Origin of the sequence: Lysinibacillus sp. VIII_CA (assembly GCF_049943995.1) — a bacterium.
Classification (GTDB): Bacteria; Bacillota; Bacilli; order Bacillales_A; family Planococcaceae; genus Lysinibacillus; species Lysinibacillus pinottii.
In genome coordinates this window covers 1-57,671 of sequence record NZ_JBNFXM010000005.1, presented here as the reverse complement: position 1 = coordinate 57,671, position 57,671 = coordinate 1, and the positions used below count along the sequence as shown (strand labels likewise).

At 36.9% G+C, this 57,671-nt stretch carries 55 protein-coding genes, 8 tRNA genes and 1 pseudogene (1 of these 64 running past the window's edge); 51 read left to right on the top strand and 13 right to left on the bottom strand.

What is annotated here, in order from left to right:
* On the bottom strand, positions 1-547 hold the 5' portion of the coding sequence (thrB, locus tag ACP3VS_RS09085; protein WP_200990698.1) for a homoserine kinase. It extends 368 nt beyond the left edge of the window; 547 of the gene's 915 nt are visible here — the first part of the coding sequence; its start codon is at positions 545-547; the stop codon falls past the left edge of the window.
* Complete coding sequence (gene thrC / locus ACP3VS_RS09080) at positions 544-1,596, bottom strand: threonine synthase (RefSeq protein ID WP_031416520.1); 1,053 nt, start codon at positions 1,594-1,596, stop codon at positions 544-546. Before thrC ends, thrB begins: the two co-directional genes overlap by 4 nt.
* Positions 1,597-1,800: 204 nt before the next feature.
* On the opposite strand from thrC, the gene ACP3VS_RS09075 reads away from it, so the two are divergent.
* Entirely contained in the window at positions 1,801-3,030 is a 1,230-nt protein-coding gene (locus ACP3VS_RS09075; protein WP_031416519.1) for an MFS transporter, read from the top strand.
* A gap of 317 nt (positions 3,031-3,347) precedes the next feature.
* The gene (locus ACP3VS_RS09070; RefSeq protein WP_426388565.1) at positions 3,348-4,214 is read left to right on the top strand and encodes a MurR/RpiR family transcriptional regulator; all 867 of its coding nucleotides are present in this window, start codon (positions 3,348-3,350) and stop codon (positions 4,212-4,214) included.
* A gap of 104 nt (positions 4,215-4,318) precedes the next feature.
* Here the strand turns inward: ACP3VS_RS09070 and ACP3VS_RS09065 are convergent, their stop codons facing one another.
* Positions 4,319-5,122 (bottom strand): GNAT family N-acetyltransferase, encoded by an 804-nt coding sequence (locus ACP3VS_RS09065; protein ID WP_241740716.1) that lies wholly within the window; start codon positions 5,120-5,122, stop codon positions 4,319-4,321.
* 398 nt (positions 5,123-5,520) lie between these two features.
* On the opposite strand from ACP3VS_RS09065, the gene ACP3VS_RS09060 reads away from it, so the two are divergent.
* Positions 5,521-6,447 (top strand): manganese-dependent inorganic pyrophosphatase, encoded by a 927-nt coding sequence (locus ACP3VS_RS09060; protein ID WP_036164801.1) that lies wholly within the window; start codon positions 5,521-5,523, stop codon positions 6,445-6,447.
* Positions 6,448-6,482: 35 nt separating this feature from the next.
* On the opposite strand, the gene ACP3VS_RS09055 is transcribed toward ACP3VS_RS09060, so the two are convergent.
* Positions 6,483-7,862, bottom strand: coding sequence for an FAD-dependent oxidoreductase (locus tag ACP3VS_RS09055; protein WP_426388564.1), 1,380 nt, complete (start codon positions 7,860-7,862; stop codon positions 6,483-6,485).
* Positions 7,863-7,987: 125 nt separating this feature from the next.
* On the opposite strand from ACP3VS_RS09055, the gene ACP3VS_RS09050 reads away from it, so the two are divergent.
* From ACP3VS_RS09050 to ACP3VS_RS09040, 3 genes are all read left to right on the top strand, one after another.
* Positions 7,988-8,695 (top strand): DsbA family oxidoreductase, encoded by a 708-nt coding sequence (locus ACP3VS_RS09050; protein ID WP_426388563.1) that lies wholly within the window; start codon positions 7,988-7,990, stop codon positions 8,693-8,695.
* A 195-nt stretch (positions 8,696-8,890) separates the two neighbouring features.
* On the top strand, positions 8,891-9,517 hold the full coding sequence (locus ACP3VS_RS09045) for an FMN-dependent NADH-azoreductase (protein WP_426388562.1): 627 nt from the start codon (positions 8,891-8,893) through the stop codon (positions 9,515-9,517).
* Between the two features lie 304 nt (positions 9,518-9,821).
* Positions 9,822-12,182, top strand: a complete 2,361-nt coding sequence (locus tag ACP3VS_RS09040; RefSeq protein WP_036217631.1) for a bifunctional 2',3'-cyclic-nucleotide 2'-phosphodiesterase/3'-nucleotidase — start codon at positions 9,822-9,824, stop codon at positions 12,180-12,182.
* Between the two features lie 21 nt (positions 12,183-12,203).
* On the opposite strand, the gene ACP3VS_RS09035 is transcribed toward ACP3VS_RS09040, so the two are convergent.
* On the bottom strand, positions 12,204-12,575 hold the full coding sequence (locus tag ACP3VS_RS09035; protein ID WP_099805352.1) for a DUF2500 domain-containing protein: 372 nt from the start codon (positions 12,573-12,575) through the stop codon (positions 12,204-12,206).
* Positions 12,576-12,610: 35 nt separating this feature from the next.
* On the bottom strand, positions 12,611-13,138 hold the full coding sequence (locus ACP3VS_RS09030; protein WP_031416508.1) for a YceI family protein: 528 nt from the start codon (positions 13,136-13,138) through the stop codon (positions 12,611-12,613).
* A gap of 357 nt (positions 13,139-13,495) precedes the next feature.
* On the opposite strand from ACP3VS_RS09030, the gene ACP3VS_RS09025 reads away from it, so the two are divergent.
* The 12 genes from ACP3VS_RS09025 (at position 13,496) to ACP3VS_RS08970 (ending at position 25,150) form a co-directional block, all read left to right on the top strand.
* Positions 13,496-13,801, top strand: a complete 306-nt coding sequence (locus tag ACP3VS_RS09025) for a winged helix-turn-helix transcriptional regulator (protein WP_012295817.1) — start codon at positions 13,496-13,498, stop codon at positions 13,799-13,801.
* A 208-nt stretch (positions 13,802-14,009) separates the two neighbouring features.
* Positions 14,010-14,924, top strand: a complete 915-nt coding sequence (gene murB, locus ACP3VS_RS09020; RefSeq protein ID WP_012295816.1) for a UDP-N-acetylmuramate dehydrogenase — start codon at positions 14,010-14,012, stop codon at positions 14,922-14,924.
* 54 nt (positions 14,925-14,978) lie between these two features.
* Positions 14,979-15,734, top strand: a complete 756-nt coding sequence (locus ACP3VS_RS09015) for an exodeoxyribonuclease III (protein WP_012295815.1) — start codon at positions 14,979-14,981, stop codon at positions 15,732-15,734.
* A gap of 315 nt (positions 15,735-16,049) precedes the next feature.
* The gene (locus ACP3VS_RS09010; RefSeq protein ID WP_426388561.1) at positions 16,050-18,419 is read left to right on the top strand and encodes a penicillin acylase family protein; all 2,370 of its coding nucleotides are present in this window, start codon (positions 16,050-16,052) and stop codon (positions 18,417-18,419) included.
* Between the two features lie 144 nt (positions 18,420-18,563).
* Positions 18,564-18,935, top strand: coding sequence for an ArsR/SmtB family transcription factor (locus tag ACP3VS_RS09005; RefSeq protein ID WP_008177117.1), 372 nt, complete (start codon positions 18,564-18,566; stop codon positions 18,933-18,935).
* Entirely contained in the window at positions 18,916-21,039 is a 2,124-nt protein-coding gene (locus ACP3VS_RS09000) for a heavy metal translocating P-type ATPase (protein WP_031416505.1), read from the top strand. Before ACP3VS_RS09005 ends, ACP3VS_RS09000 begins: the two co-directional genes overlap by 20 nt.
* A 164-nt stretch (positions 21,040-21,203) precedes the next feature.
* Positions 21,204-21,506 carry a late competence development ComFB family protein gene (locus ACP3VS_RS08995; protein WP_031416504.1) on the top strand — a complete coding sequence of 101 codons (303 nt, stop codon included), beginning with the start codon at positions 21,204-21,206 and terminating at the stop codon, positions 21,504-21,506.
* 122 nt (positions 21,507-21,628) lie between these two features.
* Positions 21,629-22,048, top strand: coding sequence for a transcriptional regulator MntR (gene mntR, locus ACP3VS_RS08990; RefSeq protein WP_008177112.1), 420 nt, complete (start codon positions 21,629-21,631; stop codon positions 22,046-22,048).
* Positions 22,049-22,077: 29 nt separating this feature from the next.
* A complete protein-coding gene (locus tag ACP3VS_RS08985; protein WP_012295811.1) occupies positions 22,078-22,935 on the top strand; it encodes a CvfB family protein in 858 nt (285 codons plus the stop codon).
* Positions 22,936-23,072: 137 nt separating this feature from the next.
* Complete coding sequence (locus ACP3VS_RS08980) at positions 23,073-23,987, top strand: DUF1002 domain-containing protein (RefSeq protein WP_012295810.1); 915 nt, start codon at positions 23,073-23,075, stop codon at positions 23,985-23,987.
* A 132-nt stretch (positions 23,988-24,119) separates the two neighbouring features.
* Positions 24,120-24,401 (top strand): GNAT family N-acetyltransferase, encoded by a 282-nt coding sequence (locus ACP3VS_RS08975; RefSeq protein ID WP_012295809.1) that lies wholly within the window; start codon positions 24,120-24,122, stop codon positions 24,399-24,401.
* Between the two features lie 440 nt (positions 24,402-24,841).
* Complete coding sequence (locus tag ACP3VS_RS08970) at positions 24,842-25,150, top strand: hypothetical protein (RefSeq protein WP_008177106.1); 309 nt, start codon at positions 24,842-24,844, stop codon at positions 25,148-25,150.
* A 17-nt stretch (positions 25,151-25,167) separates the two neighbouring features.
* Here ACP3VS_RS08970 and ACP3VS_RS08965 read toward each other — a convergent pair whose 3' ends face one another.
* The 3 genes from ACP3VS_RS08965 to ACP3VS_RS08955 all read right to left on the bottom strand — a co-directional run bounded on the left by ACP3VS_RS08965 (position 25,168) and on the right by ACP3VS_RS08955 (position 28,955).
* Entirely contained in the window at positions 25,168-26,310 is a 1,143-nt protein-coding gene (locus tag ACP3VS_RS08965; protein WP_031416502.1) for an MFS transporter, read from the bottom strand.
* Positions 26,311-26,431: 121 nt separating this feature from the next.
* Positions 26,432-27,952 carry a succinate CoA transferase gene (locus ACP3VS_RS08960; RefSeq protein ID WP_031416501.1) on the bottom strand — a complete coding sequence of 507 codons (1,521 nt, stop codon included), beginning with the start codon at positions 27,950-27,952 and terminating at the stop codon, positions 26,432-26,434.
* 352 nt (positions 27,953-28,304) lie between these two features.
* Positions 28,305-28,955, bottom strand: coding sequence for a LytTR family DNA-binding domain-containing protein (locus ACP3VS_RS08955; RefSeq protein ID WP_008177095.1), 651 nt, complete (start codon positions 28,953-28,955; stop codon positions 28,305-28,307).
* A 505-nt stretch (positions 28,956-29,460) separates the two neighbouring features.
* Between ACP3VS_RS08955 and ACP3VS_RS08950 the strand changes: the two genes are divergently transcribed.
* From ACP3VS_RS08950 to ACP3VS_RS08935, 4 genes are all read left to right on the top strand, one after another.
* Entirely contained in the window at positions 29,461-30,255 is a 795-nt protein-coding gene (locus ACP3VS_RS08950; RefSeq protein ID WP_031416499.1) for a helix-turn-helix transcriptional regulator, read from the top strand.
* 167 nt (positions 30,256-30,422) lie between these two features.
* On the top strand, positions 30,423-31,181 hold the full coding sequence (yidC, locus tag ACP3VS_RS08945; RefSeq protein ID WP_012295804.1) for a membrane protein insertase YidC: 759 nt from the start codon (positions 30,423-30,425) through the stop codon (positions 31,179-31,181).
* Between the two features lie 51 nt (positions 31,182-31,232).
* Positions 31,233-31,484, top strand: coding sequence for a hypothetical protein (locus ACP3VS_RS08940; protein WP_012295803.1), 252 nt, complete (start codon positions 31,233-31,235; stop codon positions 31,482-31,484).
* 150 nt (positions 31,485-31,634) lie between these two features.
* Positions 31,635-32,417, top strand: coding sequence for a M15 family metallopeptidase (locus tag ACP3VS_RS08935; RefSeq protein ID WP_012295802.1), 783 nt, complete (start codon positions 31,635-31,637; stop codon positions 32,415-32,417).
* Positions 32,418-32,467: 50 nt separating this feature from the next.
* On the opposite strand, the gene cls is transcribed toward ACP3VS_RS08935, so the two are convergent.
* Both cls and ACP3VS_RS08925 read right to left on the bottom strand, forming a co-directional pair.
* A complete protein-coding gene (gene cls / locus ACP3VS_RS08930; protein ID WP_031416497.1) occupies positions 32,468-33,925 on the bottom strand; it encodes a cardiolipin synthase in 1,458 nt (485 codons plus the stop codon).
* Positions 33,926-34,092: 167 nt separating this feature from the next.
* Complete coding sequence (locus tag ACP3VS_RS08925) at positions 34,093-35,253, bottom strand: MFS transporter (protein WP_031416495.1); 1,161 nt, start codon at positions 35,251-35,253, stop codon at positions 34,093-34,095.
* A 334-nt stretch (positions 35,254-35,587) separates the two neighbouring features.
* Here ACP3VS_RS08925 and ACP3VS_RS08920 point away from each other — a divergent pair, with 334 nt between their 5' ends.
* The gene (locus ACP3VS_RS08920) at positions 35,588-35,725 is read left to right on the top strand and encodes an Lmo0850 family protein (protein ID WP_164908744.1); all 138 of its coding nucleotides are present in this window, start codon (positions 35,588-35,590) and stop codon (positions 35,723-35,725) included.
* Positions 35,726-35,782: 57 nt separating this feature from the next.
* Here the strand turns inward: ACP3VS_RS08920 and ACP3VS_RS08915 are convergent, their stop codons facing one another.
* Complete coding sequence (locus ACP3VS_RS08915) at positions 35,783-36,970, bottom strand: FtsW/RodA/SpoVE family cell cycle protein (protein ID WP_031416494.1); 1,188 nt, start codon at positions 36,968-36,970, stop codon at positions 35,783-35,785.
* A gap of 341 nt (positions 36,971-37,311) precedes the next feature.
* Here ACP3VS_RS08915 and ACP3VS_RS08910 point away from each other — a divergent pair, with 341 nt between their 5' ends.
* The 8 genes and pseudogenes from ACP3VS_RS08910 to ACP3VS_RS08875 all read left to right on the top strand — a co-directional run bounded on the left by ACP3VS_RS08910 (position 37,312) and on the right by ACP3VS_RS08875 (position 46,036).
* Positions 37,312-38,064, top strand: coding sequence for a hypothetical protein (locus ACP3VS_RS08910; RefSeq protein WP_031416493.1), 753 nt, complete (start codon positions 37,312-37,314; stop codon positions 38,062-38,064).
* 114 nt (positions 38,065-38,178) lie between these two features.
* Positions 38,179-39,258, top strand: coding sequence for a D-alanine--D-alanine ligase (locus ACP3VS_RS08905; protein WP_031416492.1), 1,080 nt, complete (start codon positions 38,179-38,181; stop codon positions 39,256-39,258).
* An 11-nt stretch (positions 39,259-39,269) separates the two neighbouring features.
* Complete coding sequence (locus ACP3VS_RS08900) at positions 39,270-40,637, top strand: UDP-N-acetylmuramoyl-tripeptide--D-alanyl-D-alanine ligase (RefSeq protein ID WP_031416491.1); 1,368 nt, start codon at positions 39,270-39,272, stop codon at positions 40,635-40,637.
* 75 nt (positions 40,638-40,712) lie between these two features.
* Positions 40,713-41,405 (top strand): alpha/beta hydrolase, encoded by a 693-nt coding sequence (locus ACP3VS_RS08895; RefSeq protein WP_031416489.1) that lies wholly within the window; start codon positions 40,713-40,715, stop codon positions 41,403-41,405.
* A gap of 352 nt (positions 41,406-41,757) precedes the next feature.
* On the top strand, positions 41,758-43,284 hold the full coding sequence (locus ACP3VS_RS08890) for a DEAD/DEAH box helicase (RefSeq protein ID WP_012295794.1): 1,527 nt from the start codon (positions 41,758-41,760) through the stop codon (positions 43,282-43,284).
* Between the two features lie 124 nt (positions 43,285-43,408).
* The gene (locus tag ACP3VS_RS08885) at positions 43,409-43,888 is read left to right on the top strand and encodes a PH domain-containing protein (RefSeq protein WP_031416488.1); all 480 of its coding nucleotides are present in this window, start codon (positions 43,409-43,411) and stop codon (positions 43,886-43,888) included.
* A complete protein-coding gene (locus ACP3VS_RS08880; protein ID WP_281487122.1) occupies positions 43,881-45,353 on the top strand; it encodes a PH domain-containing protein in 1,473 nt (490 codons plus the stop codon). Before ACP3VS_RS08885 ends, ACP3VS_RS08880 begins: the two co-directional genes overlap by 8 nt.
* 107 nt (positions 45,354-45,460) lie before the next feature.
* Positions 45,461-46,036: pseudogene (locus ACP3VS_RS08875) on the top strand (GNAT family N-acetyltransferase).
* Between the two features lie 71 nt (positions 46,037-46,107).
* On the opposite strand, the gene ACP3VS_RS08870 reads toward ACP3VS_RS08875, so the two are convergent.
* Positions 46,108-46,731 (bottom strand): rhomboid family intramembrane serine protease, encoded by a 624-nt coding sequence (locus ACP3VS_RS08870; protein WP_031416485.1) that lies wholly within the window; start codon positions 46,729-46,731, stop codon positions 46,108-46,110.
* Between the two features lie 64 nt (positions 46,732-46,795).
* Here ACP3VS_RS08870 and acpS point away from each other — a divergent pair, with 64 nt between their 5' ends.
* The 20 genes from acpS (at position 46,796) to ACP3VS_RS08770 (ending at position 57,670) form a co-directional block, all read left to right on the top strand.
* A complete protein-coding gene (acpS, locus tag ACP3VS_RS08865) occupies positions 46,796-47,149 on the top strand; it encodes a holo-ACP synthase (RefSeq protein WP_426388560.1) in 354 nt (117 codons plus the stop codon).
* Positions 47,150-47,274: 125 nt separating this feature from the next.
* A complete protein-coding gene (locus ACP3VS_RS08860; protein WP_012295787.1) occupies positions 47,275-48,333 on the top strand; it encodes a LolA family protein in 1,059 nt (352 codons plus the stop codon).
* 195 nt (positions 48,334-48,528) lie between these two features.
* Entirely contained in the window at positions 48,529-49,650 is a 1,122-nt protein-coding gene (alr, locus tag ACP3VS_RS08855) for an alanine racemase (protein ID WP_036162357.1), read from the top strand.
* A gap of 295 nt (positions 49,651-49,945) precedes the next feature.
* Entirely contained in the window at positions 49,946-50,209 is a 264-nt protein-coding gene (locus ACP3VS_RS08850) for a hypothetical protein (protein WP_036162355.1), read from the top strand.
* A 4-nt stretch (positions 50,210-50,213) separates the two neighbouring features.
* Entirely contained in the window at positions 50,214-50,564 is a 351-nt protein-coding gene (locus tag ACP3VS_RS08845) for a type II toxin-antitoxin system PemK/MazF family toxin (RefSeq protein ID WP_008177055.1), read from the top strand.
* Positions 50,565-50,919: 355 nt separating this feature from the next.
* Complete coding sequence (locus tag ACP3VS_RS08840; protein ID WP_012295785.1) at positions 50,920-51,321, top strand: anti-sigma regulatory factor; 402 nt, start codon at positions 50,920-50,922, stop codon at positions 51,319-51,321.
* Between the two features lie 12 nt (positions 51,322-51,333).
* Positions 51,334-52,338, top strand: coding sequence for a PP2C family protein-serine/threonine phosphatase (locus tag ACP3VS_RS08835; RefSeq protein WP_426388559.1), 1,005 nt, complete (start codon positions 51,334-51,336; stop codon positions 52,336-52,338).
* A gap of 63 nt (positions 52,339-52,401) precedes the next feature.
* On the top strand, positions 52,402-52,734 hold the full coding sequence (locus ACP3VS_RS08830; RefSeq protein WP_031416479.1) for an STAS domain-containing protein: 333 nt from the start codon (positions 52,402-52,404) through the stop codon (positions 52,732-52,734).
* Entirely contained in the window at positions 52,734-53,204 is a 471-nt protein-coding gene (gene rsbW / locus ACP3VS_RS08825) for an anti-sigma B factor RsbW (protein ID WP_008177047.1), read from the top strand. Before ACP3VS_RS08830 ends, rsbW begins: the two co-directional genes overlap by 1 nt.
* Complete coding sequence (gene sigB, locus ACP3VS_RS08820) at positions 53,182-53,967, top strand: RNA polymerase sigma factor SigB (RefSeq protein WP_426388558.1); 786 nt, start codon at positions 53,182-53,184, stop codon at positions 53,965-53,967. The genes rsbW and sigB overlap by 23 nt, the downstream gene beginning before the upstream one ends.
* 143 nt (positions 53,968-54,110) lie before the next feature.
* Positions 54,111-56,282, top strand: coding sequence for a Tex family protein (locus ACP3VS_RS08815; protein ID WP_426388557.1), 2,172 nt, complete (start codon positions 54,111-54,113; stop codon positions 56,280-56,282).
* A gap of 67 nt (positions 56,283-56,349) precedes the next feature.
* Entirely contained in the window at positions 56,350-56,808 is a 459-nt protein-coding gene (locus ACP3VS_RS08810; RefSeq protein WP_012295780.1) for a SprT family protein, read from the top strand.
* A gap of 91 nt (positions 56,809-56,899) precedes the next feature.
* Positions 56,900-56,976, top strand: a tRNA-Asn gene (locus tag ACP3VS_RS08805).
* 1 nt (position 56,977) lies between these two features.
* Positions 56,978-57,049 (top strand) — tRNA-Glu (locus ACP3VS_RS08800).
* Positions 57,050-57,077: 28 nt separating this feature from the next.
* A tRNA-Asp gene (locus tag ACP3VS_RS08795) sits at positions 57,078-57,153 on the top strand.
* A 5-nt stretch (positions 57,154-57,158) separates the two neighbouring features.
* Positions 57,159-57,233 (top strand) — tRNA-Gln (locus tag ACP3VS_RS08790).
* A 15-nt stretch (positions 57,234-57,248) separates the two neighbouring features.
* Positions 57,249-57,321, top strand: a tRNA-Lys gene (locus ACP3VS_RS08785).
* A 66-nt stretch (positions 57,322-57,387) separates the two neighbouring features.
* Positions 57,388-57,473 (top strand) — tRNA-Leu (locus tag ACP3VS_RS08780).
* A gap of 30 nt (positions 57,474-57,503) precedes the next feature.
* Positions 57,504-57,580, top strand: a tRNA-Arg gene (locus ACP3VS_RS08775).
* 16 nt (positions 57,581-57,596) lie between these two features.
* Positions 57,597-57,670: transfer RNA gene (locus tag ACP3VS_RS08770), tRNA-Gly, on the top strand.
* Position 57,671 lies beyond the last annotated feature (1 nt).

Genomic DNA, 57,671 nt, shown 5'->3' with positions numbered 1-57,671 from the left:
ATACAGATCGAGATTCGCTCGTTTTTAATTCAACATTCGGTATATATACCACAAAGGAAGCATCAATTTTATTGATATGGAAAGTATCAACATTTCCTTTTCCATCCATAGATGAAATGGTTAACCCCCCTAAGACTGACGCGGTTGCGTTATCTGGGTGTCCTTCAATTTGAGATGATAAGTTGAGTTTATCTTGTACCGATAAGCCAAGCCCACATACTTGATTGGCTAGTTCAATACCTGCAACTATCACAGCCGCACTGCTTCCAAGCCCACGTGCTAATGGTAGCTCACTAGCCATTTCCACACGACATGCAGGTAATTGTTGCCCATATTGCTCAGCAACTTTTTTTGCAATGACGTATAGTAAATGTTCTTCAAGCTCAAACTCTTTAGGACCGTTATCATCAAGATGGATGATAGCCCATGTATCCTGTAAAGTAACTGTTAATTGTAAGTATAGAGACAAGCCGAGTCCTATGGAATCAAAGCCAGGCCCTAGATTGGCTGTGCTTCCTGGAACTGAGATTTGCCACGTTTTATTCATAGTATTCCCTCGATATATTCTCGAATTTCATTTTCATCATTTTTAAGGGATACTACTTCTACTGTGGATACATCCATGGCTGTATCAGGATCTTTTAGTCCATTACCTGTGAAGATTGTCACTACTTTTGAACCCATTGGAATTTTTCCGCTTTCCACCGATTTAATAACACCTGCTAATGATGCAGCAGACCCTGGTTCAACGAAAATACCTTCTGTATTTGCGATTAACTTATAAGCTGCAATAATTTCTTGATCCGTTACGGAGTCAATTATACCTCCAGATTCATCTCGAGCTGCTTCTGCCAATTTCCAGCTAGCTGGATTACCAATTCGAATAGCAGTGGCAACTGTCTCTGGATTGGCAATAGGCTCTCCTTTGACGATTGCTGCTGCACCTTCAGCTTCAAAGCCATACATCTTGGGTAGACCAGAATCTTTAGCAGCATGATATTCTTTAAAGCCCTTCCAGTAAGCAGTAATATTCCCTGCATTTCCAACTGGGATGCATAGATAATCAGGAGCTGAGCCTAAGGCATCTACAATCTCAAATGATGCAGTTTTTTGACCTTCAATGCGGTATGGATTGACGGAGTTGACAAGAGCGACAGGAGTTGTTTCACTTACTTGGCGAACAATACTTAAAGCATCATCAAAGTTACCGTCAATCTCAATGATTTTTGCACCATACATAGTTGCTTGTGCAAGCTTACCAAGGGCAACTTTTCCTTTAGGAATTACAACGATGGATTGAATACCAGCTCTTGTAGCATAAGCAGCTGCAGCAGCAGATGTATTTCCTGTTGAGGCACAAATAACACATTTACTACCATCTTCAATAGCTTTGGCCACTGCAAATACCATACCACGGTCTTTAAAAGAGCCGGTTGGGTTTGCACCCTCAATTTTACCGTAAAGCTCAATGCCTAATTTCTTGGATAAATTCACTAAATGTATAAGAGGCGTATTGCCTTCGTTTAAAGTTAATGCAGGTGTATTTTCTGTTACAGGTAAAAATTGTTTATATTCTTCAATAAGGCCTTTCCACATAAAGATATGATCTCCTTTTGTTCTCATAGAAAGAACAGTTGTTTTTGTATAAAAGACATTTTAACGCAAATCACACTATTATTTCAATAGCATTTCATAAATTGTCGAAACAATTCGGTAATTTGAATTTTGCTTGTCACTTTCTTGAAACAACTGTATAGTAATCTTGTAATGTAAAGTCAAGTGTAAAGACAGGTGGTTGAAATGACGACAAATACTGTAGGAACAAATAAATCGAAGCAAACAATTTCTAGAAATAGACTGTTGGGTATTGCGGGTATTGGGTGGCTTTTTGATGCAATGGATGTTGGGATATTATCGTTTGTCATTGCAGCATTGGCAGCAGATTGGGGACTGACACCAAGTCAATCTGGTTGGATTGGTAGTATTAATTCAATTGGAATGGCTGTAGGAGCCCTTGTATTTGGTGTTTTTGCCGACAAGGTAGGGCGAAAGCAAATTTTTATGTGGACACTTGTCCTATTTTCCATTGCGAGCGGTTTGTCTGCTTTTACGACTACATTAACAGCATTTTTAATGCTACGATTTTTAGTAGGAATGGGCCTGGGCGGAGAATTACCTGTTGCATCCACATTAGTGTCTGAAAGTGTGGCAGCAAAAGAAAGAGGGCGCGTAGTTGTTTTATTGGAAAGCTTTTGGGCAGCGGGATGGCTAATTGCCGCATTAATATCCTATTTTGTTATTCCAACGTGGGGATGGCGAGTAGCGTTAGTCTTAACAGCACTCCCTGCATTTTATGCTATTTATCTTCGATGGCATCTCCCAGATTCACCGCAGTTTATGGTGAAAAAAGAGGCCAAAGCGCGTAGTATCCTTCAAAATATAAAAGAAGTTTGGTCAAAAAAATATGCACGTTCCACATTGATGCTTTGGGTGCTGTGGTTTACAGTTGTATTTTCGTATTACGGTATGTTCCTATGGCTTCCAAGTGTCATGGTTGGTAAGGGCTTTGATATGATTACAAGTTTTAAGTACGTTCTCATTATGACATTAGCTCAATTACCTGGTTATTTTACTGCCGCATGGTTTATTGAAAAATTTGGGCGGAAATTTGTGCTTGTTTCCTATCTAATTGGTACAGCAGTGAGTGCTTTCATTTTTGGGAATGCTGATACACTTGTCGTACTAGTATTATCTGGCATGTTTTTATCTTTCTTTAACTTAGGTGCATGGGGGGCGTTATATGCTTATACACCTGAGCAATACCCTTCTATTATTCGTGGTACTGGTGCAGGAATGGCAGCTGCTGCAGGGCGAATTGGTGGGATTTTTGGGCCCTTACTAGTAGGTTCTTTATTAACAGCTGGCTATGATATAGGCTTCATTTTTGCCATTTTCTGTGGAGCAATAATTATAGGTGTTGTGGGCGTCATATTTCTTGGGAAGGAAACCAAGCAGCTAGAATTAGAATAATAAATAAAATAATGTCCTGGATAAGAGTAATCGATCCAGGACATTTTTGTCTTTATTCGCTAGTATAATGCATAATAATTAGTAATTATTAATTTTTATTCAAAGTAATTAATAATTTTGATAAAATGAGAAGTCATCATTGAAAAGGAAAAAAGTATAAAAAATCGACATATTAGCAGGTTAATGCGCTGAAGATTTTTCAGAAAAGTCATTGTATTCAAATTGCAATCGTGATACTGTATTTTTAATCGAATTTTGAGTAAGTAGGAAACAATCTCCCATTCGTGATAAGGTCATTGAAAGAAAGGTTGTTAGGAATGAGCATTCGTGAGGATATAAAGAAAAGGTTTGTAAGACTCTCAAAGGGGCAGCGTAAAGTAGCACAATTTGTAATGGATAATCCCAATACAGTGATTGCTAATGGAGCAGCAGAAGTAGGCAGACTGGCTAATGTAAGTGAATCAACGGTTATTCGCTTTTGCTATGCCATGGATTTATCGGGATATGTGGAGCTGCAAGAAGAAATAAGAGGCTATATTATGTCCCAAGATGTAGGAACAAATCTACAATCTACCTATACGGGTAATAAGCTAGTTAATTCTAGCTTTGGGAAGGTAATGCAGCGGGATAGCCGAAACATTCAGGAAACAATTCAATTAATTAATGATCAGCAAATTCAAACAAGTTCAAAATGGATGCATGAAGCAGAAAATATCTATATTCTAGGGACTCGTGAGGCTGTATCTATAGCAAATTGGTTATCCAACACATTAAAAACACTACGTTCTAATATTAAGCAGCTTCGAATAGATTCGGATGAAATTATGAATCAAATTAATAACATGGGAGAGCGTACAACATTAATAGTTTTATCGTTTGATCAACAGTTAAAGGATATTCAAACGATTGTTGAAATTGCAAAGATGAAGAAAGTAAAAATTATTGCGATTACCGGAACTGCATTTTCACCGGTTCGTGAATATGCTAATATTTTGTTTGCACTTGGAACCAACAAGCATTCCTCGTTAGATATAGTGCCCGTTTTGTTTTCTTTCTTACACGCTTTATTAGAGGAAATGATTAACCAAGACAAGGGGCAGTATGAAAAATATCAAAAATCCAATGAGCAAGTAGATAGTAATATATTATTCCTGAATGCTGCTAGAGAGAAAAGGGTATTTTAATGTTATGCATAGAAAAGTATTATTTTACTTTTCTATGCGTTTTTTTATAGGGAACATATATAAAAAGATGTCCAAATACGCTTTAGACATCTAGGTAAAGTGAATTATAAAATTTTACTCAAGTTGTACTCGTTAATGTAAGTATCATTTAATTTAATAGCATTTTGTCGAATGCCCTCTTGTTTAAATCCTAATTTTGTAAAGAGATGTAAAGCAACATTGTTATGTTCCATGACTGATAATTCTAAACGAGATATGTCACGTTGTTTTGACCAACCTTCCACAGCCTTCATTAGGGCGGAGCCGATGCCTTTTTGTTGGTACTCTTCCTTCACAGCTAAGCGAACAGAGGCAACATGTCTAGCTTTCGTTTGTTTATACCCATGTATAACTGCATAGCCTGCAAAAATACCATTTAATACGCAAAGTAATATAGTACGATTTTTAAGCTGCTTCCAATAGGTTAAATTTTTACGAAGTTGTTGGACAGTTAGATCTAATTCATTTTGACCATTGTACATGAAGTCGGTTTGTTGAAAAATTTCCTCCTGTAAAAGAATAAATGATCTAGCATCAGATGCTTCAATCCCTCGAATTATGTATGCAGAAGGGTCCTCTTCCCTTTTTGAAAGATTGTTTTCAGTTGTCTTTGTTTGCGTGCATGAGAAAGTTACACTAGTACCTAGTCTAATATCAATGACATGATAACCTGCATTTGTCCATGACAAATAGTGCGATAGAGGGGGCTTTGTTTTTTTCCACCAGCTCTTATTTAAGTAGGCGGCATTCGGTAAGGCTTGTCCCATAATGTTTTCTAATTCACTAAAGGATAAAGTGATTTCTTGTTGTAAAGCTACTTCAAAATAATTAGCTAAAGGAATATACTTTTTTTCCATCTTCTTTGTCATTGTAATCCCCATTTCCTAAAATCCAAAAATATAGACTATCTGATAATAGCATAAAATTATGCTTACATAAATATGAAAATACGACTAAATATCTATATAAAATAAAAAATATTAGAAAAAGATGCACTTTTACTATAGAATGTTAAAAAAAGGATGGTAAAAAAAGAAAATAGAAATGAAGAGGGTAGGTGTACAAAATATATGTATATGACAGCTTGAAGGTCTTATATACTTAATTCATATTTGTAAAGTTGGTTATTGGTAGTGGAAAATTATTATTGTATATTAAATGAAAGAGCTTAGTTTACTTAATGTTTCAATTTATCATTTTTTGTTAGTCCATAAGATATGATAAAATAAAAGATAAATGTAAGGTCATTTTAGGAGGAATAAATTCAATGAGTAAAGTATTAGTTTTTGGACATAAAAACCCAGATACAGACACGATCACATCTGCAATCGTATATGCTTATTTAAAACAACAAATTGGAGAAGAAGCAGAGGCAGTACGTCTAGGAGATGTTAATAATGAAACTCAATTTGCTTTAGATAAATTTGGCTTTGAAGCGCCACGTTTAATCTCTTCTGTTGTTGATGAAGCGGACAAAGTTATTCTAGTAGACCACAATGAATTCCAACAATCGGCTGACGGTATTGAGGAAGTGCAAATTGCAGAGGTAATTGATCACCACCGCATCGCCAACTTCCAAACAGCTGATCCACTATATTATCGTGCAGAACCAGTAGGCTGTACGGCTACTATTCTTAAGAAAATTTTTAACGAAAACGGTTTAGACATACCTGCGAACATTGCTGGTTTAATGTTATCTGCAATTGTTTCAGATACATTATTATTCAAATCACCGACTTGCACAGAGCAAGATGTAAAAGCGGGCGAAGAGCTAGCTAAAATTGCTAATGTGGACGTTGCAGAATATGGTTTAGCTATGCTAAAAGCAGGTGCAGACCTATCTGATAAATCTTTAGAGGATTTATTATCATTAGATGCTAAGGAATTCCAATTTGGTGAGTACAAATCTGTTGTTGCACAGGTTAATGCTGTAGATATTAATGATGTACTTAATCGTCAAGAGGAATTAGAGATTTTATTAAATAAAAATGTTGCTGAAAATGGTTTAGATTTATTCTTCTTCGTTGTGACAGATATTTTAAACAACGATTCTACAGCTGTAGCAATTGGACAAGTAGCACAAGCTGCAGCAAAAGGATTCAGTGCTGAGCTTATCAACAACCGTGTTGTGTTACCAGGTGTTGTTTCTCGTAAAAAACAAATTGTGCCAGTATTAACAGAAGCTCTAAAATAATTTAAAAGAGGCTGTCTATGAGGACAGCCTCTTTTTTAATCTAGTTTCAAAGGTTGTACGGCAGGTCCTTCTAGTACTTCTCCTTGAGCGTTGAAGCGGGAGCCATGGCAAGGACAATCCCAAGTTTCATCAGCCTCATTCCATTTCGTCTTACAGCCTAAGTGCGTGCATGTTGGGGCACTGGCATGTCTCATATACCCAGTAATAAACTCTTTTGCGACAAAGCCGCCAACTTTAAGCATTTGCATAAATTGTGCACCGAATTTTGTACGTGAGGGTGAATAGAGTGCAATGGCACCATCTTCACTTCTCGATCCAGTGATTAGGCTGGATAAAATGTCACCAGCAACAAAGGAATTAGAAATGCCCCACTTTCTATAGCCAGTAGCAATGAATACGTTCGGCAATGAGTTTGTAATTCTTCCTACATAAGGAACGATGTCAGGAGTCTCGATATCCTGAGCTGACCATCGATAAATGGGCTCTTGCTCAAAATGTTCTTTCATTTCATTTGAAATGGCATCATAGTACGGTTCTGTATTGACTGTTTCCCCAGCGATATGATTCGCTCCACCAAGTACTAAAAAATGCTCGTTCTTAATTGTAGCTGTGCGAATGGAACGGGATGGGAAATCAACGGATAAATATTGACCCTGCATAGTTTCAGAAATTTTACTAGCCACCATATAAGAACGACTATTTGATAGTTTGAACAGCTTTAGTCCCTTAAAAGCCTCAATGGGATAATGTGAGCACAAAATAAGCTTCTTATATTGAACCGACATGTTCTTTTCGGTATGTAAGTTATTTTGAGCTATGTTTAATTGTTGAACCCGTGTATTTGTATAAAGCTTTGCCCCCATCGCCTGTGCTTCTTTGGCAAGAAAATTACTTACCTCTACAGGGTTTATTTGAGCTTGCTGAGACATGCATAAGGCCTTTTTAATGGGGAAGGGAAGCTCCGTTTCTGTGGTGATTTTTGATTGGATATTTAAAACTTTATAAGCATTCCATTCTTTTAATAATTGCGCATACCCATCCTTTGTTTGAGCATACAATAGTGAATCTACTTGCTTAACACTGCCTTTTGGAAGTAATTGTGTTACCTTTTCAATGGCTTGTTGATTGAGTTGGTAGTAAAGCTGTGCTTCATCAACAGATAGTTTTTCTAAAAGGTTTGCATAAACGATACTATGCTGGGCAGTTAATTTACCTGTGGAGTGGCCCGTGGTACCATGACCAAAATGGGTGTTCGCCTCAAGTAAAAGGACATCAACACCTGCTTTTGCCAAGACATAGGCTGTATAAAGACCGGTTAAGCCTCCTCCGACTATACATACATCACAAGTTGTCGATGAAGGAAGTGAAGATAGTGAGACAGATTCGGACGTAGCGAGCCAAAGAGATTGAGTCATAGATAAACCTCACAATGTTTTTATGTTCAGTATGTAGATGTACTGGTGAATTTATGCAATGAAGCATAAAAATTGCCTTGTTATTTAGTCTATCGCTACAATGTAGCAAAAGGAGAGTGTAAGTAATGAAAATTGAAATTTGGTCTGACTATGTATGTCCGTTTTGTTATATTGGTAAAAAACAATTAGAGCAAGCTATTGAAGATACTGGCCTTGGTGGGCAAGTGGAGCTGGTTTATAAAAGTTATCAACTTGATCCAAATACCCCAGTAGATTCGAATATTACGGTGTATGAATCATTAGCAAAGAAATATGGCATGTCTTTAGAAAAGGCCAAAGAAATGACATTGGGCGTTACTGCGCGTGCGAAAGAAGTAGGATTAAACTATGACTTTAGCAATCTAATGGAGGAGAATACGTTAAAGGCACATCGACTTGTTAAATGGGCAGAGCAGCAGGGAGATGTTACGGCATTAGTGGAAGCACTATTGCATAGTCATTTTATTGAAGGAAAACGTATTGGACAAGAGGAAGTATTATTAGATATAGCAGAACAAGTAGGGTTGCAACGCGAGCAAGTGGCTAAAATTCTTGCTGTGGATGAATTTAAAAATGAGGTAGAAGCGGATATTCAAGAAGGGTTGCAGCTTGGAGTTCGTGGGGTTCCATTCTTTGTCTTAAACCGCAAATATGGTATTTCTGGAGCACAGCCACAAGAAGTATTCGAAGATACATTACGTAAAGTGGCTGAGGAAGAGGGCTTACAACCTGGTCTGAAAATGGCTGGTACAGGTAACGCTGGTGGTTGTACAGATGATAACTGTAAATTATAGCGCTAAAATTACTATTATGACTGAGAGGCTTGACATATCAAGCCTCTCTTATTCGTTTAGTGAAAAATCTTATCTAATATTTCAGTCAAAAGTCTGAGGAAAGTATCGTTGACTTTTTAAAAGAATTTTTTTAAGATAGGTTTATATCTTGAATTCGAGATAATAGACTATGAGATTTAAGGGAGATTTTATATAATGAACGTTTTAGTAGTAAAAGCAAACAACCGTCCAGACGGTATTTCAACAAAAATGTACGATACATTTATGGAAAACGTACAAGGTGTAAACGTTACAACTTTTGACGTATTTGCAGAAGATATGCCATACTTTGGGCAAGATCTTTTCAATGCGTTTGGTAAAGTACAAAATGGTGGAGAGTTAACAGACATCGAATCACGTCTTTTAGCTGCTAAACAAAAAGCGATGGATGCATTAACAGCAGCTGATTTAGTCGTATTTGCGTTCCCACTTTGGAATTTAACTATTCCAGCACCTTTACAAACATTTATTGACTATGTATACCAAGCAGGTTTCACATTCAAATACGGTGAAGATGGCCAAATGGTTAGCCTAATGACTGATAAAAAAGCGATTATCTTAAATGCTCGTGGTGGCTACTACTCACTACCAGAAACACAGCCTATGGAAATGTCCGTAAGCTACATTAAAAATGTAGCAGGCGGTGTATTCGGTATGGAAATTATCGAAGAAGTAATTATTGAAGGTCACAATGCATCACCTGATAAAGCACAAGAAATTATTGCAAATGGCCTAGAAGAAGTGAAAAAAGTAGCTCAATCACTTCAAGCGGTAAACGCGTAAAAAATATTTTTTAATAAAAGACCTTTCAAATTTGAGAGGTCTTTTTTTATTTTGTGAACAGAGGTATGGTGTGGCACTGAGGTCGGATATATTGGTATTAACTATATATTCGGAATTTACATTTCCTAACATTCTATTGGATGTGCGAAAATAAAAATGATAGAAAAATGCGATTTTATAGGAAAGTAATAATCCATTCTTTTAAAAATACATATAATTAGGACTAATTATTCAGTAAAAAATACAGTTAGTTTAATATAATAGTATTTGTAGGAAAATACTAGATGAATAAGGAGGTTGTTGTATGAACAAGAAATTAATAACTAAATTCTTAGCCATGCTACTAGTTTTATTCGCGTTGATACCATTTGGATGGACTGCTAATGCTGCTTCCAATGAAGTTACACGCGCTGATTATGTAAAAGAATTAGTAGAAAGCTTAGATGTCGAGATAGGTGATGGTTCTTCCCTTACTTTTACTGATGTCTCTAAGGATTTAGCGCCATATGTAGAAAAAGCTGTACAGTTAAAACTTATAAAAGGAAAAACGGCAACTACATTTGGTCCAAACGATAAATTAACACGTCAACAAGCATTTGTTATATCTGCTCGTGGACTTGTTAGTGAAGATGCTTCCCTTGCGGTCTTAGATCAATTTAAGGATGCTGATCAAATTGCTGAAGCTTATAAACAAGATTTAGCTAATGCTGTTGCAGCAAATATCCTTCAAGCGTTCGAGGATAATACGATTCGTCCTCGTGACTATGTAACGCATGAGCAAATGGGAAGTATTGTGGAGCGCTTTGTAGCAGAATACAAGGCACCATCTCATGGAGTCTCAGTAGATCTTCAAATTTTAGGAACTACAGATATTCATACAAATTTAGCTAATTATAATTACTATTTAGATGCTCCGTCATCTGAGGTAGGTTTAGCTAATACAGCTACATTAATTGAACAAGCTCGTGCGAAAAATCCTAACACACTATTATTCGATAATGGGGATTTAATTCAAGGTACGCCACTTGGCTCTTATAAAGCGTTAGAAAGTGTATTAAAGCCAGGGGAAGTACACCCAGCTATTGCAGCGCTTAACGCTTTAAAATACGATGGCGGAACTTTAGGGAATCATGAATTCAACTATGGTCTAGACTTCTTAGATGAAGTATTAAATGATGCAAAATATCCAGTCGTAAATGCTAATACTTACGATGCCAAAACAAAAAAGCGTATGTTTACACCTTATGTCATTCTTGATAAAGAAGTAGTGGACAATGCAGGTAAGAAACATACACTGAAAGTTGGTGTGACTGGAATTGTACCAACGAAAATTGTTGAATGGGATGCCATTCATTTAGCTGGTAAAGTTAACATGCAAGAGCCTGTTGAAGCCGTAAAAGAAGTAGTACCTGAAATGCAGAAGGCTGGAGCAGACGTAATAGTTGTTCTTTCCCATTCAGGTATTGGTGAGGATACTTATGTGAAAGGCGCTGAAAATGTTGGTTATCAACTAGCTGGAATTGATGGAATTGATGCTTTGATTACAGGGCACTCTCACTTAACATTCCCAGGTGACTACAAAGATTTGAAAGATGTAGATCAAGAGAAGGGAACTATTCATGGTGTTCCAACTGTTATGGCAGGTAGCTATGGTAGCCATCTTGGTGTCATTGACCTAAAAATTGAACAACAAGGATCAGAGTGGGTTGTAGTTGATGGTAGTGGGTCATTACAATCAATCAAGCAAGAAGGTTTACAACCTTCCACTACGGTGTTAAAGGCTGTGAAACAAGCACATGAAGGCACTTTAACATATATTCGTCAGCCTGTTGGTGAAACAACTGCGCCAATCCATAGTTATTTCTCAATGGTGCAAGATGATTCTTCTATTCAAATCGTAACACAAGCACAAAAATGGTTTATTGAACAAGAATTAAAGGGAACGAAGGATGAGAAAACGCCGCTTCTTTCTGCTGGGGCTCCTTTTAAAGCGGGTTCACGAAATAATCCATTAGATTATACAAACATTCCAGTTGGTCCACTTGCCATTAAAAATATGGCGGATATTTATCATTACGATAATACTGTAGCAACCATTAAAGTGACAGGTGCACAAGCAGTAGAGTGGTTAGAGATGGCTGCAGGTATTTTTGCAACAATTGATCCGAATAAGTCAGAAGAGCAAAATATCATTGATCCAGAAGCACGCTCTTATAATTTTGATGTGTTAGATGGCTTAACCTATCAAATTGATGTAACATCTCCATCTAAATATGACCGTCGTGGTAATCTTGTTGATGAAAAGGCAAACCGTATTAAAAATGTACAGTATAATGGTAAACCAATTGATTTAAATCAAGAATTTATTATCATTACAAATAATTACCGTGTTGGTGGTTCGTATGGAGCGACATTTAAAAATACGGACGGCTCTAATATAACAAACTATGCTTATGAAAATCGTCAAGCTGTAGTTGATTATATTATGGCAAATAAAACAATTAACCCTGCTGCGGATAATAACTGGTCATTTGTACCATTCCCAGCTAAGACAAAAGTTGTTTATCTATCTGCAAAAGATGCACAAAAATTTATCTCAGCAAATAGTGGCATTGAATATTTAGAGGATACAGAGGCAGGATTTGCTAAATATTTAATTAAATAAAACAAAAAGAGAGAGTGCGATTTAATCGCTACTCTCCCTTTTTTGTCTTTCAAATGTATGAAAGCGAGTGCCCTGATATGTTAAAAGGCCAGTGTCACCCTCAACTAGCTGTCCAAAATCGCGACCATTCACTTTTAATTCCTGACGCTCCCCATTTCGTTCTTCAAACGTGATGAAATAAGAAGTATATGCCGCAGAATGATTGGAACCTCCCCGAATATTCGTACGTTTTGTCACAACCTTAACGGGTCTAGTAAAGGTTTGTGATTGATTATTGGTAGACCAGGTGACAGTAGCTTTAATAAGGCTGAAAGCGATGCTACCAAAAACGATAAAAAAGACGATTGTAATAAAGCTCGATTCAAATGTAATCCCGTTATGAAACCATAGCATTTATAGTTCCCTCTTTCCTTAAGGTAAATCTATAACTAAAGGGGGCTTAACTCGACATCTACCACTATGTCAATCTCATCACTGATTAATACGCCGCCTGTTTCTAAAATCGTATTATAGACTAAATTAAAATCACGGCGATCAATTTGTGCCTTTGCCTGAAAGCCATATACTTCTTGTGCCCAAGGATTAACACCGTTTCCTGTATATACTGTTGTAAATACGATAGGCCTTGTTATATTTTTAATCGTTAAATCCCCATGTATCAAAAAATTATTATCATTTTGTTTATCAATATATGTAGAGGTAAAGACTATTTTTGGATAAACGTCTGCATCAAAAAAGTCTGGAGACACAAGGTGTATATCACGGTCATGATTTTTTGTGGAGACACTAGCCACTGCAATGGTAATAGAAATACTTGCATCCTGCATTTTCTCAATATTGACTGCAGCAATTTCAGCGTTGTACGATTCGAATGTACCGTGAATTTTAGATATCATCATATGTCGTACAGAAAAGCTAAGTGTGGAATGACTGACATCAATAGTGTATTTTTTCATATAAAAACCCCCTAAAACAGCATTCTACAACGAATAATAAAGTAAACAAATACCATATTCAATGTATTTTTCATAAATAGGAAAGGATAACCTTCGATAAAAGTGTAAACTGTGAACATTTACAATACGTAAATAAATAGTTAGTCACATTACTGATATCTATGGCATTTTATGATTAGGAGGACAGATGTTTTAACGATGGTAAGTTCCGCCGTGATTATGAAAAGACGAAAATTCAAAAGTTACTTTTTGTAATTAAGTATATAAAAGTGTATAAATTATGTTATGTAAATAAGTTACTCTAAATTTACATTTCCTTTAATAATCGTTACAATAGGTACATAGAGGTGAAGAAATATGAATGAGACAACTTTATGTCCTCGTTTAGCTAAAGCAATGGATTTAATTGGAAAACGATGGACGGGTTTAATATTGTATCAATTATTAGATGGATCACAGCGTTTTAATGAAATAGAGTCAGCATTACCTGTTAGTGGGCGTTTATTATCAGAACGCTTAAAGGAACTGGAAAAAGAAGGGCTTGTTGAACGTAAAGTGTATTCTGAGGTTCCAGTACGAGTTGAATATTCATTAACAGATAAAGGGCAAGCATTAGAAGGGGCTATCCGCAATATTGAAACATGGGCAAGTAGCTGGCTCTAAAATAAGTCCTTTGTCCTTTAGGTAATATTGTGCCAAAAACGACACTTGGAATGACTGTCAATTTTCTTTATAATATTCATCATCTCTGCACAAGACCTACCTGTCTTTTTATGTGAGATAAAAATACCCTTCATTTTACTTGTCAAATTGGGGTTCTAAATCCATACTGGTGTAGAGTAAGAAGGACGTTAGAAAGGAATTAGCTCTCATGACAAAACAACAATGGGCAAAGGATTTAGCGAAGAGCATTAGTCCTGCCAATATTAAGTTAGATGAATCTTTACAACAATATACAATGACAAAATTAGGTGGCAAAGCAGATGTTTTTGTTCTTCCTGATACAGAAGAAGAAGCAGCATTTGTAATTCGCTATGCATATATAAATAATATTCCTTTATTAATGTTAGGTAACGGATCTAATATGGTTGTTCGTGATGGTGGTCATAGAGGAATCGTTGTTACATTTTCAAATTTAGATGAAATTCGGATTAATGGTGAACATGTTTATGCCCAAAGTGGTGCGCTGATTAAAGATGTGTCAAAACTATCCGCAAAAGCAACCTTAACAGGCTTTGAATTTGCCTGCGGTATCCCTGGATCAATAGGCGGTGCAATGGCTATGAACGCAGGAGCTTATGGCGGTGAGATTAAAGATATTATTGTTTCATCTAAGGTGTTAACAAAAGAGGGAGAAGTTTTAACCTTGTCAAAGGAAGAACTTGAACTTGGCTATCGTAAAAGCATTATTGCGAAGAAAGGCTATTATGTGTTATCCTCAGAGTTCCAATTAGCTACTGGCAAACAAGATGAAATTGATGCGAAGATTGCCGACTTAACATTTCAGCGAGAATCAAAGCAACCATTAGAATATCCATCTGCTGGAAGTGTTTTTAAACGTCCACCAGGTCATTTTGCAGGTAAGCTTATTCAAGATAGTGGCTTACAAGGCAAAGGGGTAGGCGGTGCAGAAGTCTCTACAAAGCATGCAGGTTTTATTGTCAATAAAGGCAATGCTACTGCTTCTGATTATATAGCAACTATTCAAATGGTACAGCGTATTGTGAAGGAAAAATTTGGTGTCGAATTAGAAACAGAAGTTAAAATTGTTGGTGATGATCTATAATGGGACGCTCTTCGCTTGAGTCGAAGGGCGTTTTTTTTAAGGAGTGAGGATAAGATGAAATTTATTTCATGGAATGTCAATGGGATTAGGGCTTGTCTGGGGAAAGGCTTTCTAGATTTCTTTCATCAAATAGAGGCAGATTTTTTTTGTATCCAAGAAACTAAATGTCAGGCTGGACAAGTGGAGCTTGCGCTAGATGGATATGAGCAATATTGGAACTATGCTCAAAAGAAAGGCTACTCTGGTACGGCTATATTTACAAAGCATACACCGTTGTCCGTTAAGTATGGAGTTGGAGATGAAGATTCTCAGGATGAGGGTAGGATTATTACTTTAGAATATGAAGATTTTTATTTAGTAAATGTTTATACACCCAATGCACAGCGTGATTTAGCGAGATTACCACTTCGCCTAACTTGGGAAGAGCATTTAGCGAGCTATTTACAAGACCTGAATAGCAAGAAGCCAGTTGTCTATTGCGGAGACCTAAATGTTGCACACACTGAAATAGATTTGAAAAATGCTAAATCGAATATAGGTAATTCAGGATTTACATATGAGGAGCGTGCAAAATTTTCGGAGCTTTTAGCAAGCGGTTTTGTAGATTCTTTCAGATACAAGCATCCAAATGAAACTGACCATTTTACATGGTGGTCCTATATGAATAAAGTACGTGAACGAAATATCGGTTGGCGCATCGACTACTTTATTGTTTCGGAGCAATTAAAAAACCAAATAAACCAAGCAACTATTCACCCGCACATCATGGGCAGCGATCATTGTCCCATTGAATTACAACTACATGTCTAGCATTTAAAATCGTATTTTCTATATGGAAATACGGTTTTTCTTTGCAAGAATAATAGAATTATAGTAGTTCATTCAAAAAAAGAGACTAATGAAAGGAAGCTAATATACAGATAGATATGTTTTTTAACAATGCTCTGTAGCCTAGGTATATCCAATTGTTTATACTAGTCTAATAGTGGGTGTTGACAGAAAATTGTATTTATAGAGTGAATTACTTACATGAAAAACAAATATCCGCCTGCTATAATCTTTTGGACATTATTTTAAGGATTTTGAGAGGTAGTAAGGAATATAGTGCACAGAGGGGGTAATAAGGTGGAAAAGAGAAAGTTCAAATGGAGAAAGTGGCTCATCGTCATTGCAGGAATCGTAGCGACTTTAGCAATCGTAGCTTTTATCGGATTTACATGGTTTATGAATAAATCTAAGCCGATAATTGATGGTGAGTTAGCAGTCAATATTTTAGATCAGGATGTGAAGGTTACAAGGGATGACAAAGGGATTCCTCATATTTTTGCAAAGACAGATGCTGATTTGTATCGCGCGCAAGGTTATGTTCAAGCACAAGATCGATTGTTTCAAATGGATTTAGCAAGAAGACAGGCGAGTGGCCGATTATCAGAGATTATTGGAGAAGCGACGATAAATACGGACAAACATTTTCGTACTTTTAGCTTACGCAATGCCGCTGAGAAATCACTCGCGGCTTATGATGAGGAAAGCAAGCAAGTATTAAAGTGGTATGCAGAAGGGGTAAATGCATTTATTGAACAGGCTAAGGAAAATAAAACTTTAAGCTATGAATTTTCTTTATTGGGCTACGAGCCAGAGGAATGGTCCGTCGTGGATTCTTTAACGATTGGGAAGTATATGGCATATGATTTGGGGGGGAATTGGAATACACTTGCCTTCCGACACTGGGCTTTACAAAATTTTGATGAAGATAAGGCGAAAGAATTATTTATTAAATATCCAGAGAATGCCTCATCTATTATTGAGGCAAATATTCAAAATCCTGTTGCGGTAGTAGGTCAATTTAATCCAAATCTATTGCCTAATGAATTTAATGGCAGTAATAACTGGGTTGTTTCTGGAGAGAAAACTAAATCTGGCACACCTATTTTGGCGGATGACCCTCACCTAGGTTTAAGTACTCCATCTATTTGGTATCAGATGCATCTGCAGTCCCCGCAACAAAATGTTAGTGGTGTCATTTTTGCAGGAATTCCAGGTATTATTTTAGGTCATAACGATGATATAGCATGGGGTGTAACAAATGTTGGCCCAGATGTGCAGGATTTATATATTGAAATACCAAATCCTAATAATTCCACACAATTCCGCTACGATGGGAAGTGGGAGCAGGCCGAGATACGTGATGAATCTATTAAAGTGAAGGAAGGAGAAACTGTAGACTTTGAAGTGGTTGTGACACGCCATGGTCCAATTATGACGGATCTGGCATTCAAAGATACCAAGCCAACTGCACAATTTTCAATGCAGTGGACAGCACTTCAGCCGACTGCAGAATTACGTGCAGTAATTGGTTTTAATAAAGCGAAATCCTGGGATGACTTTGAAAAAGCTTTAGAAGACTTTAAGGCCCCTGCGCAGAACTTCGTTTTTGCCTCGAAGGATGGCACAATTGCTTATAAAGCAAATGGTCAAATCCCTATTCGTAAGATAGGCGATGGTCAATTGCCAGTTCCAGGTGATTCTAGTGACTATGGTTGGGAGGGTTTTATTCCATGGGATGAGCTGCCAACAGTAGTGAATCCAAAGGAAGGCTTTATTGCGACCGCTAATAATCAAGTGGTAGGAGAGGAATATCCTTATCACATTACAGATTTCTGGGCTCAGCCTTACCGTTTTGAACGGATTAAAGAAGTACTTGAGGCGAATGATTCGATAACGGTTGAGGATATGATGAACTTGCAAATGGATCAACATAATCTCTATGCAAGGGAATTCCTTCCTAGTTTATTAACATCGATTAAAGCGCAAGATCAGGATGGTAAGTACGCAGAGGTTATCGCTATGCTAGAGGATTGGGATATGGTTGATGCTAAGGAATCAGGAGCACCACTCGTATTCCATACACTGATGACCAAATTACAGGAAGTATTGTTTAAAGATCAAATGCCTGTATATATGTACAACATCATGCATGGGAAATTTAATATTACAGATCAGCTTTTACGGACGGCCTATGCAGGTGGTAAGAGTATTTGGATAGAGGAGCAAGGTGGGGTTGATGCAACCGTTTACAAGGCACTTGAGCTTACTATTACACAATTAGAAGATCAATTTGGTAAAAATGTTTCTAAGTGGACATGGGGCGATTTTCACCAGCTCACTTTTAATCATACTTTAGGAGGTGCTTCGCCAATTTTAGCTGCCTATTTTAATGCTAAAAAGGTGCCAATTGGTGGCTCCAAGGTGACGGTACAGGCTGCAGATAATGATCTTTCTGGTAATGTGGATCATGGTGCTTCTTGGCGTTTTGTTGTGGATGTGGGTGATTTAGGCTCAGCCTATCATATTGTTGGACCTGGTCAAAGTGGTCATATAAAGTCGGATTGGTACCAAGACCAAGTAATTGATTGGGCAAATGGTGATTATCATCAAACTTTTGTAAAACAGGAAGATATTAAAGGTAAAACATTAAATTTAAAAGCGCAGTAACAAAAAAGATTAGCGTACTTATAAAGTACGTTAATTTTTTTTACTAGGATATAAATCACAACATTCAAACATTCATTTGAATAAGATGGAATAATATGTTACATTGAATACAATCAAACGAATATTTGAATGAGGTGAAAGACTATGCCGAAAGAAATTTGTGAGGTGACGCAAGTACATGAAGAAGCTGTCACCAAGGTACAACAACAAATGCCTGATTTATCAGGGGTAGCAAAGTTTCTAAAAGCATTATCTGATGAAACAAGACTTAAAATTGCCTTTGCTTTAACGGTGGAGGATGAATTATGTGTTTGTGATGTAGCATCGATTATTGGCTCGTCAGTCGCAACAGCATCACATCATTTACGTTATTTAAAAGATAATAATTTAGCAAAGTCACACCGCAAAGGGAAGCAAATGTATTACTCTTTAGCGGATGAGCATGTATTTCAAATTGTAACAATTGCCTATGAACATGCGAAAGAGGGGATTGCGAATGGTAGCGACGCCAACTAAACAAGAATACAGATTGCAAAATCTTTCCTGTGCCAGCTGTGCTGCGAAGTTTGAGAAAAATGTAAAGGCCATACCAGAAGTGGAGGATGCACAAGTCAATTTCGGTGCTTCTAAAATAACAGTAGTCGGTAACATTAGTGTGAATCAAATTGAAGAAGCAGGTGCTTTTGATGGGATCAAGGTGTCCCAATCAGCAGTGAGAGCAGTTGAAAAATCTATACCTTTTTACCGTAAGAAAGAAAATATTTTGGCAGGGGTATCTTTGTTCTTTGTCATACTAGGATATTTATTTGTTTCTATTCAGGGAGAGACCAACCCAATCCCGATAGCCATGTTCATCATAGCGATTCTTGTAGGGGGAATGGGTATTTTTAAAACGGGCTTCCGTAATTTAGCTCGCTTTGAATTTGATATGAAGACCCTTATGACTATCGCTATTATTGGCGCTGCTATTATTGGGGAGTGGGAAGAGGCGGCAGTTGTAGTCTTTCTATTTGCTGTAAGTGAAGCACTTGAAGCCTATTCCATGGATAAGGCAAGACAATCTATACGAGGGTTGATGGATATCGCTCCACCAACAGCTATCATCAAAAGAGCACATGGTGAACATTTTCATGAGCTTGAACTGCGGACGGAAGACATTGAGATAGGAGATATTTTAATTGTAAAGCCTGGGCAAAAGATTGCGATGGATGGTATTGTCATTAGCGGGTTATCTGCAGTGAATCAAGCAGCTATAACAGGTGAGTCTATTCCGGTGAATAAAACAGTGAATGATGAAGTATTCGCAGGTACATTAAATGAAGAGGGCGCGCTTGAGGTTCGTGTGACAAAGCGAGTAGAAGACACAACAATTGCTAAGATTATTCATCTTGTAGAAGAGGCACAGGCAGAGAAAGCCCCTTCTCAGCAATTTGTTGATCGATTTGCCAAGTATTATACACCAGCTATTATAATTATTGCTTTTTTAGTAGCTATCATTCCACCTTTATTTATGGGTGATTGGCAGCACTGGATTTACCAAGGTTTAGCGGTGTTAGTAGTAGGATGTCCTTGTGCACTCGTTGTTTCTACACCTGTGGCTATTGTCACTGCGATTGGCAACGCAGCAAGACAGGGTGTCCTTATTAAGGGCGGTATTCATTTAGAACAATTAGGACATATTGAAGCGGTAGCCTTTGATAAAACAGGTACATTAACCGAAGGACAGCCAGCAGTCACAGATATAGTGACAATGGAAGGTTGGTCAGAGGACTATGTACTACAGCTTGTAGCTGCAGTAGAAAAACAATCTCAACACCCTTTGGCAAAAGCCATATTAAATAGATTACATGATAAGAATTTATCTGAGCTAGTGCCTACTGATTTCCAATCAGTCACAGGCAAAGGAGCCTTTGCAACGGTTGATCAGCAGATTATTTATGTAGGTAGCATGAAATGGGCTTCGACACTAGGTTCTATCGATAAAAATATAGAAAATCAGGTTAAAAAACTGCAGGAACAGGGTAAGACAGTAGTAGCAGCGGTTTCGAAAAGCCAACTCATTGGATTAATTGGGATTGCTGATCAATTACGTCATGAAAGTAAGGATGTATTGCTAAAATTAAAAGCCCTAAAAGTTAAGCATATGGTGATGCTAACAGGTGATGCAGAGCCTACTGCCCAAGCTATTGCTACATCATTACAGGTAACAGATGTGCGTGCTGGTTTATTACCAGAGGAAAAATTAATGGCGATTAAAGATTTACGTGCACAGTTTGGAGCCGTAGCAATGGTTGGAGATGGTGTAAATGATGCGCCAGCATTGGCAACTGCAAATGTAGGAATTGCAATGGGGGGAGCAGGTACAGATGCAGCTCTCGAGACAGCGGATATTGCCTTAATGGGTGACGATTTAACAAAGCTCCCATACACCATTGGCTTAAGCAGAAAAACACTACGTATTATCAAAGAAAATATTATTTTTGCCCTAGCCTTAAAATTAATTGCGTTGCTGCTAGTTATCCCCGGATGGCTAACGTTATGGATTGCAATTTTTGCAGATATGGGCGCAACCTTATTAGTTGTTTTTAATTCATTAAGACTAATAAAAGCAAAAAAGTAGTAGGTAAGATGTGATTTGACAGGAAAAAGCAGGAGATTAATCTTACTTTGACACTACTAATTTTGTGCGAATAGATGCTACTAGTGATTCTTGAAAAAGAACTTTTTAAAGGCTATTATAGTTTCAGGAGTAATGTAAGCATTCAATATAAATGAGGCGAAAGTTTGAATAAGTCAGATCCTATTTTAGTAAATGTTACAGAAGAGATTGTGCGTGGTTTAGTAAGCTTTTTACTACGAGGACCGGAATATCAAACATTTTGTAAATGCGAAACCTGTGAACTCGACACGGTGGCACTTACACTAAATGCATTGCCGAGTAAGTATGTTACATCAATGGAAGCTAGAGACGAGGCATTTAAGGAAATGAATACTCCTGAAAGTATTGAGCGCATTAACAAAGAGATTATTCACGCGTTACATGTGGTAAATAAGTATCCTCGACACAAAGTGGAGCCTACTTCTTAAATGAAGAGGCTCTTTTTAAGTTGTACAGGTAGTGATTTTCTGGCATATGTATTTTCAGTTAACTTTTAAGCCAAGCTTGTAGTAAACTAGAGAGTAAGAAAAGGAAAGAGAGGGAAAAAGATATGCCAACACCTAGTATGGAGGACCATATCGAACAAATTTATTTACTAATCGCTAACAAAGGATATGCGCGAGTGTCTGACATTGCTGAAGCATTATCTGTTCTTCCTTCTTCTGTTACAAAAATGGTTCAAAAATTAGATAAAGATGGTTATTTAGTTTATGAAAAATACCGTGGACTGACATTGACGCCGAAAGGTGAAAAGCTTGGTAAGCGTCTTGTGCAGCGTCATGAATTGCTCGAGCAGTTCTTACGAATGATTGGTGTGGATGAAGAGCGTATATATAATGATGTTGAAGGAATAGAGCATCATTTAAGTTGGAATTCAATCGATCGTATAGCAGATCTTGTGCAAGTAATGGAAGAGAATCCAGACATCGTGAAAAAATTAGAGGCATCAAAGACACAGCACAATCTATAAAATGATGGTGTGAGGGAAAGGGAGACAATATGGACGCATTAAAATCAGGTGAAGTCGTTACATTAACGGTATTAGAGCAACAAACATCCAAATGGATTTTAACAAATGGAGTTGAAGAACTACCTTTAAATGCTTCAGAGGTAACAGAGCCGCTAACAGTAGGTGATCGCCTTGAAGTATTTTTATTTGTAGATCGACGAGGAGACCTAGCCGCTACAACAGCTATTCCAGCTTTTACACAAGGGGAATATGGTTGGGCAAGAGTGCTAAAAGTAGTAGAACGTGAAGGGGCTTATGTAGATATTGGTTCCTCCCGTGAAGTATTAGTAAAAGCAGAGGATTTACCACCATTAAAAGAGGTGTGGCCGGTTCCAGGTGATCATTTATTTATGACACTACGAACAGACCGGAACGGTGATTTATTTGGGCGATTAGCAACGGAAGAGAAGATTTCTGAGCTATATGAAGGTGCATTTGAAGATTTGCATAATAAAAATATTCAGGCACGTCCATATCGTTTGTTACCTGTTGGCTCGTTTTTACTAGGTGTAGAACATCCATATCGTATTTTTGTACATGAATCAGAGCGCAGTGCGGAGCCACGCTTGGGACAAGATGTAGTAGTTCGAATTATTGATGTAAAAGAAGATGGCTCCATGAACGGTTCTCTTTTGCCACGAAAACATGAGCGTCTTTCCGATGATGCACAGCAAATTTTGAGCTATCTACAGGATGTTGGGGGCAAAATGCCATTTGGTGATAAGTCTTCTCCTGAAGAAATTCAAGAAATGTTTCATATGAGTAAGGGTGCCTTTAAACGTGCATTAGGAACATTGATGAAAGCTGGTAAAGTGAAGCAACAGGACGGCTGGACGGAAGAAGCCTAGTGGACGATTGATAAACCAAAGACAAGCGATAAGAGACATCCTTGAAACCTTCTCTTCTTTTTTACGTACTAATAACTGTATAGTGGTATACATTATACGGGCTAATTATGAGGTTTTATCGAAAGGGGTCACACGATTTGAAAAAAGCTTGGATTAAAATTCTAACAGCTACTATGTTAGTATTCGGTGTGATGGCACCAGCAACAGGGTTTGCAGCTGATAATACGCCTCCGAAAGCAATTGATGAAAAGTTAGGCGTACCGATCGTTGTATATGGGGCAAATTTATCTGAAGCTGAAAAAGAATCAGTAAAGAAATCATTAAAAGTAAGTGAAGAGCCTGAAATCGAAGAAATAACGGTATCAGGTCAGGATTTAGTTAAATACATTAAAGATAGTAATTCAAGTTCCCGCATGTATTCTTCTGCTAAAATTACGCGTAGAGATGCAGGGGACGGTCTAGTAATAGAAATTGTCACACCCACAAATATTACACAGGTGACATCTGAAATGTACGCGAATGCCATGTTAACGGCGGGGATTGAAGATGCCACAGTACAGGTGGCTGCACCTAAGGCGGTAACAGGGCATTCAGCGTTAGTAGGTATTTACAAGGCCTACGAGGTCACTACAGGTGAAACGCTTGATATTGAACGAACAGATGTAGCAAATGAAGAGTTATCAGTTGCAACATCTATTGCTGAATCTGCAGGTGTGGATGATGCAAAGGTTGCTGAATTACTAACCGAAATTAAAAAGCAAATTGCTGAAACAAAGCCAGCTACACGTGAAGACGTTGAAAAGATCGTTCAAGAGCAATTAAACAAGCTGGAAATTAATTTAAGTGAAAAGGACCGTCAATTGCTCGTAGATTTGATGGATAAAATCAGTAAACTGGATATTGATTTTAGTAAATGGTCTGAACAGTTAAACGATATTAGTAATACGATTCAGGAGAAGTTTGGCTCTCTCATGGAGGATAAAGGATTCTGGGAAAGTGTGAAAACCTTCTTTGCTAATCTAAAAGATACTATATCTTCTTGGTTTAACTAACAATGAAAAATAAAAGAATCTGTCATACTCATTTACTAGAATGAGTGGACAGATTCTTTTTATTTAGAAGAGTCGCAAGCTTTGTGAAAATACAAAAAGCTATGGTACTATGAATAAAAGGAGTGGTGAGAAATGGAATTCCAATTACAGCAATTAGCAGGAAATAAATTTGCATTTTTGAATGAGCAAGCAGGGGAAAGGCTTGCCGAAATTACTTGGCAGCAAAATGGGCAAGTAATGGTAATGGATCACACATATGTATCAGATAAGCTCCGCGGTCAAGGGGTGGCCAAACAATTGCTTGATCAGGCAGCCCAATATGCACGTCAACACGACTACAAGATGGAAGCTGTTTGTTCCTATGTAGTAGCTGCCTTTGCCAAATCAGATGCATATAATGATGTAAAACGATAAAATAAAGGCAATCTGCTTATAGGTAAGCGGATTGCCTTTTAATTACTAAAGTAAATCATTTAAGCAGCTCCTTACAAAAGAATGACACCATAAATTAGTATGGTTAAAAGGCCTGCCCCACCTACTAATGAAGCCATGTCTACCCAATCGTACGCTAAATCGAATTCCTTCATTATAATCACGCTCCTATTTTAAGTATTAATTCATTAATTCCCATTACTTGCGTTTTGTAATCATAAATAATTATATAATTATGATAAATGTCGAAAATTATACTGAATTTTAATAGAAGAATGATAAGTACGGCGGATATTAAGCAAGTATACTTCTTATTTATATATATATGCAGATAGAGATAAAAAAATAAATGTTTATTCTTCTAAGAATAGGGAAAAACTATAGTACAGAGCTAGTTTCTATATTTTTAGGAGGTAATAAATATGGCTAAACGAAAAGGAACAGGTGTTGTCATTGCAGGATTAGCGGGATTAGCAGCATCTTATTTAAGTAAAAAAGAGAACCGTGATAAAGCACTATCGATGTTTAATAATATGAAATCAAGATTAGAATCTTATCTGACAACAGGGCCGGATATGCATGACAATATTGCAGAACGCGTATCAACAGAGGTGGCAACAGAGGCTGGTACTTCTCCAACGAAGATTGCCTCAAATGAGATGGTAGCTGAAGGTGGAGGACATACTGGTGTCCACTTCTATAATGAGGAAATTCAAGACAAGGAAAAATAACCAAAAAACCTTCTCATCTATGTATGAGAAGGTCTTTTGTGTGGGAGTAGGATTGCTATTGCAAATATTAATAATATAATTCCCGTAAAGATAAAGCCGCTAATCACTCCAAGTGATAGCCATCCTAACAAGGAAGACCCTATTACTACACCAAGAGAGAAAAATGCATAGAAATAACCATATGCTTTTCCTCGTATTTCAGCGGTTGTGGAATCTATTAAGAGTGAATTTATGGAAGGGAAAAGGAATCCAAACCCTACTCCATAACATGCCATTGCTAAGTAAAGTAAAGAGCTAGAATCCGCTTGGCTAATTAATAATTGGCTTAATCCCATTAATCCAATACCAAGTGACAATGTTTTTAGGGGATTTACTTTATCAAAAATACGATTAGTTGGTAATAGAAAAACGAGTACAGCGATAATACCAAATGTGCTCATCAATGTGCCACTTAAACGGGAGTCAAAGCCTAAAGATTGGACTTTGAGCGGTAGAAGATAGGCGATTACACCTTGTGAAAACATTAAGAAGAAGGCTCCTGAAAATGCCTTTAATGTTCCTGGATTATTAAAGAATACACTTATCGGAATATATGTACTTGGTGCCGATTTCTCTTTTTTTACTTGATTTGCTCTTAGTAAAAAGAAAGAAAGGATCCCTAATATAAGCATAAAGCTTGCAGTGATGTTAAAAACGAATGGGACACTTGTTCGGCTTGCTAGAATGCCACTAAAAGCAGGGCCAATAATGGCAGCAATACCAACAAATGCGCCAGATATAGCACTGCCCTTACCTCTTTTTTCGTGTTCGGTAGCGTTTGCTAGAAAGGTAAAGGCGGCAGGTACAATGAAGCCTGCAACAAGTCCATGAATAAATCGGACTCCTAAAAGCGCAATAGGCTCCTCTATTAAGTTATAGAGTGTTAACGATAAACCTGTTGTTAAGAGACCAACAATGAGTATGATAAAAGGTCCTTTGCGATCCGTTAAAAAGCCTGAAATGATATTACCAAATGTATTGGATAACGAATACATACCTACTGCAAGGCCTGTAAGGAATGCTGATGCTCCTAAAGACTCTGCATATGTACTCATAACAGGTAGCTGGGTAAATAGGTCGAAAAAAGAAAAGAAAATAATGACATAAATAAATTTTTTCATAGCTCCTCCCATGAATTAGAACAAATTAGTAAGTTAGTTGCATATATTCCTATTATAACATTTCCAATAAAAAAGAACGCCCAATAAGTTTTCACTTAGTAGGCGTCCTGAAAATTGAAGATTAAGCTTTTGAAACTTCTTTTTTCATTGTTTTGTTTTTAGCAAGGTTTACATGCCAAGAAAGTGCTTCCTCTAAAAGGTGAGGTGTTTGATGGCTACCAGTTGCTTCGACAGCACGGTTGTAGTAATCCCATAATTGCTCTTTATAATCTGGGTGTGCACAGTTTTCAATAATTAAAGGTACACGTTCTTTTGGTGCAAGACCACGTAAGTCAGCGATACCTTGTTCTGTTACGATAACATCTACATCATGCTCAGTATGGTCAACGTGAGATACCATTGGTACGATAGAAGAAATTGCTCCACCTTTTGCGTATGATTTTGTAACAAAAATACCAAGGCGTGCGTTACGAGCGAAGTCTCCTGAACCACCGATACCGTTCATCATACGAGTACCAGAGACATGCGTTGAGTTTACGTTACCATAGATATCTAACTCAAGAGCTGTGTTGATTGAGATTAGACCCAAACGACGGATAAGCTCAGGGTGGTTAGAAATTTCTTGTGGACGTAAGCAAATTTTATCAGCATATTTTTCTAAATTGCCATATACTTTTTGCTGTAATTCTTCAGTCAGTGTAATTGAAGTGGCAGCGGCAAATTTAACTTTACCTGCATCGATTAAGTTAAATACTGCATCTTGAAGTACTTCTGATGCCACGATTAAATCTTCAAATTCTGAATCTGCAAAGCCATCAAGTACAGCGTTTGCAACAGAACCAACACCAGATTGTAATGGCATTAATTGTTTTGTTAAACGACCTGCTTTAATTTCATCGCTGAAGAAGTCTAATAAAATGTTTGCCATAGTTTGTGTTTCTTCATCTGGAGGTACGATTAATGAAGGAGCATCTGGCTCTTCAGAAATAACAATTGCTTTAATTTTAGCTGGATCCACTTTAATACCGATATCACCAATGCGTTGCATAGCGTCTGTCATTGGAATAGCTTCACGCTTACCTTGTTCACCAGGTACATAAATATCATGGATGCCGATTAAGGCTTCTGGGTGTGAAATGTTTAACTCGATAATAATATTTTCTGCATATTCTGCAAAGATAGGTGAGTTACCTACAGAGTTTGTTGGAATAATTAATCCATCTTCAGTAATAGCAACCGCTTCAAGAATTAAATACTTGATTGGTCCGATAATTCCTTGGCGCACTAGCTCAGCATTATGAGAAAGGTGAGCATCTACATATAAAACATCCCCAGAGTTAATTAAATTACGGATACCAGCGTCTCCTTGGAATGGTCCACGTTTACGAATGGCACCAGCTTCTGCTAAGTACTTATCCACTTCTGGTCCTAATGATGCACCTGTATATACATCAATTTTGAATTCTTCATTTTTAGCTCGCTCAACTAAAGCCATTGGCACAACTTTTGCGTCCCCAGCACGAGTAAAACCACTCATCCCAACTACATCACCGTTAGAAATAAGTGCTGCTGCTTCTTCAGCAGTGACAATTTTACTCTCAAGTTCTTTTAAACCTAGGCGTTTTTGAACATTTGCATCCATAAAAAAATCCTCCCCTAAATAATTTTGATGGAAACCGATTACAAAACTAGAAAAAACATTTGAGAATTTTCTGTTTATTCAGTTGTAGTATGACTCCAACCATTTGAATAATACTATCACCAAATTGTCACAATTACTTTATGAATAGCATTAAATTGAGTAAAAAAAGGAAAATCGAGCATTAAGATGATTTTTCGACAGAGAAAACGTTTTATTGTAGAGCTGTATAAATATAGGTGATTTACACATTAAAACTATGCGAAAATTGTTAATAGTGGACAAAAGGAGGCTTCATAGGCATCAAAAAATACAGCGAACAACAATCCACATACATTGCTCGCTGTACTTATAATTAGAAACCTAAAGAACGACGGAAGTAGCTTGCATAGCGTTGGCTAACAGGGATACGAGTACCATCTTTCATAATTAATAAAAACGTTGAGTGAGAATCTGGTTGAATTTCATCGATGTAGTCAATGTTAACGATGTAAGAGCGGTGACAACGAATAAATGAATCAGGAGCTAAAAATAGCTCTAGATCACTTAGGTTTAAACGGTGATAACCTTCACGAGACATTGTTTTAACAAATGTTTTACGGAGCTGTGTTTCTAAATAAATTACTTGATCGTGCTTAATTGGGTACCAGCAGTCATCGATTTTAATTGTAATGTAGTTTGTTAAGAATGCTGATGGTTTTTGCGGGAAGATAGCAGTAATAGCTCCTTTAGTTTCGCCTTCCTCCATTAAAGGAATACTCATACCGTAATAGGCTACACCGAAAACATCAGGTTCGATGTAAGAGCTAATTTTTTGACCATAGCTTAGGGCTTTGTGAGCCGCTGAACCTTCTTTAATAGGATCGCCTGGTTTAATCTTTAAATCAACTTTTTTACTTGGCTGGTAATACAAATACTCATTGGTATCAGAGATAGCAATGGAAGTATTCTCTGGGAAGAATTCCTTAATGATCTCCATAATTTCTTCTATTTGTTTTGGTTCCACTTTAAACACCTCGTCTAAACTTTTAAAAATAGTATTATCATCTATTTTACTACATAATCGTATAAATTATATAGAGAAGATTTAGGAATAAAATAGAAAAATGTCGATTGACTCATTATAATGGTGTAATTTGTCTTGTATAATTTGTAAATAAATTTATATAATGACTAATTTATTTTGATAGGTATATGGTAAAATTTAATTGTTAGGATTAAGTTTACAAGGTTTCTACTATGTCTATGTGATAAATTAGAACTAGAGTAGCAATTAAAATGTGGTTGAAAGGAAATCGCAGAATATGGTAAAATTCACTGTATAGTCTATTTTCTTGTGTTCTGGTGTTTAAGTTAGGTTATTTATAAGGTTGTTTTTTTGAAAAAATGTGAAATAGGACTCAGTTCTTAAGATAAATTAATAAATACTATTTTCTTATTTTTATTCAATTGGGATTGATGTCAAATATTGTAATGCAGTTCGTGCACTCTGAGGAAAGATGGGGAAGATTATGCAACTACATCAACATTCTATGTCAGAAACGATTTCCAAAAGATACTTCCAAGAAATCGATAATATAAATCAATATATCGGCGTCGAAGAATTTTTTAATATTGAGTCGAAATTAATTTTTGAAATTTACCATTTAGAATCCGCCAAAGCGAAGAAATCTTTACATGAGTTAATTGATATTCTTTCAATCCGTTTTGGTAAACAGGTCATTAAAATTGTTCGAGGTTATTTTTCTGTTTTGTCTTCGATTGTTGCTCGAAAATTGCTAGACAATCAAGTACCTTCGAAAAAGGCATTTGCTTTCAATATTGCTTGTAATGACATGATTGAAAACCAAATGAAAGACGCAGAATTTTTGCAATTTGCCGATGATTTAATTGATTTCTTTGTTTATTTTATTGCAGATCGCAAACAACCGACTTTCCGACATCAAACTGTCAACAAGGTGATCATGTTTATAAATGATGAATTGGAGAATGATTTAACCGTGGAAAGTATAGCTAACAACTTCCATATAAGTACTAGTCATTTATCGCGTATTTTTAGAGAACATGTAGGTATTACACTAGTTGAATACTTAAATGTTCGACGTGTAGAAGAGTCACAATATTATTTACGACATACAAACAAAAGTATTACATCTATATCTGATCAATTCCATTTCTGTAACCAAAGTTATTTTACACGAATCTTCAAAAAATATACGGGTGTTACGCCAAAGCATTTTAGAGATGAACTTCATCATGAATTTTATCGATTTGAAATGGCTGAGACAGAATTACAAAATGCATAGCTTTGAATAAAAAAATAAGAGGTGCGGAGATGTTTAGTCATATTGCTAAAGCTCGCACCTTTTTTTTATGAAAATAACAAACATAAATAGTAGCACTTGCTATTTGATAAAGACAGACCCTATAAGGTATACTTCACAGTAGTTGATAAATTATAGTAGGTGGAAAAATGAAAAATTTGAAACTATTTTCAATGCTTGGGCTAGCTGTTTTTGTTCTTAGTGGCTGTCAAGCAGTGCAAAACAAAGAAGGTATTTTCTATAGTATTTTTGTAAAACCTATGGAATTTTTACTGGAATTTTTCGGGAACGATATCTTTGCAGGTAGTTATGGTTTAGCAATCATTGCGATTACCGTACTCATCCGTTTAGTCTTAATGCCGATTATGTTGAAAAATTATCGTCAACAACAATTGATGAAAACAAAAATGGATGCGTTTAAGCCTGAGATGGAAGCAGTTCAGAAAAAAATGAAAGAAGCTAAGACAAAAGAAGAGCAAACGCAATATCAACAAGAAATGATGGCTCTCTATCAAAAGCATGGCATTAATCCATTAAATATGGGATGCTTACCAATGTTAATCCAAATGCCAATTATTATGGGTCTTTATTTCTCGATTTTATATTCAACAGATGTGAAGTCACATGAATTTTTATGGTTTAGCTTAGGGTCACCTGATATCGTCATGACGATTGTAGCGGGTGTTGTATATCTCGTTCAGGCACGAGTATCATTATGGACTGTACCTGAGCAGCAAAAAGCCCAAATGAAAATGTTTATTTATATTTCACCAATTATGATTGTCTTTATCTCAATGTCATCAATGGCAGCATTACCTTTATATTGGTCAGTCAGTGGTGCGTTGTTAATTCTTCAAACATATATTGGCCGTAAATATTATTCGCAACATCCAGAAAAAGCAAAATAATTCATTCATGTCGAGGCGCCTTTGTTGCCTCGATTTTTTTAGGGGGACAACATGATGAACAGAAAATGGCTATCATCAATTTTAGTCGCTATATTTAGTATTGCGGCACTTGTATTTATTATTATAGGGAAATTTAATTTCGCTGTACTTGCAATGACGATTATGTTTGCCTTGTCCAATGGCTTTAGAGCAAAAAGTTTTGAAGAACAAGGTTATGGAAAAGAAGCAAAATGGATGAAATATATGGCGATCTTTTTTGCGGTAGCTTCAATCATCGTATTCATCATTATTCTTACAGACTAATATTGACAAAATATCAAAAGAATTTCACACCTGAAAATGTGAACAGTGCTAAAATGAGATTATATCAATCAAGTAATAAAATAAGATAAGTATTTACAGAGGGAGGACTTACTCTTTTCGTATGTGCTATTTTTAAAAGGGGCATAAATAGTGAAAAACAATCGTCTTTTGCTCATCATGGGTGCTTTGATTTCTGTGGCGTTAATCGTATCTATTTTTGTAGTTTACAACTATAAAAATAATCAAGTAAATAATGCATCTGATGAGCAACCAACATCTACTGAAACAAACAAATCAACAGAGCAAGATTCTTCTAAAACAGAGAAGACAGACATTACACCGGAAAAACCTGAAAAGCCAGAGCAGCAACCAGACGAAAATGGCTATCTACCTAATCAAACTTTACCTACCGAACCAACTTATATAAAAGGCATTCTGCTAGCAAATAAAATTTATCCGCTTCCATCTACCTTTGCACCTGAGGAAAATCCAGAAGCAAGACAAGCACTAAATCAAATGCTAGAGGCTGCCAAGCAACAAGGGTTTGATTTAGTTGCTTTTAGCGGTTATCGTTCTTTCGAATATCAAACAACACTGTATAACAACTATGTTAATCGTGATGGACAAGCAGCTGCAGATCGATACAGTGCTCGTCCAGGCTATTCTGAGCATCAAACAGGCTTAGCGTTTGATATAGGAGAGCGTGGAAAAGAAGATGTATGGCTGACAGAGGAATTTGGTGAAACACCAGCTGGGCAGTGGCTATTTGCGCACGCTCAAGAGTATGGGTTTATACTGCGATTCCCTCAAAACAAAGAGGAAATTACCGGCTATATGTATGAGTCTTGGCATTATCGTTATGTTGGTAAGGATATAGCTCAAGAAATTGCTACGCAAAGCATTACACTAGAAGAATATTTAGGTGTGAAATAAAGAAAGGAAGAGAGGCGGTTCTGCGCGAACAAGCTCTCTTCCTTTTTAGTTTATAGGATAGGGGTTAATAAACGAGATATTGATTCTTTAAATTTGATTAATGATGAACGGTTTTGGTACATCTCCCACGTCAATTCTGTACAATCAAAAATATCCTTTTCAAACAGCTCTGCCAGCTGATGTGAAATATTGGCATCATAAATAAAGGCATTGACCTCGAAATTTAAGCTAAAGCTTCGTACATCGATATTAGCTGTACCAACAGAGGAAGCTTCATCATCGATAATAATTGCTTTGGCATGAATAAAGCCCTTTTCATAGATATACACTTTTGCTCCTGCTCGAAGTAATTGCCCAACATAGGAATATGTAGCCCAATAAACAAACATGTGATCTGGCTTGTTAGGGATCATAATTCGTACATCGATACCTGACAATGTTGCAATTTTTATGGCATCTAAAAAGCTTACATCCGGAATAAAATAAGGCGTTTGAATATAGATATACTTTTGGGCCATGTTGATCAACTTTAAGTAACCAATCTTAATTTGCTCCCAATCTGAGTCTGGTCCGCTTGATACAATTTGTAAACCAACATCACCTTTTTTGGGGATAGCAGGGAAGTAGCGATCTGAGTAACCCATTTTTTGCTGGGAGCTTGCTTGATTCCAATCTAATAAAAAGCGTGTTTGGAGTGGATGTACAGCACTACCTTCAATGCGTAAGTGTGTATCTCTCCAATACCCAAACTTTTTTTGTAAGCCTAAATATTCATCCCCAACATTAAAACCTCCGATATAGCCAATGCGGCCATCAATGACAACAATTTTCCGGTGATTTCTAAAATTTAAACGGGGATTAAGGAGTGGGAAGATGGAAGGAAAGAACACTTCTACCTCGCCTCCGGCATTAAGCAATTCTTTAAAATGACGCTTCTTCACATTACGTGAGCCCATCTCATCATAGAGGAGGCGTACCTTGACACCTTGCTGCGCCTTTTTAATTAGCGCATGAACGATTCGTGTTCCTAAATCATCAAGGCGGAAGATATAGTATTGAATATGGATATGGTCCTTAGCTGCTTCAATATCTTTAAGGAGCTGTTCAAATTTATTGGCCCCATCATCAAAAATATCTAGATGGTTGTCCTGGGTTAAAACGGCATTGTTTGTTCTAAGGTGCATGTAAATCATCTCTTGATAATTTTCGGCATTTGAAATGCGAAACTCAAATGTTTCATCACGAATGGCATTCATTTGATAACTGATGAGCGTATCAATACCGATATCTTTACGCCCTTCCCAACGGAATAAATGTTTTTTTCGTAACTGTCTTCCAAGTAATAGATACAAAATAAATCCAACTAATGGTATGAAAAATAGCACGAGAATCCATGCCCATGTAGATGTAGCATCTTTACGTTCTAAAAAAATGATAGTCATGGCTAATAAAATATTAAAAAATAAAGTTAAAGGAACTAAATATTCTATATCTGTAAAAATGCTCATTCCTACACCTGCCTTTACTATTGATAATAACATACTTAGTATAGCCTACTTCAAATGAGGAAAGAAGATTTTAAGTAGCTAGTTAGCATAGAAAAGGATTATCTCTATGACTTTTTAGAGATAATCCGAATTGCTTGTTAATAATTCTCTCGAACCATTTATGAATGTTAATCGAAACGCAATGACTTTTTAGAGGCTTTAAAGATGAAAATTAAGCTAATAGAAAGAATGGCGATTACTGCTGATGTATAGTAACCGAGACTTGCATGCATTGTAAATAACCAGGTAAAAAATAGCGGGCCAAGTATGCGCCCTAGATTATCCATGGAATATGACAGTCCAGCAGCTGTTCCATATTGCCCGCCAGATTCTTTAGAGGACAGTGATACAACACATGTTCTAGCAAGTGCATTTCCTGCTGTAAAGACACATAGTGCTAGCCCTGCGATAAATAAGTTAGCGGTTAATGTGAATAAAAGCATCCCCACGGCTGTTACAATTTGTGCACCGATTAACCAAGTTGTCTCACTGCCATTTTTGATACGGCGAACGACACCACCCTGTATCGCGGCATCAACAAAGCCACTAAACATAAATAAATAACCAATTTGTAATGGTGTAATTTGAATTTTTTCGATTTGGAACAATTGGAATGTTGCTTCTACACCGGCCAACATAAAAGTTACTAAAAATGAAAACATAAATAAGTAACGCACACGATATTGAAGCATTTTCCCAGCGCCTTTTGGCACAATAGCACGTTTATTTGAATCTTTTCGTTTTTCAGGTTCTTTTAAGACGAAACTTGCATAAATAAATAATAGTCCAATTAATATAGCTGATGCGATAAACGGTAATTGCAAGCTAATATGCCCTAACATTCCACCAATTGCTGGACCAAAAATAAAACCTAGACCGATGGACATACCCATAAAGCCCATATATTTATTACGTGTCTCCTCGCTAGACATATCTGCAATAAATCCTGTTACAGCCGTATATAATGCTCCTGAAAATAATCCTCCTACGATACGGGAAACATATAAAATAGCTAAGTTATCAATAAATAATGAAAAAATAACAAAGCTTAGGCTAAAACCAATTAGTCCCGTTAAGATTAGCTGTTTACGTCCTACCTTATCTGATAACATGCCCCAAAGGGGTGCAGTGAAAAAGCTAGCTAACGAATAGACGGTCAGTAAGCCACCGACGTGGAGATTATCCCAATTTTGCTGCACAATAACCTCTGGTAAGACAGGAATAATAATGCCAAAACCTAGGTAAACGAGGAATTGAACAGACATTAATAATAAAATTGCCTTTTTCATAAAGTTCCCTGCTTTCATACAATATTTCAATATGTATATTCTAACCCCGTTGTTCTTGCTATTACAAGAAAACGGAAGGAGAAACATGGATAGACGACATTTCTGTTGTTGAGAAAAAAAGTAAATGAATAAAATAAGAGGGTTTAGGTTAGTTTATAAATGTTTGGTGGTGCATAGGGCAGGGTATAAAAAATTACACTGTCACAAAAAAGAAAAATTTTAAAGTAAAGTTAAATGGTATGATAAACTTGTCAGACATCATACTCATAGAAAAATGAAACTTTTTTGGCAATTAAACGTTATATAAAATCGAGGAAAGATTGAGGTGGAATGTATGAGGAAAGAAGTAGATTTGAAAAAGATTGTTTCGAATTTATCTAAGTTGGGTGTAACAGCCACTGTAACAAAGTCTCGACTAGAACTTTTAAAAGTGCTAACACCACCAACGCAGACACCGCAAGTTCAAGCTTAACTCGTTTAAAATAGAAAAAGGGAAGTCTCCGTAATAGAGGCTTCCCTTTTTCTATTTTTAATCATCTTCATCATGTGTAGTAAACATGTACGTCCGATAGTGGAACCTCATACTAAAGACTAGTCCAATAGCTAAAGCATTCCCCATTAATGAACTACCACCATAGCTTATGAATGGAAGTGGAATACCCGTAATCGGTAATAGTTGAATCGTCATTCCTATATTCTCGAACACATGGAATGTAATCATAGCAATAATACCAGCACAAACATATGTTGAGAATGGATCTTTCAATAAGAGAGTAGTTTTTGTTAAATGATAAATTAGCAGGAAGAAAATGCAAATAACAATACTTGCCCCAATAAAGCCCCATTCCTCACCGATTACAGTGAAAATGAAATCGGTATGGTTCTCTGCAACATAAACTTCTCGATTTCGAAAGCCCTTACCGAAAATTTCACCTGATCCAATAGCATTGAGTGATGTGATTAAATGGTATCCATCACTGGAAGAATAGGAGTAGGGATCTAACCAAGAATATATTCGAGCAAACTGATACGTTTTAAAACCGAATGTTTTCTCTAAGAAATCTTGCATATAGAGAGCCATCCATAGTAATGAACCACCTGCTACAACGCCACCTAAAAATGTAGGTAATATTATTTTCCATGAAATACCTGCTACAATAATAAGGGCAGCGGTAATGGCGAAGAATACAAGTGCCGATCCAAGGTCTGGTTGTTTCATAATAATAGCTAATGGCACGAAAAGGGTTAAAGCAATTTTTCCTAATAATAAGAAATCTGTTTTTAATGATTTTAGTGAATAGACTTCGTGGTGCTTACTAATTAATCGTGCCAATGCTAAGATGTAAAATGTTTTCATAAACTCAGAAGGTTGAATATTTCCAAGCGGTGTATGGTACCAGCTTTTTGCACCATTAACCGGTGCGCCAATTTGACCTTCTCCTTCAGGCATAAAAATAAGCAGTACCAATAAGGCAATCCCTGCTCCATACATATACCATGACATTTTTTTATATTGATCTGGCTCAAAAAACATCACTATGCCAATAATTACTGCACCAATTACATACCATTGCATTTGTTTTGGAACGTAGTTAATGCCATATTGACCGGATGTTTGGGCAGATGCAATAGCTAACAAACTAATGACTAGAAACGTGAAAAGAATAAAAGCAAGGGTCCAGTCAAAACGATTTGCGAAATTTCGTTTATTTTCCATAAAATCCACCTAAATTAAAATAGTATCTCAATATGAGTAAATATAATGCGTTTCTTCCATTTTCGTTTATAATGTTGAAAGAATAGAACAAATTCAAAATCAGAAAAAACTAACGTCTACTGATTAAGCTTGCAATTTGCTTCGAACGTTGTCAATGGAACTTTTAAGCAAATATTTTAACTCATTGAGTAATCAAAAACCTGTATGCAAATGCATGTTTAACATTCCTATTATAACGCAAATAACACTTTTATGCCTGCGTATATAGTTGTGACGACAATTAACATAAAATGTTTCAAAAAAACCGAGTTTAGTCTTATAATGTAGTGAAGAATGGGGTGATGGTTGTGGCTAAAAAATTAAAGTCAGCTGATGATTTTATGTATCATATTTATGTTCATATGAATGACGTTGATAAATTTGTCATTTTTAGCGGGTTGAAATTCTCGCAATTTGCGGCTGCGCTTGAACCACTGCATCACTTACTTTTATTAAAACATTCCTATGAAGATGGTTCTTTTAATATGCATACGCAATTTGAATATGTATTGGATGAAGAGGTACCCCATTTTGTAAAGAAATCGGCTGAGTCCAAGGAATTATGTTGGATCGATTTTATGGATGAGAAGAGGCTAGACCATCTAACACCCATGGAACAAGGGGAATTGCTTTACATAAGTCATAAAAAAGAACCGATTACATCTGCATTTTTTAACAAATTGCAAAATAGATTCGTCTATTACTCTTCAGATTTAGAAAAAATGACAAAAATTTACTTCCGACATTTAAGTGATTCGGATTTATTGGTAGCAAATGTTTTTAATAGTTTAATTCGAGAAAAGGAACGTAGCTCTGGATTTTGGCGTCGAAAAGTAAAATCGAGTATCCCTACTATTTCACCTGATTTCTTGCGTTCTTATCGATCATTTGCTAAAGACGGTGCATTATTATCGTTGTACCGTATTGAAAAACCAAAAGTTGCATATGGGATAGAAGTTCGCAACCTGTCAGAATATTCTTTTCCTGATGAAGTTTGGGACGATTTAAATACCATTTTGAAAACAGAGCACGATGAATTGATTTATATTATTTAACGAAATATACACTCAAATCTCACCGTCGAACATTACGGTGGGATTTTTATGTCATTTGTCAAGACGTTTCGTGATAAACTAATAGTACTCAAGAAGTATGTGGAGGGCACAAAAATGAAAAAAAGAATCGGTTTATTATACGGCGGAAAGTCAGCTGAGCATGAGGTGTCATTATCAACAGCTCGTGCAGTCACTGGTGCTTTGAATTTCGAGGAGTATGAAGTATATCCGATTTTCATAACATCTGAAGGAGAATGGCGACGCGGAAATCGTTTAGAAAAGCCTGTAAGTACTATCGAAGAACTACAATTCGGTGATAATACTACAATTTTAGAAAATAATATTACTGATTTTTTAATCGATGAACATGGCAATGCAGTACAGTTCGATGTTGTTTTCCCATTACTACATGGAACAAATGGTGAGGATGGAACTGTGCAAGGTTTATTAGAAGTTCTAAATCTACCCTATGTAGGAAATGGGGTTTTAGCATCTTCTGCTGGAATGGATAAAGTAGTTATGAAGCAATTATTCGAGATTGCTGGTTTACCACAAGTGCCCTATACGTACTTTATTCGCAGTGAGTGGAAGAATGAACAACAGACTATCATTGAACGCTGTGAAAAAAGATTGACTTGGCCAATGTTTGTGAAACCTGCAAATTTAGGGTCAAGTGTTGGGATTAGCAGAGCAACAAACCGTGATGAATTAATAAAAGCAATTGAGGTTGCCTTACAATACGATCGTAAAATTGTGGTCGAGCAAGGTATCATCGCTCGTGAAATAGAACTTGCCGTATTAGGAAATGATTATCCGGAAGTTTCGGTACCAGGTGAAATTAAACCGGTTACAGAATTTTATGATTATGATTCTAAGTACAAGGATGGCTCCACAGCACTTATTATTCCAGCTGAGTTACCAGAGGAAACTGAATCGAGCTTAAAAGAACTGGCAAAACGGGCTTTTAAGGCGATTGATGGTAGCGGTTTAGTGCGTGCCGACTTCTTTGTAACAGCTGATAATAGCGTTTACATTAATGAAGTGAATACATTGCCTGGTTTCACGCCAGTAAGTATGTATCCATTACTTTGGCAACATACAAATGTAAGCTACCCAGAGCTGATTAATCGTTTGATTACATTAGCCATTGAACGTTTTGAAGAAAAACAACAGCTTCACTATAAAAAAGACTGAGTGGGATTATTGTGAAAAAAACATTAAAACAATTAGCTGCATGGTTAAATGAGGATATGTCGGCTTACGATGATACTGTTGTATCAGGAATTTCCATTGATACAAGAACAATTCAACAGGGAGATTTATTTGTACCGTTTCGTGGTGAGCATACGAATGGACACCAGTACGTGACTCAGGCATTTGAAAAAGGTGCGGGTGCTTCACTTTGGCAAAAAGATGAACCTAATCCGCCAGACGGTATACCTTTATTGTTTGTGGATGACCCAGAGATAGCCTTGCAGGAAATGGCACGAGCTTATCGACTTGAACATAAAGCTAAATTTATTGGTATTACTGGCTCTAACGGTAAAACATCAACAAAAGATATTTTAGCGGGTACGCTCGCACCATTTTTTAAAGTTCAAAAGACCATTGGTAATTTTAATAATCAACTAGGTTTACCGATTACCATTTTACAGCTTGATGAAGATACAGAGGTAGCAGTCCTTGAAATGGGAATGAGTGGATTTGGCGAAATTGAATTTTTAACGAAGCTTGCTCAGCCGCATATGACGGTTATTACAAATATTGGTGAGGCGCATATGCAGGACTTAGGCTCCCGCGCGGGTATCGCACAGGCAAAGTTTGAGATTATTCAAGGAATGCAGCCAGAGGGTCTATTATTCTATGATGGAGATGAACCATTGTTACAGGAGTTAGTGGCTAAAGAACAGCATTTAAATGCAGTAGCGTTTGGACTAGAGCCAGATAACCTTTTATATGCGGATCATATTCATGCTAATGCTAATGGTAGTAGCTTTACTACCCACGGAATGATAGAGGGTGATTTCTTTATTTCTGTACTTGGAAAGCATCAAGTAAAAAATACTTTGATAGCGATGTTAATTTCTAACCAACTAGGTTTAAATAATGAGCAAATTCGTACATCCTTAGAGCATGTCGTATTAACAGATATGAGGATGCAACAAGTCCAAGGAACAAATGGTGCGTTATTTATTAACGATGCTTATAATGCTGCCCCAACCTCTGTAAAAGCAGCAATTCAATTTATCGCTACATCAACAATTCGACCTGAGAAATGGCTTGTATTAGGGGATATGTTAGAGCTTGGGCCAGATGAACAGCGTTTCCATGAAGGGCTAGCGGAGTATATAAATGAGCAAGAAATCGATTACGTTTGTCTATTTGGAGCTCGAATGACTCATCTTTATGAAGTATTAAAAGAGGACTTTGAAGCAGATCGATTGTTATATACCGAAGATGATTACACAGCTATTATTGAAAAACTAGAACTTGCTAATGAGTCATCTATCGTTTTACTAAAGGGTTCTCGTGGTATGAAATTAGAGAAAATTTTACAAGCTTTTACGTCATAGTTTTTATTGAATCGGTGGGATAAAATGCTCACCGATTCATTCGTGAAAGAGGTTTTTGTTAAACGAGGTGAGGATTTGTCAATAGGTGTACTATGCATACATGGGTTTTCAGGTGGTCCCTATGAGATAGAGCCGTTTACAACATACTTACGGACACATACAGATTGGCTCATAGTAGAACCAACATTATCGGGGCATGGTGAAGCTTTGCACATGGATGGATTTACGGCAAAGCACTGGTTAATGGATGCAGAGCTAGCCATACGGTCATTAGCTAAAAAGGTAGAAGAGATCATCGTTGTAGGATTTTCAATGGGGGGCATCATAGCTTTATACTTAGCAAAACGTTATAAGGTAAAAAAGCTAGTATTATTAAGTGCTGCTGCAAAATATGTCAGCCCTAAGCAACTGGTAAAGGATTTCAAACTGCTTGCTACAGATGCTTATCATCATAATTTAACGAATAATGAGCTGTTCTTACGTTATCGGCATAAGTTTAATAATGTCCCATTAGCTTCAACAATTGAATTTATGAAATTGGTTAAAATAGTGGAACCGTATTATCAGCATATCCAAATTCCAGTGTTTATTGTGCAAGGGAAACAGGATGGAATTGTACCATTTAACACAGCGCAATTTCTTTATGATGAATTAGCTTCTAATCATAAAATTTTGTATTTTTCTGATAATGGAAGGCATCATATATGTCTTGAGGAAGATTGCTCAGAATGGTTTCCGCGGGTTTTGCTATTTTTAAAAGGCACATGAAGTAGTCAGATTATTACGACTCATGCGTTATCGTTGCATACGTATTAAAGCCATGTTAGACTAGTGTAAGCAATGGATACATTTTGTGCGAAGACTCTTCATATTTGGTTGAAGAGTACTTTTTTTTGAACACAACGGTTTTATTCTAAAGTGAATAATTACGACAGAATCGAACCGCTCGGTAAAGACCGGGCTTTCCTTTTCATATAAGAGAGCTCTATATGAACAATCATGTAGAGAGAATTTTTAAGTAACGGAAACGTTCCACTACACAGGCTCGAATTTGCCGACAACTTCATCTGAAAATGTAACCATTTGTCAACTTAAAAGGAAAAAAAGGAGATTGAGAAGTTTGACAAATTTTTCAGAATTAAATATTAGCGAATCTACATTACGCTCTGTAAAGCGTATGGGATTTGAAGAAGCAACACCAATCCAAGAAGGTACTATTCGTTTTGCAATTGAAGGCCGCGATGTATTAGGTCAAGCGCAAACGGGTACTGGTAAAACTGCCGCTTTCGGGATTCCACTAATTGAAAAAATTGACCCAAAAAACCCTAATATCCAAGCATTGGTTATTGCTCCAACTCGTGAACTAGCTATTCAAGTATCTGAAGAGCTTTACAAGATTGGCTATGATAAACGTGTGAAATTATTATCAGTTTACGGTGGGCAAGAAATTGGCCGTCAAATCCGTGCACTGAAAAATAGACCTCAAATCATTGTTGGTACGCCAGGACGTATTATTGACCATATTAATCGTCGTACGTTAAAATTAGAAGATGTGCAAACATTAGTACTGGATGAAGCTGATGAAATGTTAAATATGGGCTTTATCGATGATATTAATGCCATCCTAGAAAACGTTCCTTCTGAGCGTCAAACATTACTGTTCTCAGCAACAATGCCGCCAGCAATCCGTAAAATTGCTGAAACATTTATGCGTGATCCAGAAATCGTAAAAATTAAAGCAAAAGAATTAACTGTTGATAATATTGATCAATATTTCGTTAAATCGGCTGAACGTGAAAAATTCGATGTTTTATCTCGTTTATTAAATGTTCACCAACCAGAACTTGCTATTATCTTTGGTCGTACAAAACGTCGTGTAGATGAGCTAGCACAAGCTTTATCAATTCGTGGCTACCTTGCTGAAGGGATTCATGGTGATTTAAGCCAAGCTAAGCGAATTTCTGTATTGCGTCAATTTAAAGAAAATAAAATTGATATCCTTGTTGCAACGGATGTAGCGGCACGTGGTCTTGATATTTCTGGTGTCACACACGTATACAACTTCGATATTCCACAAGACCCTGAATCTTATGTTCACCGTATTGGTCGTACTGGTCGTGCAGGTAAGTCAGGTCTTGCTGTTACGTTTGTAACGCCACGTGAAATGGGTTACTTACGTATCGTAGAAGAAACTACGAAGAAACGTATGACTCCACTTCGTCCGCCAACATCAGATGAAGCATTAGTAGGTCAACAACGATTAGCTCTAGATACTCTTGAGGGTCTTATTGCTAATAACAACTTAGGTGATTACCGTACACTTGCGTCAGAAATACTTGAAAATCATGATGCAATTGATGTTGTAGCAGCTGCTCTTCGCTCATTAACAAAAGAGCCAGATGATACACCGGTAACAATTTCAGAAGAACGTCCATTACCAATGCGTCGTGAACGCTCTAGCAGTAATCGCGGCGGTGGAGATCGTGGTCGCGGTGGTAATCGTAACTACGGAGGACGTCGTGACTCTCGTGGTGGAGATCGCCGTAATAGTAGTAGCAGTAGCCGTCGTGAAGGTGGTCGCCGTGAAGGAGGCCGTCGTGAAGGTGGACAAGGTCGTTCTCGTTCTCCTCGACGCCACGAAGATTAATTCTCGTAAGTGGATATTTAAACCTTGCAGTCATACTGGCTGTAAGGTTTTTTTTCGTATATAGTTGAAACAAAACAGTTATTTATTCCGTATAACCTAATATAGAAAAAGAGGAGGAACGACAATGAGAGCTCAACCAGTGCATCAAATTTCCCGTAAAGGGTTAACTGTATGGCGTTTATATGGGGTCATACAAACAGTGGTGCTATTAATAGCAGCAGGGATCGTGGGCTATGGTACTTATTATTTTGAATGGCCGACGTTTATTTACTACATAGCTGGGGCAATTGTAATATTAAGTGCCATACTGTCAATTTTTATTTTTCCTAAAATTAGATGGGAACGTTGGAGATATGAGGTGAGGGAACATGAAATTGAAGTTCAACATGGCTTATTTGTAGTAAAACGTACACTCATACCAATGGTTCGCGTCCAACATGTTGATACGACACAGGGACCGATTTTAAAGAAATATGATTTAGGTAACATTTCAATATCAACGGCAGCAACCGTACATACAATTCCTGCACTTATCATGGACGAAGCAGATTCACTTCGTGCTCGTATCTCTGAATTAGCAAGGGTGGCGGAAGATGATGTCTAAGGAGATTAATCGTTTACACCCTATATCAGCAGTAATTACGAGCGTCAAAGCATTAAAAAGTATGATTTTACCTATTGCAATCATTATCATAACTAACGGTTTTAATTTCTCGCTAAATTTCCGTAGTGATCATTTTTTTGATACCATTTTACTCTTCGGTGTTTGGGGTGTAGCCGCACTCCTTGCATTGATTGGAGGCATTATAAAATGGCGGACATTTGTTTATTGGTTTGAGGATGGAGAACTCCGCATCAAATATGGATTGTTTGTTAAAAAGAAGCGTTATATTCCCTTTGAACGTATTCAAAGTTTGAACTACAATGAAGGGATTTTCCACCGCATTTTTGGGTTGGTCAAAGTTCAAGTTGAAACAGCGGGTAGTAAAGGTGGCAAACCTGAAGTAGAGCTTACCGCAATTCGTAAAGAAGCAGCAGATGTTATTGAATTAGAAATGCGTCGTGCCAAAAATGAAATAGTAAATCAACAACATGAAGAACAGACGGAGGTCGTAGATCATTCGATTTCTACGCCAGCTATTTACCATATGTCCATGCGAGACTTACTAGTGTTGGCCACAACCTCTGGTGGGATTGGTGTTGTGTTATCTGGTCTTGCTGCTATCGCCTCGCAGTTTTCAGATATTATTCCTTATGAAACTGTTTTCCATGAGTTGGCTGATTTTGTCAAAGTCGGGGCCTTTTTAGTAGCGATATCGATTATGTTAATTTTAATAGTTGCCTGGGTTGTTTCTGTCCTCATTACCCTGATTAATTACTTTGACTATACAGTCCGTATCGAAGAAGATAAGCTGATTATTACTAAAGGACTTTTAGAGAAAAAGCGTATAACTTTGCCTTTAAATCGTATTCAAGCTATTCGTATTGTTGAGAATCCATTACGCCAATTAACAGGCTATGCAACGGTTGTTGTTGAGAGTGCGGGGGGGAACGGTGAAGAAGGGAAGGATAAAAAAATTACCTTGTTCCCACTCATTAAGAAACATGATTGTATGCAGACATTAGAGGATCTTTTCCCAGATATGAATTGGAATCCTTCCTTCATTCGATCACCTAAAAAGGCAAGACCTTTCTTTTATCGCATAGATTTTATTTGGCTTGTCCCTATTATTGGAGCTTGTAGTTATTTCTTCTATCCGTATGGTCTATTGTCTTTGTTACTGATTCCATTAACGATAGTACTCGGGATTTGGCAGCATAAAACGGCAGGCTATCAAATCGATGGAAAGCAGCTGGCTTTACAATATAGAGTATTCAGTCGAATAACATTGATAGTGGAGAAAAAACGTATACAATCTATGGGGAGTACACAATCGTATTTTCAAAAGAGAAAAAATGTTATGTCTATAAAAGCGACAGTCATGTCGGGAGCATCAGGTACAACTGGCAGTGTTTCAAGCCTGGAACAACAAGATGCTGAAACGATATTATCGTGGTATGAACATTAAATGGAAAGCTAATCCTTTTAAATTTTATAAAGGATTAGCTTTTTTACATACAAATATTTGGAAATAGTGTTTATAATAAAATAAATAGAACAAAAGGGGTGGGGACTATGTTTAAATATGATTTGAATGAAGACGCTTATTTGAAATTATTGGATTTAAGTGATGTTCATGATTTATTTGCATTGACTGATCGTTCAAGAGATACATTACGCGAATGGTTACCTTTTGTAGATAGTGTTCAAACAATTAAAGATACAGAGGTGTTTGTAAAAAAGGCTATGTGACAATATGCTGATAACAATGGTATACAGGCTGGAATTTATTATAATGGACAGCTGGCGGGTGTCATTGGTTATCATCAGATCAATTGGCAGCATAAATGGACAAGCATTGGTTATTGGTTAGGGAATGAGTTTGTTGGCAAAGGGCTCGTAACAAAGTCAATGAAAGCATTCATTGACTATGCCTTTCATTATTTGAGGCTACATCGTATTGAAGTAAGGGTAGCGGTTGGGAACATTCGTAGCCGTACGATTCCAAAAGTGTTGGGTTTTCATGAAGAAGGTCGATTGAGGGATGCGGAGTGGCTGTATGATCATCATGTAGACCAAGTCGTTTATGGTTTAACGGCAGCTGAATGGAAGAAAATTAAGATGACCAATGAAGCTACGGTTGTCCTATAAAAGGGGATTCATATCAAAAGGAGCAGTACCATGGAATCTAATGATCGTTCATGGTGCTGCTCCTCTTTTCATTATGATCTACCAGCCATTTTTTGTTTGCGCCAGCTTAAAATTCTTTTTGGGTGCAAATAGATAAGCCCTAGAATAAATCCAGTGACTAGCCCACCTAAATGTGCAAAAACGTTTACATTCGGTTGAAGAAAAGTCATAATGACACTGATGATGATGATTGGTAAAATAAGCTTACGAAGCATTGGCATTGTTTTACGAGTATAATACACTAATGCTCCAAAAGCACCAAAAATTCCAAAAATAGCCCCACTTGCACCAAGACTCGCATAGCTACTATCGTAGAATATGTAGGTTGCCATGTTGCCTACAATACCCGATACTAAATAAATTGTAATAAAACGGGCTTTACCTGCAATTTTTTCAAGCTCTGGTCCAAAGAGATATAAGGAAAACATATTAAAAAACATATGCATAAATCCTGCATGTAAAAACATAGCAGAGAATACACGCCACCACTCACCTTTTTGAATCAGGAAATTCGCTTGAATTCCGTAATTCCACAAAAGAGTTCCTACACCGGGTAAAAGAGACAATACATAAAGAATTAAATTGATTGCTATTAACGTTGACACAACAGGGTAATACTTTGTATATTGCTTAAAATTTTCTGTTCTACTAAACATGGCTCCACCTCAATTTACAATTATTATACATGCCTTGTTGGAAATAGGTAAAGGAGAAGGTCACATGATTAAGGGAATTGGTCTTGATATTGTAGAAATAGACCGTATTGAAAAAGCGATGAAGCGTACAGATAAATTTAAAGACCGCATTTTAACAACAAGGGAAAAAAATTTATTTGATAGTTACTCAGAAACTCGTAAGGTAGAATTTTTAGCAGGGCGATTTGCTGCCAAAGAAGCGTTTTCGAAAGCGATGGGTACTGGGATAGGGGAACAATGTAAACTACATGATATGGAAATATTACGCGGAAAGGCTGGAAATCCTGTTTTATATTTTAAGGAAGAGCTTGCCCATGGTTTTGTTAGTATTACGCATTCCAAGCAATATGCAGCTGCTCAAGTAATCTTATTAGAATAGGGATGAAGTTGTCTAAAAAGGTTGGTCAGTAAATTTAAATATATTGCCTTTTCTACAAATGACATAACTGACAAATATGGTTCATATATTGTCGTAGTGGATTTGAAAGAAGAAAGGGTGAAAGCGTGGGCAACCGAATAGTTAAATGGCTCGTCTTATTTTGTACAATATTACTTCTGTCGGCATGTGGTACAGCCTCACAGGAAAAAGTGTTGAAGAAAGTGAATGGTAAATGGGGAGAGACAAATGGCTATGAATTAAATGCTACGATGGAGATTAAATCTGGTGGTGAGCCTAGAAATTATAATGTAACAGTTTGGCATACTAAACCTGATTTCTATCGAGTAGAAGTCATGGAAAGTGGAAAAGATGTTTCTCAAATGATTGTGCGTAATGCGGATGGCGTATTTGTTGTGACACCAACATTAAACAAAATGTATAAATTCCAAAGTGATTGGCCTAAGAAAAATAGTCAAGCTTATCTGATAGGAGCTCTAGCAGAAGATTTAGCAGAAGATAAAAATCTTGTCATGAAAGAGGAAGAAAAAGCATATATATTTGAAGCGGCTACTAGAAATAGCTATAAAAATAGTATGCCTCATCAGGTCATTACAGTAGATAAGAAAACATTATTACCAACTTCTGTTGTTATTATGAATGATGTGAAAGAAGAACAAATTCGAATTACATTTAAGAAAATCAAATTAGGTGTGCAACATGCTGCCAAAGAGTATGCAGTTGAGCAATTTACAGATAAAGATAACACGAAAGGTGAACAAGCTACACCAGCTGAAAAAGATGGTAAAGAAGAAAAAGAAGACAAAGAAGCAGTTGGTGCAGATGTAGAGTACCAAGAGTTCCAAACTAGCTACCCAGTATTGAATTGGGCCCAATTGGCGAATGAAAAAGTGGTTCAAGAAAGTGGGATGGAACGCGTTATCTTAACATTTGAGGGTGAAAAAGCCTTTACAGTTATGCAGCAGCCAGTGACAAAGGAAAACTCTATGCTACCAGTATCTTCACCAGGTGATCCAGTTGATTTAGGTTTTACAATAGGTGCGATCACAGATACTTCAATTAGTTGGGAAAAAGATGGTGTTGAATTCTTTGTAGCGTCCAGTAAATTAACGCGTGAAGAAATGATTGAAGTTGCTACATCCATGACGATAAGTAGTATGAAGTAACTTTACTAGCTACAGCTTTCTAGTTGAAGAAAGCTGTAGCTTATTGACAATATAAAAGTTTGTGGTTTAGAAAATGTTAAGTGATTGCCTTTAAAGTAAAAGTCTCACGACTAATAAACGTAAAATTGTACAAGCTATATAAAAAATATGTATGTAATACATAATGTTTTAATAAAAAATAAAGAGGGTATTCTTATGAAGACACAGCAATATTTTCGACCAACGAAAGCAATGATTGATTTACAAGCAATCCAACAAAACATTAAAAACTTAAAAAAATTTATACGACCTAATGTTCAAATAATTGCAGTAGTAAAGGCGAATGCATATGGTCATGGAGATGTAGCCGTAGCACAGGCAGCTCTTGAGGCTGGTGCCACAATACTTGCAGTGGCCACGCCTGATGAAGCATTACATATTCGAGCACATTTTGAAGAACCAGACATACTAATATTAGGTGCATCTCCAGTTTCTTTTGCTCCTATCGCAGCTCAACAGCGTATTATGCTTACTGTATATGCAAGTGAGTGGGTACAGCAAGCAGCACCACTATTAGCAAAGGAAGCGGAACCTTTGCAACTACATATAAAAGTAGATAGTGGTATGGGTAGAATTGGCATTCGCTCTGAGCAGGATTTGTTAGCATTGTATCAAACAATTGAGTCTATTGATAATGTAGAGCTGAATGGAATATTTACGCATTTTGCAACAGCGGATGAGAAAGATACAACTTATTTTGATGAACAAGTACAATTTTTTGAAAGTTGTTTAGCGGTGATGCCGAAAAAGCCACTACTTGTGCATGCATCTAATACAGCAGCTTCATTAGTTAAGGATTCTAACTTGCAGTACGATGCTGTTAGATACGGGATTTCAATGTATGGTTTATCACCTTCCTCCTATGTAGAAAGTATACTACCCTTTGCCTTACAACCTGCATTTTCACTTGAAAGTGAACTTGTTCATGTAAAGGAAATAAAAAAAGGTGAATCTGTAGGCTATGGTGCAACATATGTAGCGCCATCAAATATGTGGATTGGAACTATTCCAATAGGCTATGCAGACGGTGTTATCCGTAAGTTAGGAGGACAAGAAGTTTTAATTGATGGACAGAGAATGCCGATTGTTGGACGAATTTGTATGGACCAATGTATGGTTGCCCTTCCAAAAGCATATGCTATAGGTGAGAAGGTAACACTTATTGGCCAACAAGGACAGAACAGGATTTCGATCGATGAATGGGCAACTAAGCTTGAAACCATTAACTATGAAATACCATGCATTATCACAGCAAGAGTTCCTAGAATATACTTTTAATGAACACACTTATGCCAATATATTATAGCTTTCAATTTTTGCCAGTATGAAGAATTTGGTTAATTAATGAGCACTGGAGATTTTATTTCTTTTCCAAATGTTAGATAGATGGATCATAACTGGTAATAAGTTGCAATAATAATTATTCGTCATATACCTTCGACAGCCAACATATTTTTACAATTTGTACTTCAAATTGTCAGATATTTTGTCATTTCATGTCTTTTCAACAATATCTTTCAATGATAGAATGGGAAGTAATGAAAAGTGTATGGTTCCGTTGGAGGTGCTTGCTGTGTACGATAAAAAGTTAAGAGAAGCTACAATTGCTGTTCAAGACAGATTATTTCTACAAACAAAGGAAGTAATTGAAGGTGAATCTTTTGTGCGTTCTTTAGCGCGCAAAAATTTAATGCAGGAGCAACCAAATCAAATACGGGAAGCTATGATTAAAGGATATGTTGAAATGTCTCATATTAATTTAATGATCGCGAGTGAATGCTTGCATGCAGAATATGAAGCACAACATATGGTGGAGCGTCTCGTAAGCGGGGGATGACACTTTGAATGTAAAACGTGGTGACGTTTTTTTTGCAGATTTATCACCGGTAGTAGGCTCTGAACAAGGGGGTACTAGGCCGGTGCTGATTATTCAAAATGATATTGGCAATCGATTTAGTCCGACTGTCATCATCGCGGCTATCACTGCACAGATTCAAAAGGCAAAGTTACCGACACACGTTGAAATCAATGCTGAAAAGTATGGTTTTGAACGTGATTCGGTTATTTTGCTAGAACAAGTGCGGACAATTGATAAGTCAAGATTGACAGATCGTATTACACAACTTGATCATGCAGTAATGGAAAAAGTTGATGGTGCGTTGATGATCAGTTTAGGTCTAGTTAAATTTTGATATACATATGTGTATAGAAAGCATTGGGATAAGTGATATCTCGATGCTTTTTTATTTATTTATTTATTCCTCAGATTTTGAAACACCTATTTCATTAGAACGTAGGAAGAGGGTTGAAATGTTTGATGTGGGCAAAAAATCTCATCGTCAGTATGCTAGGACGTATTTGATAAATGGTAGAAAAAGAATTAAGATATACACAAGATTTTTAATAAAAATAGATTATTGAAAAAATTCTTAAAGGTATATGAAAATATACATAGAATATTCCATTTATAAATTCGATATAGTTTGTGTGTAATATGTCGAATAAAAGTATAAGGGTATTACTCCGTAAGGAAATGGAGGGACAGCAGTGACAAGTAAGTCTTCGGTTGAAATTATTACAGAGTGGGATATTATTGCAGCAAGACAACTGGGGCGTAATGAGGCAAAGGCACTTGGATTTGGCACTGTTGATCAAGCTCGTATAACCACAGCTATTAGTGAATTGGCAAGGAATATCTATTTATATGCCAGAATAGGTATAATTGAAATTGAAAGAATTGAGACAGAAACTGAAAAGAAAATAGTAATTGTTGCAACTGATCAAGGACCTGGAATTAAGGATATCCGTAAAGTAACAGAAGATGGTTATTCTACTTCGGGGGGCCTCGGTGCTGGCCTTCCAGGCGTTAAGAGATTGATGGATAGCTTACACATCCAATCTGTCATGGGAGAGGGTACAACAATAAGAACCGAAAAATGGCTGCGTTAGGACGTGAAGAAATTGAAACAATTAGAAGCTCAGTATAAAAATATATTGTCAGATTATATGATGAATCAAACAGAAAATAATTTATATATTGCTCAAAATTTCACACGTCAATTAATTCAAAAAAGCATAGCCCCTGAGGATGTTGTTAGTATTCATAAAAATGCTGTGGAAGCATTATTTCCTAATCGAAATGATGAATCTCAGCCAGCATATGATTTTCTTATTGAAGTTATGGTGCACTATGGTATGGCACATCGAGAGCATCAAAGCTTACTTCAAAAACAGGCCGAATATGAATTGGAAATGAGGATTGCGACTAACATTCAAAAGACCCTATTAAAATCAGATGTGCCCGAGCTACAAAGTATTGATATAGGAATGATTTCTGTTCCTATTCGTAAAATGAATGGTGATTATGTTCATTTTTTTCATGATGGAGAAGAATATTTAAGTATGGCAGTAACTGATGTTGTAGGCAAGGGAGTACCTGCCGCTTTATGTATGTCTATGGTGAAATATGGACTTGAGACATTGGGTTATGCCTATAAAGATCCTTCATATGTTTTAGAAGTCATTAATAGGGTAATAGAAAAAGGTGTTGATGATAGTATGTTTGTTTCTATGTTCTATGGCTGCTTAGATATTCGCCAAAACATATTTTCCTATGCTTCTGCAGGACACGAACCGGCTTTACATTATAGGGCTAAGCAAGATGAATTTGTTCCATTAGAAGCTAAAGGCTTATTACTAGGTGTGTTGTCAGAAACCAAATATACATTTCATGAAATTGTCTTAGAGGAAGAGGATTTAATCATCATGATGACCGATGGCGTAACAGAATTTAGAGGGCAGGATGACTTAAATTCAAGAGATATTATTGCTACACTCATAAAAGAAAATAAGTATTTATCAGCTCAACAATTATGTCTGCTTCTATATAGAGAGGTAGAGAAAGTACAGAATTTTAAACTGAGTGATGATTTTACTGTAGTTATTTTTAAAAAAATTAAAAAATAGGTTTACGTTTTAATGAAACAGGGAACAGAAAATAGTCTAACAAATATGGTGGAGGTGTGCTATATGGACGTGACAATACATTTTAAAGAAATTGATCATAAATTATTTGGCTTTGTTGAAGGTGAAATTGATACGTTTACGGCATCTGGATTACGTGAAGAATTGGAAGCTGTGAAGATTACAGAAGGAATGGAAATTGAACTTGATTTATCCAAGGTAAATTACATGGATAGTACAGGACTCGGGATTTTTGTTGCCTTTTACAAAAGAACATTACGTGAAAATGGCAAAGTGAAGCTCGTTGGTTTATCAACTAGATTACAAAGATTGTTTGAAATTACAGGACTAAGTGATTTGATGGATATCGAAACTGATAAAAAGGTGGAATTAAGATAATGAAGGAATTTGACTATATTGAAATTAGAGTTCCTGCTAAACCGCAATTTGTCAGTGTTATTCGGTTAACTGTCTCGGGCTTAGCAAGCAGGATCGGCTTTAATTATGATGATATCGAAGACTTAAAAATTGCTGCAAGTGAGGCTGTCACTAATGTCGTCCATCACGCTTATAAAGAAGATGAAGAAGGTGAAATCGTCATCGGATGTGCGTTATACGACAATAAAATGGAATTGATGATTGCTGACTACGGCAATAGTTTTAATTTCGAGGAAATTAAGACTAAGATTGGACCGTACCATCCTGAGGAAAATATTGCTGGGCTAAGAGAAGGTGGGTTAGGACTTTATTTAATGGAAACTTTGATGGATGAGGTGATGATCAATAACGATGGTGGCGTAACTGTCTTTATGACAAAGTATGTCACTAGGGAGCAGGTGGAAAAAAATGTCGAAAGAATCACTACATAAATCTTCATCCAAGGAAGATGTATTAAAGTGGATTGAATTGTACCAATCAACGGAGGATGATGAAGCGCAAACGAATTTAGTGATTCATTATCGATATCTAGTTGAGTCAATAGCACGTAAATATTCGAATGGTAAATCTTATTATGATGATATTGTTCAAGTAGGGATGCTGGGTTTATTAGGTGCAATCAGACGTTTTGATCCAAATGTTGGCCGGAGTTTTGAGGCATTTGCTGTCCCAACAATTGTTGGGGAAATCAAGCGCTTTTTACGTGATAAAACATGGGATGTTCATGTGCCTAGACGCATAAAAGAGATAGGGCCGAGAATCAAAACAACAGTGGAGGCGCTGACTATTGAATTGCAGCGTTCTCCGTCCATTCAAGAAATTGCCGAGCGTTTAGAGGTAGCGGAGGAAGAAGTATTAGAGGCTATGGAAATGAGTCGTAGCTATCAAGCTCTTTCTATGGATCATTCAATAGAGTCAGACTCAGATGGTAGTACAGTTACACTTTTCGATATTTTGGGTAGGGAAGACGATGGTTATGAAATGACTGATAAACGAATGATTGTTTCCGAGGCAATGGTTGTTTTGAATGAAAGAGAAAAACAAATCATTCAGCTTACATATTTAGAGCAATTAAGTCAAAAAGAAGCTGGAGAACAATTAGGAATTTCTCAAATGCATGTTTCTAGAATACAAAGAAAAGCAATCAAGAAATTACAAGATGCTATTCTAGCAAGTGGCGGTGTATCGCTCTAATCCATCAATGGGTGTGCTGTGAATCATACTAAACACCTTTTAAATGTTTCAAAATAGTCTACTCCTTTTCGTTTGGGTAGACTATTTTTTTGCATTTTTAGTAATGTGTAATGGTAAAATGAAAAGAAAAAGGTAGTGATGATGTGGAACAAAAGCAAATGTTACAGCTCATTGCAAAAGATGTAGCGGTTAAACCAGGGCAAGTTGATGCTGTTATTAAATTATTAGAAGAGGGAAATACAGTTCCGTTTATTGCGCGTTATCGAAAAGAAGTAACGGGCTCTCTTGATGAGGTGCAAATTAAAGCTGTAGAGGATCGTTATCACTACATACAGCAGCTCGAACAACGGAAAGAAGAGGTTATCCGATTAATCCAAGAGCAAGAAAAGCTTACGCCAGAATTAGAAAAATCTATTCTTTCAGCAACAGTTCTACAACGTGTAGAGGATTTATATAGACCGTACAAACAAAAGCGACGTACGAAGGCAACCATTGCAAAAGAAAAGGGATTAGAACCACTGGCCGATCTTTTATTAGCTTTTAGTCACGATACGTTAGAGCAACTAGCCATTAAATTTGTCGATCATGATCAAGTAGCCAATGCTGAAGACGCGCTTGCAGGGGCGAGAGATATTTTGGCAGAACGCTTTGCTGATGATGCTGCTATTCGAGAGAAAATTCGTACGTATTCTTTGAAAGATGGCGTACTTGTAACAAGTGTGAAAAATACAGAAATAGACGAGAAAAATGTATTTGAAATGTACTACGAATATGAGGAGCCTGTTAATCGAATTGTTCCGCATCGTATTTTAGCAATAAATCGTGGAGAAAAAGAGGATGTGTTAAAAGTTTCGATTCATGTTCCAGTGGATCGAGTATTGATGATTATGTGGAAGGAATGGATACCAGCAACGGGTTCATCCCCAGCTATTGCTGAAGTGAAGCTGGCTATCGAAGATTCATACAAGCGTTTGATTCAACCTTCTATAGAAAGAGAAATACGTAATGAGCTTACTGAAAAAGCAGAAACACAGGCGATTCATATTTTCTCAGCAAACTTACGGAATCTATTATTACAGCCGCCTATGAAAGGCAAATATGTCTTGGGCGTCGACCCAGCCTATCGTACAGGTTGTAAATTAGCTGTTGTCGACGAAACCGGGAAAATGCTAGAGGTTACCGCTATCTATCCACATCCCCCTAAACCAGATGTGGCAAAATCGAAAGCTGTTGTAAAAGCAATTTTAGCAAAATATCCAATAAGTATAATTGCTATTGGTAATGGAACAGCTTCCCGTGAAACAGAACAATTTATTGTTGATGTATTAAACGAGCTAACTACTGAAGTAGCCTACGTTATTGTGAATGAAGCGGGAGCATCTGTGTACTCAGCATCGGATATTGCTCGGGCGGAATTCCCTGATTTACAGGTTGAGCAACGAAGTGCCGTGTCTATTGCCCGACGTTTACAAGATCCTTTATCAGAGCTAGTAAAGATTGAACCAAAAGCAGTTGGAGTGGGTCAGTATCAGCATGATGTTTCTCAAAAGAAATTAAATGAATCACTAACATTTATAGTAGAAACAGCTGTTAACCAAGTGGGAGTTGATGTAAACACGGCCTCTTCATCACTTTTGCAATACGTTTCTGGATTATCAAAAACTGTTGCAGAGAATATTGTGAAGGTTCGAGAAGAAAATGGTCAATTCACTACCCGCGTGCAATTAAAAAAAATTCCAAGATTAGGTGCTAAAACCTATGAACAAGCCATTGGTTTCTTACGTATCTCCGAGGCGAAAAATCCATTTGACGCTACTGGCATCCACCCTGAAAGCTATCATCTTGCAGAACAGATTTTATCAGAGGCCAAAATCGATAAAAAAGAACTTGGAACGAAAAAAGCGGAAGAAGCAATTGCTGCTTTGGATATTCATCAATTAAGTGAAGTACTAGAGATTGGTGTTGTAACAATTCAAGATATAGTAGATACTTTAATGAAGCCAAGCCGTGATCCACGTGACGCGTTCCCGCAGCCATTGCTGAAAATAGATGTATTGAAAATGGAAGATTTAAAGGTTGGTATGGAGCTACAGGGGACTGTGCGGAATGTAGTAGACTTTGGAGCTTTTGTTGATATTGGTGTGAAGCAAGATGGACTTGTACACATATCTAAACTTCAAAATAAACGCATTAAACATCCATTAGAAGTTGTAGCGTTAGGAGATATTGTAACCGTTTGGGTAGAACAGATTGATGTTAGTAAAGGGCGAATTTCTTTAACAATGCTCCCTCCTAAAAATCAATTAATAGATTGAGTAATAAATTTTTACCACGCTGTGCATACTACACAGTGTGGTATTCTTGTTGTTGGAGGTGATCAAGTTGGACAATGAGGAACTACAACAGCTTGTATGTCGAATTTCTTTGGAAAGTTTTCAAAAGCCATTTATACACCAGGCTTACTTTAATGGAAGATTACGTTCAACAGGCGGTCGATATCTTTTACAATCACACAATATTGAAATCAATCCTAAAGCCTTTGAGTTATATGGTATTAAAGAAATCCAGGGCATTGTACTTCATGAACTATGTCATTACCACTTGCATATCGAAGGTAAAGGATATCAGCATCGAGATAAAGAATTCAGAGAACTATTAAAGAAAGTAAAGGCACCTCGTTTTTGTTCAGCGTTACATACTTCTAAACCATCAATTAAAAAGCAACGACGCTACACATATACCTGTGTTAATTGCCAGCAATTATATATAAGGAAAATTAAAATGAATGTTGAAAAGTATTGTTGTAGCAAGTGTTTGGGCAAGCTTGAATTATTAAAGTAAAAAAAAATAAAAAAAAGATTGACGTATTGTTTAGTTATCCCTATAATAGTAAAAGTCGACAAGATAACGACGACAATATAACACTTATTATTCCGAAGTAGCTCAGTTGGTAGTAGCACCTGACTGTTAATCAGGTTGTCGCAGGTTCGAGTCCTGCCTTCGGAGCCATGGCCCCTTGGTCAAGTGGTTAAGACACCGCCCTTTCACGGCGGTAACACGGGTTCGAATCCCGTAGGGGTCATTTTCATCATTTACTTTACAATAATATTGGTCCCGTGGTGTAGCGGTTAACATGCCTGCCTGTCACGCAGGAGATCGCCGGTTCGATCCCGGTCGGGACCGCCACTTATTGGGGTATAGCCAAGCGGTAAGGCAACGGATTTTGATTCCGTCATGCCTAGGTTCGAATCCTAGTACCCCAGCCATTCATTTCTTAATTTGAGCCATTAGCTCAGTTGGTAGAGCATCTGACTTTTAATCAGAGGGTCGAAGGTTCGAGTCCTTCATGGCTCATCTTTTATAAGAAAAAGGTTGACTTTCTATTATTATATAGTACAATGAGAAAGTTACTAATTGAATGCGGTCGTGGCGGAACGGCAGACGCGCTAGGTTGAGGGCCTAGTGGGGGCAACCCCGTGGAGGTTCAAGTCCTCTCGGCCGCACCAAAGTCACTTGCAAAATCAATTAATTTATATGCGCCCGTAGCTCAATTGGATAGAGCGTCTGACTACGGATCAGAAGGTTGTGGGTTCGACTCCTGCCGGGCGCGCCATATTTTATTAAATAATGCGGGTGTAGTTTAATGGTAAAACCTCAGCCTTCCAAGCTGATGTCGTGAGTTCGATTCTCATCACCCGCTCCAA

Bases quoted from the DNA above. Each gene is read 5' to 3' on its own strand.
- thrC (WP_031416520.1), bottom strand. From the start codon at position 1,596: ATGTGGAAAGGCCTTATTGAAGAATATAAACAATTTTTACCTGTAACA.
- ACP3VS_RS09075 (WP_031416519.1), top strand. From the start codon at position 1,801: ATGACGACAAATACTGTAGGAACAAATAAATCGAAGCAAACAATTTCT.
- ACP3VS_RS09070 (WP_426388565.1), top strand. From the start codon at position 3,348: ATGAGCATTCGTGAGGATATAAAGAAAAGGTTTGTAAGACTCTCAAAG.
- ACP3VS_RS09065 (WP_241740716.1), bottom strand. From the start codon at position 5,122: ATGACAAAGAAGATGGAAAAAAAGTATATTCCTTTAGCTAATTATTTT.
- ACP3VS_RS09060 (WP_036164801.1), top strand. From the start codon at position 5,521: ATGAGTAAAGTATTAGTTTTTGGACATAAAAACCCAGATACAGACACG.
- ACP3VS_RS09055 (WP_426388564.1), bottom strand. From the start codon at position 7,862: ATGACTCAATCTCTTTGGCTCGCTACGTCCGAATCTGTCTCACTATCT.
- ACP3VS_RS09050 (WP_426388563.1), top strand. From the start codon at position 7,988: ATGAAAATTGAAATTTGGTCTGACTATGTATGTCCGTTTTGTTATATT.
- ACP3VS_RS09045 (WP_426388562.1), top strand. From the start codon at position 8,891: ATGAACGTTTTAGTAGTAAAAGCAAACAACCGTCCAGACGGTATTTCA.
- ACP3VS_RS09040 (WP_036217631.1), top strand. From the start codon at position 9,822: ATGAACAAGAAATTAATAACTAAATTCTTAGCCATGCTACTAGTTTTA.
- ACP3VS_RS09035 (WP_099805352.1), bottom strand. From the start codon at position 12,575: ATGCTATGGTTTCATAACGGGATTACATTTGAATCGAGCTTTATTACA.
- ACP3VS_RS09030 (WP_031416508.1), bottom strand. From the start codon at position 13,138: ATGAAAAAATACACTATTGATGTCAGTCATTCCACACTTAGCTTTTCT.
- ACP3VS_RS09025 (WP_012295817.1), top strand. From the start codon at position 13,496: ATGAATGAGACAACTTTATGTCCTCGTTTAGCTAAAGCAATGGATTTA.
- murB (WP_012295816.1), top strand. From the start codon at position 14,010: ATGACAAAACAACAATGGGCAAAGGATTTAGCGAAGAGCATTAGTCCT.
- ACP3VS_RS09015 (WP_012295815.1), top strand. From the start codon at position 14,979: ATGAAATTTATTTCATGGAATGTCAATGGGATTAGGGCTTGTCTGGGG.
- ACP3VS_RS09005 (WP_008177117.1), top strand. From the start codon at position 18,564: ATGCCGAAAGAAATTTGTGAGGTGACGCAAGTACATGAAGAAGCTGTC.
- ACP3VS_RS09000 (WP_031416505.1), top strand. From the start codon at position 18,916: ATGGTAGCGACGCCAACTAAACAAGAATACAGATTGCAAAATCTTTCC.
- mntR (WP_008177112.1), top strand. From the start codon at position 21,629: ATGCCAACACCTAGTATGGAGGACCATATCGAACAAATTTATTTACTA.
- ACP3VS_RS08985 (WP_012295811.1), top strand. From the start codon at position 22,078: ATGGACGCATTAAAATCAGGTGAAGTCGTTACATTAACGGTATTAGAG.
- ACP3VS_RS08975 (WP_012295809.1), top strand. From the start codon at position 24,120: ATGGAATTCCAATTACAGCAATTAGCAGGAAATAAATTTGCATTTTTG.
- ACP3VS_RS08970 (WP_008177106.1), top strand. From the start codon at position 24,842: ATGGCTAAACGAAAAGGAACAGGTGTTGTCATTGCAGGATTAGCGGGA.
- ACP3VS_RS08965 (WP_031416502.1), bottom strand. From the start codon at position 26,310: ATGAAAAAATTTATTTATGTCATTATTTTCTTTTCTTTTTTCGACCTA.
- ACP3VS_RS08960 (WP_031416501.1), bottom strand. From the start codon at position 27,952: ATGGATGCAAATGTTCAAAAACGCCTAGGTTTAAAAGAACTTGAGAGT.
- ACP3VS_RS08950 (WP_031416499.1), top strand. From the start codon at position 29,461: ATGCAACTACATCAACATTCTATGTCAGAAACGATTTCCAAAAGATAC.
- yidC (WP_012295804.1), top strand. From the start codon at position 30,423: ATGAAAAATTTGAAACTATTTTCAATGCTTGGGCTAGCTGTTTTTGTT.
- ACP3VS_RS08940 (WP_012295803.1), top strand. From the start codon at position 31,233: ATGATGAACAGAAAATGGCTATCATCAATTTTAGTCGCTATATTTAGT.
- cls (WP_031416497.1), bottom strand. From the start codon at position 33,925: ATGAGCATTTTTACAGATATAGAATATTTAGTTCCTTTAACTTTATTT.
- ACP3VS_RS08925 (WP_031416495.1), bottom strand. From the start codon at position 35,253: ATGAAAAAGGCAATTTTATTATTAATGTCTGTTCAATTCCTCGTTTAC.
- ACP3VS_RS08920 (WP_164908744.1), top strand. From the start codon at position 35,588: ATGAGGAAAGAAGTAGATTTGAAAAAGATTGTTTCGAATTTATCTAAG.
- ACP3VS_RS08915 (WP_031416494.1), bottom strand. From the start codon at position 36,970: ATGGAAAATAAACGAAATTTCGCAAATCGTTTTGACTGGACCCTTGCT.
- ACP3VS_RS08910 (WP_031416493.1), top strand. From the start codon at position 37,312: ATGGTTGTGGCTAAAAAATTAAAGTCAGCTGATGATTTTATGTATCAT.
- ACP3VS_RS08905 (WP_031416492.1), top strand. From the start codon at position 38,179: ATGAAAAAAAGAATCGGTTTATTATACGGCGGAAAGTCAGCTGAGCAT.
- ACP3VS_RS08885 (WP_031416488.1), top strand. From the start codon at position 43,409: ATGAGAGCTCAACCAGTGCATCAAATTTCCCGTAAAGGGTTAACTGTA.
- ACP3VS_RS08880 (WP_281487122.1), top strand. From the start codon at position 43,881: ATGTCTAAGGAGATTAATCGTTTACACCCTATATCAGCAGTAATTACG.
- ACP3VS_RS08870 (WP_031416485.1), bottom strand. From the start codon at position 46,731: ATGTTTAGTAGAACAGAAAATTTTAAGCAATATACAAAGTATTACCCT.
- acpS (WP_426388560.1), top strand. From the start codon at position 46,796: ATGATTAAGGGAATTGGTCTTGATATTGTAGAAATAGACCGTATTGAA.
- alr (WP_036162357.1), top strand. From the start codon at position 48,529: ATGAAGACACAGCAATATTTTCGACCAACGAAAGCAATGATTGATTTA.
- ACP3VS_RS08830 (WP_031416479.1), top strand. From the start codon at position 52,402: ATGGACGTGACAATACATTTTAAAGAAATTGATCATAAATTATTTGGC.
- rsbW (WP_008177047.1), top strand. From the start codon at position 52,734: ATGAAGGAATTTGACTATATTGAAATTAGAGTTCCTGCTAAACCGCAA.
- sigB (WP_426388558.1), top strand. From the start codon at position 53,182: ATGTCGAAAGAATCACTACATAAATCTTCATCCAAGGAAGATGTATTA.